Below are 40,616 nucleotides of genomic sequence, written 5' to 3' on the forward strand. Positions count from 1 at the left end.
AAAGAACTTTCGTTCTCAGTTCAGAGGGGTGAAAGACAAAGCTTTCTTTCTCTTTAGACTTTGCAATATTTATGCTTAAATTTCTAATCCCTCATATTTTTACGTTGATCCATTCAAGCCCATGATACTGTTTTATTTGGACTTAATACATATATAAAAAATAAGCTCTTTAATCCGAATGGATTAAAGAGCTTATTTTGGTGATCCGCCTGGGGCTCGAACCCAGGACCCCAACATTAAAAGTGTTGTGCTCTACCTGCTGAGCTAGCGAATCAAACCTCTAATGCATCGTTTCCCGATTGCGAGTGCAAAGGTAGTGATAATTTTTGACCCTGCAAGTTTTTAGAGAAGTTTTTTCTTCTTCTCTCCTATTTTTCTTCTATTTCTTTCGTCTGAACAGGTTTTTCGGCCTTATTTTCGGGATCAGTAACCTCATTTTGTGGAGATATATCTAAACTTTCCATCAAAACAAACCGCTTATAATACGACAGGCAAAGTGTTGTCAGTGGTAAGGCAATAATCAGTCCGATGAATCCGAGCAATGTTCCCCAAATAGATAAGGAAAGTAAAATAATGGCAGGATTCAGCCCCATGGCTTTTCCCATGATACGAGGCGTCAGATACAAATCCTGTATAGCCTGCACAATACCCAATACCAATAATGATAAGCCAAATAAAATCCAGAAATTCTCTCCTGTCTCAGCCGAACGGAGCAGACTGAGCAACGCCATTGGAATCAATCCAATAGTCTGTAAATAAGGGATCAAGTTCAAACAGCCGATAAACAATCCCAAAGTAACTGCCAAAGGGAAATTGATGATCTTAAATCCGATCGCCAGTAAAACACCTACACATAAGGCAATCAACGACTGTCCGCGGAAATACCGATTCATACTAAGTTCTACATCATCTGCCAACTGACTGATAAACGGACGATAGCGTTCCGGTATCAGTCGCAGCCAACCACTGGCTATCTTCTCATAATCCAACAAGATAAAAATAAAGTACAAGAAGATGACAAAGACAATCGTTACACTGACCAAAACAGAGAAGGTACTTGTCAGTAAATGCCAGGCTTTCGGAGCGATCTGTTTGATTGCCTGCAAAATATTTTCCTTGTTGACGAAATCACGCAAAGCTTCCGGATCAATACTGTTTTCCAAATACTCCACCCAACTGTTCGGTATCAACGGGATATAACCTGGAGTAGCCTGCCGGTTACTTAAAAGTTGTAACAGACGTTCACTCTCTTCCGAAATAGAAGGTACAACCATCACCGTAACCAAGGCGATAATCAAACAAATAGATATGAGAACAGCCAGAATAGACAAGATTCGGCTTTTCAGTTTCAATTTATATTGGAAAAACTTCACAAAGGGCTGACACATATAAGCCATCAGCCAGGCTATCAAGAATGGTAAAAGTGCATTTCTCAAGACAACGATCAAATAAAGTAATGCACTGATCAGTAAAACACCTATTCCGATGCGGACAACGCGATCGAAAGTAAACGGTTTATCAAACATGGAATCCATAATTATTTCTATCTTTGTTTTTCGCAAAGGTAACATAAAGGTTAAAACTTCATAATGAGACATTCCAAAATATTTTTATTGACAGCATTTATTTTATGCTTTCAACTTGGATTCGGACAAAAAACAAGTCCCATTAACCGATTCCTGGATCAGCCGGGTATAGAACACGCTTCGTTTGCTTGTCTGGTAACCGAAACATCCACAGGAAAAACCATCGGGAAATACCAGCCGGATGTACAACTCACACCTGCTTCCGTATTAAAATTACTGACTACCGCTACCGCATTGGAATTATTAGGCGAAACCTATCGTTTCCCAACGACAATCAGTTATGATGGAACAATAGCCAATGGTGTACTGAATGGGAATATCTATATTCAAGGACATGGAGATCCGACCTTAGGTTCGTCTCATTTCACCCCCGAATCAGAGACATTCCTCAAAGAATGGAAAGACGCCATTCGTCAGCAAGGTATTCGGGAAATCAAGGGAGCCATTATTGCTGATGAGAGTATTTTCGACAACGAAGGCATATCCATGAAATGGCTTCGCGAAGATTTAGGCAGTTATTACGGAGCCGGAAGTTACGGACTTTCTTTCCATGATAATCTGTATTCGCTGTATTTGAATAGTAGCGCCATAGGAACACGCCCTACCTTGGTTCGGACAGAACCAGAAATGGATCTGGATTTCCATAATTATCTGAAAGCAGCCGCTACCAAAAGCGACAGTAGCTTTATCGTTGGTATGCCTTTCTCCAACGAACGATATTTATATGGAATCGTTCCGGCAAACCGGCAATCCTACCGATTGAAAGGCGACATACCTGATCCGGCTCTCTTTTTAGCCCAATATATACAGAAAGAATTGGAAAAAGATGGCATCTCTGTGCAGAAAGAAGCAACCTGTTATCGACTTCTGTACGAAAAGAATGCCTGGAAACCGGGGAAACGGACGGAAATTATCACGACTTATTCACCGACTCTACAACAAATCGTGGAAAAGACCAATCATGTAAGTCTTAATCTCTTTGCCGACGCCTTGCTGAAAACCATCGGTTTGCGCTATAAGAATCCGCAGAAACATGTCATTTCTTCTTTCGGGAAAGGAATAGAAGTCATGAAAAGTTATTGGAAAGGCAAAGGACTGGATATTTCATCTCTTCGTATTAGCGACGGAAGCGGTCTGGCTCCTACGAATAAGGTGACAGCCCGTTTCCTCAACGACTTACTAACCTATATGGTAAAATCCAAACATGCCGAAGCATTTATGTCCTCATTACCTCAAGCCGGAGTAGAAGGATCTGTACGCAATTTCCTGAAAGAATCATCCCTTTCAGGAAAAGCATTCCTCAAAAGCGGCAGTATGAGCGGCGTGAGATGTTATGCCGGATACGTAAAAAATCAGGGAAAGACGTATAGCGTCGTCTTTCTCACCAACAATTATTCCATGAGCAGCTGGACTATCAACCGCAGACTTGAGCAAGTCCTGATCGGACTATTTGGCCAATAAGATACTATGTTGCGCCAGGAAATCGAAGAATTTCTGTTTATAATTATCAGAAATCGGAATATATTCCTTTCCAAACACAATGCGATTGCGCTCGATAACTTTAATCTTCTCCGGCTGGACAATAAATGAACGGTGTACACGGATGAAACGGTTCGACGGAAGCATATCTTCTACCATCTTCATACTGATCAGGGAAAGAATTGGACGAGCTTCGCCTTCGAGATAAATCTTGACATAATCTTTCAAACCTTCAATATACAAGATCTGGTTCAATTCAATTTGTACTAACTTGTATTCGGTCTTGACAAAGATCCGTTCCACTTCATTCTCGTTAGCTGTTCCTGTAATAGGCTCTTCCGTTTTCCGCTGATGTGATTCAAACCAGTCGCAGGCTTTCTGTGCAGCCTTCAGGAAATCGGAATAACTGATGGGTTTCAACAGATAATCCAAGGCATTGACCCGATAACTGTCGACAGCATATTGTTCGAAGGCTGTCGTAAAGATAACTTTTGTTTCCGGAGGAAGCATCTTCGAGAATTCCATACCACTCAACTCGGGCATCTGGATATCCAGGAACAAGACTTGCACCGGTTCGTTATGCAAAGCATCCATGGCATTCAGAGCACTGTTATACTTCCCTTTCAATTCCAGAAAAGGAGTTTTCAAAGCGTAACTCTCCAGCAGACTTGCTGCCAAAGGTTCATCATCAATAATAGCACAGGTTAATTTCATTTCACTCCAGTTTGTATTTGTAAATCGGCAATATAGGTATCACCATCCTGTTCATGTCGGAAAGAATAAGATTCCGGATAAATCAATTCCAGACGTTTCTCCAAATTGACTAATCCAATGCCCGAACCACTCTTGTCTTGTCCGTTCTTAGGAAAGTAACTATTCTCAATCCGGCAATGTACTTCCGTTTTATCATACGTGATACAGATACGGATAAATGATGGCAGGTTATTGCTAACTCCATGCTTGAACGCGTTTTCAATCAACGAGATGAAAAGTAAAGGAGCAATCATTCCCCCTTCGTTTTCCTGTCCGCTTATTTGTAAGTCGAGTGATACATGCTCAGGAAGACGGATACGCATCAGCTCAACATAATTGCGAATAAAGTCCAGTTCTTTCCCCAACGGAACGAACTTCTGGTTACTGTCATACAAGACATAACGAAGCAACCGGCTCAAATCATGTACGACACCTTGTGCACGATCGGGACTGAAGGCAATCAAACAATAGATATTATTTAATGTATTAAACAGAAAATGCGGATTCAACTGGCTCTTCAGATTCTGCAATTCGGCTTCCACACGGCTTTGTTCCAAATCACGTCGCATCGTTTCGATCCGATACCAGTTTCTCGTTACCCGGATAGCCACACTTAAACCTGACACCAACATATATAGTACGGCATTACCTAAAAAGAATCCGACAATATTCCGAAGTGGAGGTTCTCCTCGCATAGGAGGTTTCCGATGTGGATGTTCATGGGGCGAATCAGGCAATAAATCCATCAAGAGATGAACAGCCACCATCGTAAAGACAATCAACAATACATTGGCCACAAAGAATTCAGGCAAACGACGGGTAAAAAGATATTTCGGAACCAGGAAAAAATAATTGACATAGAATACGAACATAAATGAAATAGGTACGATAACAAAACGCATATAACTTTCGATCGTAACTGTTTCTGTCTCGTCACCGGTAAAAAAGAATGGGATACCAAACAAGATTCCCCACGCTGCCATGTGGATAATCTTGCCCAATCCTTTCGGAGTTCGATACACCGGCAATTCTTCTTTTTTCGTTTCTTCTGTCATGATTCTTATTCTTTCACTGTCTTAAATTCCGTTTGTTATCAATTTGTCAAAAATACCGATAAAAAAGCTCTTTGACAAAACAAATCCGCAAAGATTTTCATTAGAAAAGACTTTTCTAGTATCATTCTTCCAAGATTTTGACTATCCAAGCACTTTTTCAAGGCAAATCCGCGCGGATTTTGACCGTCCAAGTAGTTTTTCAACGAAAATCCGCCAAGAATGGAACCGTCCAAGAACTTTGACAATACAAATCCTTCAGGAGAAGTATCAGCCAAGATCTTGGACGGTTTCCAACTTCCATTCCATCATTCATAGCGGATGGATTCGATCGGGTCTAGCTGTGCCGCCTTCTTGGCCGGATACCATCCGAAGAAAATACCCGTCGCCGTACAGACGATAAACGATAGAAGCACGCTCCACGGCTGGATGAAAATCGGGAAATGCGCTACTTGATTTACAATGATAGCCGAACCCACACCGAAAATCACACCAATCAATCCTCCCGTCACGCTTATCAGGATGGATTCGATCAGGAACTGCGAAAGGATATCAATCCCTTTTGCCCCGATACTCATGCGTAAACCAATCTCGCGTGTACGTTCCGTTACCGAAACATACATGATATTCATAATACCGATACCACCCACCAAAAGGGAAATACCCGCCACCGCCGCAAGCAAAACGGTCATCATGTCCGTAGTACTTGTCAACATCGAACTCAACTCCTGCTGACTACGGATTGTAAAATCATCCTCTTCATCCGCTTTAAGCTTATGGTTGCGACGTAGTATTTCCGAAATCTCATCAATAGCCTGTTCGGTATATTCTTCCTTTAAAGCTGAACAAGTAATACCCTGCAAATGAGTAATAGCCAGAACCTTTTTCTGAATGGTTGTATAAGGCGCCAAGATCAGGTCGTCCTGGTCCATTCCCATACTGTTATACCCTTTGCTCTCCAATACACCCACAATCTTGAAGGGTAATTTCTGGAAGCGAATCACTTTCCCTACCGGATTTTCTCCACCGGGGAACAAATTATCCACCACTGTCTTACCTACAACGCATACTTTGGCTGCAACAGCGATGTCTTGATCAGAGAACATCTCTCCGTCTTCTACTTTATAACGACGGATTTCCATATAATCCGGACTGATACCATAAATCGTAGTCGGCGCGTTGTTAGCTCCGTAAATAACCTGTCCACTACTATTGACCGACGGAGAAACAGCCGCCACATAACGTGTCTCATCTACGATGTTCTGATAATCTTCAAGCTTCAGTGTTTCCATACTCGAAGCTTCCTGACGTACACCGCCCCGGATATCACCACCCGGTTGGATCATAATCATATTTGATCCCATCTCGCTGATCTCCGCCTGAATACTTCTCTTGGAACCTTGCCCGATAGCCAACATCGTAATCACCGAAGCCACACCGATAATAATACCCAACATCGTGAGGAATCCACGCATCTTGTTGTTAGCCAAAGCCCGAAGTGCTATTTTGAATAAATTCGTAAGATTCATATCTGTATAAGCTATCTGTTATCAGTCGTCTGTCTTTGGCAATTTGGCCAAAGCTTCGGCTGCATCCAATATATTCTCATTCTTCACATCCGATGTAATATGTCCGTCACGCAACATGATATTCCGGCTACTGTATTGGGCAATCTCCGGATTATGAGTTACGAAGATAATCGTACGTCCTTGGGCATGAAGCTGCTGAAACAATACCAATATCTCAAAGCTGGTACGTGTATCCAGGTTTCCGGTAGCCTCGTCCGCCAGAATCACAGCCGGATCATTCACCAAAGCCCGGGCAATTGCCACACGTTGCATCTGTCCACCCGACATCTGATTACTCTTATGATTCAAACGTTCTCCCAAACCTACAGCAATCAAAGCTTTAATGGCTTTCTCTCTCCGTTGTGCCGCATTATAGGCCGGATTATACATGAGCGGAAGTTCCACATTCTCGATAGCCGTTGTTTTAGGTAGCAGATTATAATTCTGGAAAACAAACCCAATTTTCCGGTTACGAAGTGTGGCTCTCGCACTTTTCCCCATCGTACGAACAGATACACCATCCAAATAATATTCTCCGCTAGTCGGCGTATCCAGACAACCTAATGTATTTAACAATGTACTTTTGCCTGATCCGGAAGTTCCCATAATGGTAACAAATTCACCTTCATAAATCGTAAAACTAACGCCTCGTAACGCGTGAACCACTTCATCACCTACGATAAAATTGCGTTTTATGTTTTCCAGTCTTATAATCTCTTTCATGACGTACGTACTTATATTTTATACTCCACAGAGGAATCATTTTTTACCTTTCTTACTATCTGGCGGTCCCGGCATAAACGGGCTACGTTCTTGTCCGGCAGCCGGCGATACTACGACAGGAGTCGAAACCGATAAGTCAACCGCTACAATCTCACCTTCCTGTAAGCCATCCACTACTTCTGTAACATTATTATTGCTCGAACCTACAGTAATGGCTTTCGGCTTCAACTGAGTTCCTTCTTCAACCCATACCAACCGTTTTCCTTCGGGAGCCTGCATCGTCGGGTTCTCAACCGTCAGTCCTAACGGCTCCAGCATGCTGGCATCAGCAATAAAACGTAAAGCTTTATTCGGTATCGACAATACATCATTCCGTTCCATTGTATAAATCGTGATGTTTGCCGTCAGACGCGGTTTCAATTTCAAGTCCGGATTATCGGCTGAGATCACAACTTCGTACGTAACAACCGTTGAAGAAGATGATGAACTTGAGGACGATGTGCTGCTGTCACTACTTTCACCCAGACGGATCTGTTCCACTTTTCCTTCGAAAACATCATTCGGATATGCATCTACTGTAAATGAAACCCGTTGTCCATCCTGTACACTACCTATATCAGCCTCATCCACATCAGCTATGATCTGCATCTTTGTTAAATCAGCGGCAATTGTAAACAAGGTCGGAGTTTCGAAACCGGCTGCTACGGTCTGCCCTTCTTCAACCGCCTTATTAATCACCACACCATTAATAGGGCTTGTGATCGTAGCATATTCCAGGTTTCGACGAACCTTAACCATTGAGGCCTGGCTCTCTTCATAATTAGCTTTCGCCTGCTCGTAATTGTAGGTTGCCGTTTCATACTCCGTGTCACTGATCAACTTCTTCTCGAACAATACCTTACTACGTGCATAATTCTTCTGCTGATATTCGTACTCCGACTTGCTTTTATCCAACTGCGCGGTAGCTGATTGCAACTCAGCCTCCAATGTCACCTTATCCATTTCTGCAATCAACTGCCCGGCAGTCACCACATCATTATAATCTACATACAGCTTGTCAATAATACCTGAGACCTGCGTACCGACATCTACTTCCGTTACCGGCTCGACAGTTCCCGTGGCGGTCACAACATTCGTAATGGAAGTGCGGCCAACCTTTTCCGTCTCTAAAACCATTCTTCCTCCAGCCTTTTTTCCGGAAAAGAGGAAAAATCCTCCTGCAATGATTACAATTCCGGCCAGGCCGATCATAACTTTTTTCTTATTCATATTATTTGATTACTTTTTTATCCGAAATTCAGGCTTATTTCTAAGTCCGACAATTCGTTTGTCAACTCAAAAATCTACACCTAACATCAACTTATAAACTTATTTTGGTAAAAAGGTTCCCGCGACTCACGTCGCAGGAAACCCCATAAAAGAGAGTGGAGTGAATATCCCGTCTAAATATTGATATCGACGGGCTTCTTCTGATAAATGTTTAAAAGTTGTATACTCATGATTGCCATGTATTTCGACTGAAGTACCTCCTGCTGTGCATTCAGCAGATTGTTCTTTTCTGTCAACATCTCTAACGTATTCTTCATCCCCAAGAAAAACTGTTCTTCAGTTAACTCGAAGCTTTGTTGTATATACGATAATCTTTCAACTGCCGACATATATTGGCTCTGTGCAGACGTGGCGTCCAAATAAATCCCTTCAACAGTCTGCAACAGATCTTTCTGAGCGTTCAACAAGTCTAGCTGACTGGTAGTAATCGCTAGTTTTGCTTTATTATATGCTGTCTTTTTTTCTCGGTTCGCAAATATAGGAATATTAATCGTTAATCCAACACTTTCATTGAATTTATTCCAAATTTGACTACCGAAAGTGTAGTTTGTACCCGAAAGATGCCCTGTTCCAATACCTGCATTCATAGACAACGTAGGCCAATAGGCTGCTTTTGCCTTTTCTTTTTCCAATTCTGCCACTTCGATAGAAAGTTCACTGCTTCGTATTTGTGGCATGACGGCCAACGAAGTCTGATAAATCGTCTGTTTATCCGGTAATGGAGTTATCACTTCCGATTCATCTACATCCGGCATATTCAATGCTATATCCTGTGTTATATCCAGTTCAAGCAACTGTTTCAATTGTAGTTTATAATTATCCAAATTCGTTTGGGCAACCACCAATTGATATTTGTCTGTGCTGTACTGACTTTCCAACTGAGCCAGATCAACTGCGGAAATTGAGCCAGCTTTATACAGTTCTTCAGCCCGATCCCGTTCGGCCTTCGACGTTTCAACAGTATTTTCGTTAATTTCCACGGCTTCCATAGCATACATTACCTGAAGGTATGTCTGCACAATGGCTATTTGGATATCATCTTCGCTTTGTTCTGTCGAAAGCTTATCCACTTCATTCTGTAACTTCTGTTGTTTAATGGTTTTATTACGCTGACCTCCATCGAAGAGAGTCCAGTTGGCATTCACCGCATAATTACCACTATAACTATTATTACTCTCAGCATCCGAAGAAGGATAGTTTACGAATCCTTGCGTCACTGAAGCTGATAAGGAAGGGAACAACTGAGCCTTTGCCAACTCTGTATCTTCCAATCCTGACAATTCATTCACCCGACTCTTTTTAATTTGGATATTATTTGCTAACGCATAATCCAAACATGAACGGAGCGTCCATTCTGCCGGTTGTTCCTGAGCTTGTACACTCGTTGTCAACAACCCGATTGATAATCCTATAACTAATGTCCGCATCATATCTGTTTCCTTTTTACGAAAGCAAAAGTACAAGCCTCTCATTTCCTAGACAATTAATATAGAAAGACCCGTTTTTTCTATCGACAAATCCCCTATTTCTATCGATAAAACAAAAAAGTAGCGCTTCGCCGACTTAAATCAATTAATAATCGTATCTTTGCCCACACTAAACATATTTATAATGAACTAATACGATGAATTTTGTAGAAGAATTAAGATGGCGTGGAATGGTTCATACCATGATGCCGGGTACTGAAGAATTGTTGGAAAAAGAAATGGTTACCGCTTATGTCGGTATTGATCCGACTGCCGATTCTTTGCATATCGGCCATTTGGTGAGCGTGATGATCTTAAAACATTTCCAACGTTGCGGTCACAAACCGTTGGCTTTGGTAGGTGGTGCAACAGGTATGATTGGAGACCCGTCTGGTAAATCAGCAGAACGAAATCTGTTAGACGAGGAAACATTACGTCATAATCAGGAATGTATCAAAAAGCAGTTGAGCAAATTTCTGGACTTTGAATCAGATGCTCCCAACAAAGCAGAATTGGTAAACAACTACGACTGGATGAAAGACTTTACTTTCCTGGATTTTGCCCGGACAGTAGGAAAGCACATTACCGTCAACTACATGATGGCAAAAGATTCTGTTCAGAAACGTCTGAACGGTGAAGCCCGCGACGGTCTTTCTTTCACCGAATTTACTTACCAGTTATTACAAGGATACGACTTCCTGTATCTTTACGAACATAAGAACTGCAAACTTCAGATGGGTGGTTCAGACCAATGGGGAAACATTACTACAGGTGCTGAACTGATCCGCCGTACAAACGGAGGTGAAGTATTTGCATTAACCTGCCCGCTTATCACGAAAGCCGACGGCGGTAAGTTCGGTAAGACAGAATCAGGTAATATCTGGTTGGATCGTCGTTATACTTCTCCTTATAAATTCTATCAGTTCTGGCTGAATGTAAGTGATGCCGATGCAGCTAAATACATTAAGATCTTTACGGCTCTTCCCAAAGAAGAAATCGAGGCTCTGATTGCAGAACAAGAAGCAGCGCCTCACTTACGTCCGTTACAAAAACGATTGGCTAAAGAAGTTACCATTATGGTACATTCGCAAGAAGATTACGATGCTGCTGTTGAAGCTTCTAATATCTTGTTCGGTAATGCAACATCTGAGGCATTAAAGAAACTGGACGAAGAGACCTTGCTTGATGTATTTAACGGTGTTCCTCAGTTTGAAGTATCACGTGATGACGTTGCAGCCGGAATCAAGCTGATCGATCTGTGTACAGAAAAAGCAAACGTATTCCCGTCAAAAGGTGAAATGCGTAAACTGATCCAAAGCGGAGGTGTAAGCATCAATAAAGAAAAGGTATCTGATACTGATATGGTAGTTAATACCAGTCATTTATTAGACGAAAAATACCTTCTTGTACAACGTGGCAAGAAAAATTATTACTTGATTATTGTAAAATAATGAGAAAATACTTGCAAAGGTAAAAAATAGTATTTACCTTTGCAGTGCTTTTGAGAAAGCATCGGATTGTCTCATGGTGTAATGGTAGCACTACAGTTTTTGGTTCTGTCTGTCGAGGTTCGAATCCTCGTGAGACAACTCACAATTCGAAAGGCGCTTGTTATCAACAGATAACAGGCGTTTTTTCTTTTATACAGAAAAGCCCGGACAAAACAAACGAGAATCATTTTCAATTCCCATTAGTTTCATTTTCAATCCTCGTCAGTTTTAATTTCAAAGGATATTTTCACTACTTCAAAAGCCGGCGTATTTTAGTGAAAAGCCGGCGTAAATTGACAAAAATACGCCGGCTTTTGATGAAAATACAAGGTATAATAAAAAGGAAACTATCTACACTTTTTCAGGCTGATAGATTCTGTCTATCCAACCATAAAAATTACCACTTAAATAAATTCTTCCAAACCAAAACTAAACCCTACCTTTGTCTGTTGTAAAGATAAAGCGAACAAATAAATTAATAACCAATAAAAAAGTAAATAGTATGGGAAAGAGTATTAAAGGAACACGTACAGAACAGAATTTGTTGAAATCATTCGCAGGTGAATCACAGGCAAGAAGTCGCTATACTTATTTTGCCAGCGTAGCCAAGAAAGAAGGTTTTGAACAAATAGCAGCAGTCTTCATGGAAACAGCTGAACAGGAAAAAGAACACGCAAAACGATTCTTCAAATTCCTGGAAGGCGGCATGGTTGAAATCACCGCTTCATATCCGGCTGGCATCATCAGTACTACCAAAGAAAACTTGGCAGCAGCAGCAGCCGGCGAAAACGAAGAATGGGCTGATTTATACCCAGAATTTGCTAAAGTAGCCGACGAAGAAGGTTTCCCGGAAGTAGCCGTTGCTTTCCGTATGATTGCCAAAGTAGAAGCAGAACACGAAAAACGCTATCGTACACTGTTAGCTCGTGTAGAAGCTGAAAAAGTGTTTGAAAGAGACGAAGAAATTTTGTGGCAATGCCGTAACTGTGGTTTCGTATTGAGCGCCAAGAAAGCTCCGCTGAAATGTCCGGCATGTTTGCATCCGCAGGCTTACTTCGAACCGATGAAACAAAACTATTAATCAAAATAAAAGATATAATAGTCTGATAAATTTAACAAAAAAGCTGTTGTACAATATGTGCAACAGCTTTTTTACTTTATAAATAAATCTATAGAAGAAAAGGAGTTTTTTCCCTCAAAAGCTAGAACAATACTTAAATAAAAACCTATACCTTATATTATATATACATACCGAAAGAGCTAACATTAAAATAAATTCAGAAAAAAACAGTGTTAAACATACCGTTTAATTACTTTTTTTATTATTTTTACGGCGTCGTAATGAAAAGAGTACAATCTTAGTTAATGTTAGCCTGTTTGTATTCGATTTATTATAACGATTATGTGCTAATCGTGGAAAACAAAATTTTTAGTTAACCTGAAAAAAGGATGTCTATGCTTAGAAAGAAAATGTTCTCTTCTTTCAAACATTCGAGGACTGCAGCAGTCTCGATGTTGATGTCTTTCTGTATGACAGGAGCTGTCTTTGCACAGAAAGGTATGATTAAAGGTACTGTAGTGGACGAAAATGGCGAACCGGTTATCGGTGCTAATGTCCTAGTAAAAGGAACTACTAACGGAACAATTACCGACATGGACGGTAATTATGTTATTAACGTGGAAAACATGAAAAATGTAGTCCTGCAAGTTTCGTATGTGGGATACAATTCCATTGAAGAAGCTGTAAAAGGACGCGAAACAGTTCCTATTAAACTAGAATCTTCCGTAGTAAATTTGGGAGAAGTCGTAGCAATCGGTTACGGTACACAGACACGTAAGGAAATTACAGGTTCTGTAGCCAATGTCTCTGAAGAAAACTTCAACAAAGGTGTTACACGTGATGCCTCTGATTTGTTACAAGGTAAAGTCGCTGGTTTAACAATTACTTCCGGTTCAGGCGATGTAACCCGTGGTTCACAAATCCAGTTGCGTGGTACTTCTACTTTGCAGAATGACCAAGGTCCGATGATCGTTATTGATGGGGTTCCTGGCGGTGATATGTCAACGGTTTCTCCAACAGATATCGAATCAATTTCTGTATTGAAAGACGCCTCTTCAGCTGCTATTTATGGATCTCGTGCTGCTGGTGGTGTTATCTTGATCACAACCAAACGCGGTTCAGGATCTAAGACGCAAATTAATTATGACGGTTATGTAACCGCTTCAACTGTTGCCAACAAGCCCGACATGCTGAATGCAGCCGAATGGAGAGCTGCCAATGAAGCGTTAGGGAAAGATATTTCTATCTATGATAAATATAACAATGACACTGATTGGTTCGATGAAATGACTCGTACAGGTATTTCTCAGCAACACTCTTTGTCTTTGTCGGGTGGTTCATCAAAGAGCAACTACCGTGCATCCTATACCTATATGGACCGTAACGGTGTTGCCCGTGATAACTGGATGAAGCGCCATAGCTTCCGTTTCCAGTTCCAGCAGCGTGCCATCAACGATCGCTTGCGTATCGGATTAACCGGTTCTGCAACATTAACTGATATGCAGATGCCGTTTGCAGATGACTTCATCTTGGCCTACAACATGTTGCCTGTATATCCGGTTTATAATGCAGATGGTTCTTATTTCACCGATGCGAACCACAATTACGACCAAGGTAACCCGGTACAGAACCAGGATCAGAACTATAAGAAAAGAACAAACAACTATTTCTATGGAGCTGGTGATGTACAATTCACTATCATAGATGGATTGACAACCAAAGTTCAATTGTATAAGAGTCGTTTTAATTCTGATTATAGTGAATGGCAAGATCCTCGTAACTCCAGAGGGCAAGGTTCCACAGGTCTAGGTGTCCGCCAAGCAAGAACTTGGGATCGTGATTTGTTGGAATGGACAGGTAATTATAACAAAGCTTTCGGAAGTGACGAACAGCATAAATTAGATGCTATCATCGGTTACTCTTGGGAAAGTAATAAATATGCCGATCAAAGATCACAAGTTTCAAACTTCGCTGTGGTAGGAATGGGAGCAGATAATCTGCAAAGTGGTAACTTATTACAAATTGGTAACATCACTTCCAGCCGAAATGAATATAAATTGATCTCTTTGTTTGCCCGTGCCCACTATAGCTATTTGGAAAGATATATGATCACCGCTACAGTACGTCGAGATGGTTCCTCTAAGTTCGGTGCCAATCATAAGTGGGGTACTTTCCCATCCGTATCAGCAGCTTGGGGTATCAGTCAGGAATCTTTCATGGAAGATGTTAAATGGGTAAACGACTTGAAACTGCGCGCCGGTTATGGTGTAACAGGTAACCAGGACGGTTTACAGCCTTATAAATCATTGGATCTGTATTCAGCAGCCGGAACTTATTATAACAATGGAGCATGGCCTATTGCTTATCGAATGTCACAGAATGCCAATGCAGATTTGAAATGGGAACAAACAGCCATGTTGAATATCGGTTTGGACTTTACATTATTCAACAGCCGTTTGAACGGTACTATCGAATGGTATGATAAACGGACTTCTGATATGCTGTATAATTATGAAGTTTCTACTCCTACCTATGTGTATAATACCATTGCCGCTAACGTAGGTGATATGAAGAATACCGGTGTTGAAATTTTATTGAACTTAGACGTTATCCGTAACAAGAACTTCACATGGAATACTTCTATCAACTTAGCACACAATAAAAATGAAATCACAAAGTTGTCTAACGAATTATATTCTACAGGCAAAGTATATGTAGGTGACCCATGGATCCGTGGTGGTTCAGGTGTAACATCACATGTATTGGAAGTTGGTCATCCAGTTGGCCAATTCTACATGTTGAAATGTAATGGACTAGACGAAAATGGTAAATATATCATCGAAGATATCAACGGAGATGGTCAGATTACAGACGATGACCGTACATACTGTGGTGATGCCCAGCCGGATTTGACTTACGGATGGAATAACACCTTCACTTGGAAGAACTGGGATGCCAGCATCTTCTTCCGTGGAACTATCGGCAACAAAGTCTTGAATAACCCGCTGGCTGCCTATGGTAACAACACGTATATTGATGGTAACAATGCGATGGACAATGATGATTTGTTAGTATTACGTGAGAACTCTCGTATATGCTCATACTACATCGAAAATGCTTCATACCTTCGTTTAGACAATATGTCAATAGGTTACACATTCAATACAAAGAAAATTGACTGGTTGGAAAAAGCCCGCATTTATGTAGCAGGACAAAACTTGTTCGTAATTACAGGCTATAAAGGTCTTGACCCTGAAGTAGAAAACTTCCGTGGTGAAGCCAGTGATAATAATGCCGGTTTGGATCCAGGTATTGAACCACGTAACTATATGCCAAAAGCAAGATCATTTACATTTGGTGTTAACTTAACATTCTAATAAGGAGATTTACTTATGAAACGAAAAACTATATTATCTTTTTTAACAGGAATATGTATGTTAGGAGGTTTAACATCATGTTTTAATTTGGATGAAACGGTGTATGACAAACTTCCTGCAGAAACATTCGGCCAAACAGAAGTTGAAATTAATGCGTTGGTAGGCAACGCTCATAATACAATGAAACGTTTTGCTACAACTTTCATGCATACCTCTGAATGTGCCGGCTCTATGGCTGTTGTCCCGACTCGTTTAGGCGGTGACTGGTACGATGGTGGTCAGTATGCAGAAATGTACATGCATTCATGGACAGGTATGACTCTTCGTATCCGTGACTCATGGGATGCTGCTACTGAATCGATTGCTACTTGTAACGCAGCAATCGACCTACTCCAAAACACTACTATCCTAAGTGACATTGATAAAGAAAAGAAAATAGCAGATGTACGTGGTGTACGTGCTTTTTGGATTTATGTTATGATGGATTATTGGGGAAATATACCTTTACTAGTTGAATACAGTGCAACAGACAAAGTATATCCTAACAATTCTTCTCGTCAGACTGTATTTGATTGGTTAACAACAGAGCTAAACGAGATTAAAGATATTTGTCCAACAGTATCTACTGCTAATTATGGTTCTTTTACACAAGGTGCTGCTTATACTTTATTAGCTAAACTGTATTTGAATGCAGAAGCTTGGGGTGTAACTACATCTGAAAACAATTATCAAAAGGTAGTTGAGTACTGCGACAAAGTTATGTCGTTGGGATATACCTTGGAACCTAATTGGAAAGATAATTTTAGTGTCAACAACCAGAACTCAAAAGAAGCTATCTTAGCAGCAACTTTCAGCAGTGCCGATACAGGTAGCGATGGTAATATCAAATGGGAACTACACAACAATACCTTGCACTATAAAGATTATTTAGCGTTAGGAATTGATGCAGCAAATACATGGAATGGTATTTGTGCCCAGCCGGATTATGTAAAATTATTCCCGGAAGATGATCCTCGTCGTGAAGGTAGTTTCTTGATTGGAATGATGATTGATCAAACAACAGGAGAACCTGTTATAACAGACCATGGATATGAATTAAATCATACAGTTGATGTTACCATTATTCCTGGCACAGAATATGCCGGTTCTAACTGGGGTGCAGTTAATCAGCATGATGGTGCCCGCTGCTTCAAATGGGAATTCGCTACGGACTTAACAACGTCAATGGAAAATGACTTCCATATTTTCCGCTTGGCCGATGTATATTTAATGAAAGCTGAAGCTTTATTACGGGGAGGAGGTAATGCCGGTGAAGCTACAACCTTAGTTAATGCGATCCGTGAACGCGCATACGGCAATTCTGATCATGATTATTCAAGTGTGTCACTTGCCGATGTTCAACTTGAACGTCGCTTAGAACTAGCATGGGAATGCCATTCACGACAGGATGATATCCGTTTCGGTTGTTACGACCAAGGTATGTGGCCAGAATCAAATTGTGCTCGTCTTACAGGTGAACATCTGAAATTAATGCCTATTTCTCAGGATGCATGGCAGTTAAATCCGAATTTAACTCAGAATCCGGGTTATGCAGCTTTCAGTAATTAATTTATAAAAAACTTATTTATCATGAAAAAGTTGTTCTTTATCTTATCATTCTGTTTTATTGCATTACTATCAAGTTATGCAAGTATATTATTCGATTCGAATTTAACAGAATCTAACTCAACAAATAATTATCCTATTGTATCTGGTTGGTGCGAAACAAATATTAGTAGTTATAATTTCAGTGGCACACTAATTAATATTAGTCCTGAAGCTACTACAGCTAATATTTTATTAGATTCTCCTAAGTTTTCATCATGGGAAGTTAGCACTATTCCAGAAAGAAATCTTATTTCTGCGGTTAATAATTACATTCAAGTTTCAGCATTAGAGAGATCCCTTATAGGAACATCTATATGTATTACAGGAGTTTTAGAAGATACTGGTGAAACTATTTCTATAACTTTAATTTTCCGTAGTAACTAAGAAAAAAAATGAGATTGAGCCCAAATTCAGTTTTTGAAAATTGAATTTTCAATTTGAAATTTGAGCATCTTAAAAGATTAAATAATGGTCGTATCGATCTCCTTGCTGAGTAATGATACGACCATTTTTTTAATATCACAATTACAATCTATAACTTTTCGGTGTGGTCATTACTGTTTTGCCATTTACTCATTTTTATTATATAAATAATCTCTACTCCCCCATTTTTTCTTTTTCTGAAATTCATTAGTTTTGCTTTATAAAACAAGTTGCTAATCAATAAACCAAGGATCATGAAAATCAATCAGCTATCTACATTTATTTGCATGAGTATATGTATGACAGAATTTGCGTATGCTCTTCCACCCGCCGAAGGAATGCAAATTGTAGCAGAACCAGATTATATCATTCCGAATCAACCTATCTGTGAAATGAGCTATTCGCCGGCAGCGACTCAATTCTCTTTATGGGCTCCTTCTGCCATCGAGGCAGAAATCCGGATTTATACTTCATACGACAGTCCGGAACCAGAACAAATTGTTCCTCTCGATCCTGATCTACAGGGAAGTTGGAATCAAACTATACAAGGAGATCTGAAAGGGAAATTCTATACATTCCGAGTAAACATCGATGACGTGTGGCAAAAAGAAACTCCTGGAATCTTTGCTCGTGCCGTAGGCGTAAACGGAGATAGGGCAGCCATTATTGATTTCCAGGAAACTAATCCTGAAGGTTGGAACGATGACATCCGACCGGCAATGAAAAATCCGGCAGATATTGTCTTATACGAAATGCATCATCGTGATTTTTCTATCCATGCTTCATCCGGTATCCAACATAAAGGAAAGTTTATCGCCTTGACAGAAGTTGGAACCACAACTTCCGATGGACAAAAGACAGGTATTGATCACTTAAAGGAATTAGGTATTACCCACATACACATTTTGCCTTCATTTGATTTTGCCTCTGTCGATGAAACAAAATTAGACCAAAATGCTTATAACTGGGGATATGATCCGAAGAACTACAATGTGCCCGATGGTTCGTACGCTACGGATCCTTACAATCCGGTTACCCGTATCAAGGAATTTAAGGAAATGGTACAAGCCTTACATAAAGCCGGTATTCGAGTTGTACTGGATGTCGTTTACAATCATACCTTCTCAGCAGCCGATAGTCCGTTTGAACGGACAGTCCCCGGTTATTTCTTCCGTATGTACGAGAATGGGGAGTTCTGTAACGGATCGGCTTGTGGAAATGAAACAGCCAGTAACCACCGGATGATGCACAAATACATGGTTGAATCAGTTTGTTACTGGGCTAAAGAATATCATATTGACGGATTCCGCTTCGATTTGATGGCAATCCACGATATAGAAACCATGAATGCTATTCGGGAAGCCCTTAATGCCATTGATCCAACCATCCTGACATACGGTGAAGGTTGGGCTGTCGGTAAATTGGGATATGATGACAATAAACTGGCCTACAAGAAATATACCTTCCGAATGCCGGGAATTGCGGCCTTCAGCGACAACTTGCGCGATGGTTTACGTGGTCCGTTCTCTGATCACCATAAAGGAGCCTTTTTAGTAGGTTTACCAGGACATGAAGAAGAAGTAAAATTCGGTATTGCCGGAGGTGTCTTACATAAGCAAGTGAAGGCAAACGACTTCTGGGCAGCCGAACCTACCCAGCATATCAGTTATGTAAGTTGTCACGACGATCATTGCCTGCGTGACCGATTGGTAAATACATTAGGAAATGATACTTCGGAAGAGACAGTACTTAAATTGGATAAACTGGCTCAAACAGCTGTTTTGACCTCACAAGGCGTTCCTTTTATCTTCTGTGGAGAAGAATTGTTCCGTACCAAGCAAGGAGTAGGCAACAGTTACAAAAGTCCGGATGCCATCAATGCAATTCCTTGGACGAATAAAACAAAATACCACGATCTGTTTCAATACTACAAGGAACTGATTGCTATCCGTAGGGCACATCCCGCTTTCTATTTAGGCACAGCCGAGAAAGTACGTGAACATTTGGAATTTCTGCCAACAGAAGGAGATAATCTGGTTGCCTTTCAATTAAAGGATATACAAGGAATCGATCCTGCACAACGGATCATCGTTGTATTGAACAGTAATAAGACAAACCGGAAAATACAAATCCCGGACGATACCTATCAGATAGTCGTAAAGGATGGTAAAGCTGATCGAAACGGATTAGGTACTCATGCTGGTCCGAATCTGGAAGTCGAAGCGCAATCGGCTGTTATCTTAATCAAGAATCAATAATCATCTAAAACACAAAATACATACATGAAAACAATACCCGACCATAGTTTTGGAAAATTATGGAACATCAGTTTCGGATTCTTTGGCGTACAAATTGCGTATGCCTTGCAAAGCGCCAATATCAGTCGGATTTTTTCCACTTTAGGAGCCGATCCACATGAGTTAAGTTATTTCTGGTTGTTACCGCCTCTGGCCGGTATGATTGTACAACCGATCATCGGTGCTGCCAGCGACAAGACATGGACACGCTGGGGACGCCGTATTCCTTATCTATTTCTTGGAGCAACACTGGCCTTGATCGTCATGTGCCTCTTGCCTAATGCCGGAAGCTTCGGATTTACCGTAGCCCAGGCCATGATCTTCGGTTTGTTTGCCCTGATGCTGCTCGATACCTCTATCAATATCGCCATGCAACCGTTCAAGATGATGGTAGGCGATATGGTGAATGAGAAACAGAAAAGCCTCGCCTACTCCATTCAAAGCTTTCTCTGTAATGCAGGTAGCCTGGTAGGTTATCTCTTTCCGTTTATTTTCACATGGATTGGTATAAACAATATTGCACCGAAAGGTGTCATACCCGATTCTGTGATTTATTCTTTCTATATCGGAGCCTTTATTTTGGTCTTATGTGTCTTTTATACTGCTTTTACGGTAAAAGAATATCCACCCAAAGAATACGCCGAATATCACCAGATCGCTCCGGAAAACCCGCAGGAGAAAAGTAATGTCTTCACATTATTAAAGCATGCACCTTCGGTATTCTGGACAGTCGGACTCGTTCAGTTCTTTTGTTGGGCTGCATTTATGTTTATGTGGACCTATACCAGTGGAGCCGTAGCTACCCAGGCCTTTGATACCCCTGTAATCGAGAAAGTTGTCGGTGGAATCACCTCCGTAGTATTGAATACACAGTCTGTAGAATATCAGAATGCAGCCGATTGGGTTGGGATTCTGTTTGCCGTACAGGCTATAGGTTCAGTCCTGTGGTCAATAGTCATTCCTAACATCCGAAATGTAAAAGTAGCCTACATGATAAGCCTGTTACTGGGTGGTATCGGATTTATCTCCATCTACTTCATCCATGATCCGTATGGATTGTTCGTTTCCTTCTTATTGGTAGGTTGTGCATGGGCTGCTATGTTGGCTTTGCCTTTTACTCTGCTGACCAACGCTTTGAAAGGAGGACATGTAGGTATTTATCTGGGATTATTCAACTGCACAATATGTGTTCCACAGATTGTAGCCGCAGCTACCGGCGGTTCTTTATTGCGTATGCAAACCGAAGCCGGTTCATTACCACCCGAAACCAACATGCTGGTATTAGCCGGAATCTTTTTACTGATCGGAGCAGCTTGCGTAGTTTTTATCAAACAACATTCAGAAACATCTAAATCCAACTAACATGAAAATATCTTTTCAGATTCCTTATCATACACATTGGGGAGAAGACGTCCGGATTCTGTTTTCCGACGGCATGGTACATCCGCTTCATACTCGCAACGGAGAAATCTGGCGTGGCAGTATCGAACTGGATACGGCTACCAGTCCGGCTGAATTGAGTTATCAGTATGCCATTTTCCAAGACGATGTATGTATCCGCAAAGAATGGAACGGCGTAAAGCGGCGTTTGAATATGAATCCGGCTTATGCCCGACTAATTCTAAACGATGCTTGGCGTGATCGTCCGGAAGATTCTTATTTCTATAGTTCGGCCTTTTCCGGTGAAGAAGCACCTTATTATCCCTCCGGAACAGAAGTCAGTCATGCAAAATCTATCTTGTTGAAAGTACGTTGCCCACGTTTCCGCCATAAGAATTGGAAACTGGCCATTAGTGGCAACCAGCGTATTTTAGGTGAATGGGATGTAAAAACACCCAAGATGATGCAACCCTGCGGACCCAATGAATGGTGTATCTTACTTGATGCTACGGGCATTAGATATCCTTTCGAATATAAATACTTAGCATGGGATACAGAAAATAACTGTGAAGGAGAATGGATCAGCGGTAATAATCGTCAGATTTCTTCCTTACCTCTGCAAGAAGGTGATTTATTAGTAATCTCTGATGATGAAGTACATTTTGATCTGCCAGCCTGGAAAGCAGCCGGTGTAGCAGTACCGGTCTTTTCACTCCGATCAGAACAGAGTTTTGGTGTCGGTGATTTCGGAGATTTGAAGAAGACGATCGACTGGGCAGTCCTGACCGGACAAAAGGTTGTACAGATTCTTCCGATTAACGATACTACTATAACACATACATGGACCGACTCATATCCATATAACAGTATTTCGATCTATGCCTTCCATCCGATGTATATCGATCTGAATCAATTGGAAGCATTAGAAGATGCCGGACAACGGGAAAGTTTTGAACAGCAGCGGTTGAAATTGAATGCTCTGCCACAAGTAGATTATGAAGCTGTAAATCAATACAAACTGAAGTATCTGCATCTCCTATTCCAACAGATGGGAGAAACATTATTGGAATCGACTGGTTTCCGCCAGTTCTTTAAAGAGAACAAACACTGGCTGGTTCCTTACTCTGTTTTCTGTTATTTGAGAGACAAATATGGAACACCTGTATTCCGTAACTGGCCGGAACATCAGGTTTACCACGAAGAAGTCATTACACGAATGGCAGAGGAAGATACAGCATGTCGTCCTGTAGCTCGCTTCAATTACTTCTTACAATACGTATTGCATATCCAACTACGTGCTGCCAGTGAATATGCCCGTAGCAAAGGTGTTCTTTTGAAAGGTGATATCCCTATTGGTATCAGTCCGAACAGCGTAGAAGCATGGACCGAGCCGCATTACTTCAACCTCAATGGACAAGCGGGGGCTCCACCCGATCCTTTCTCGGAGACTGGTCAAAACTGGGGTTTCCCAACCTACAATTGGGATACCATGCAACAGGATGGTTATAAATGGTGGAAAAAACGTTTCCATAAGATGGCAGAATACTTCGATGCCTATCGTATTGATCACATCTTAGGCTTCTTCCGTATTTGGGAAATACCTTCACATTCCGTACAAGGTTTATTGGGCCAGTTTGTCCCTGCCTTACCTATGTCGGCCGAAGAAATCAACCGTTTTGGTCTGTTCTTCCGCAAAGAAGCATTTACCAAACCTTATATAACCGAAAACATCCTGGAAGCGAAGTTCGGCGAACTGAAAGAACAGGTTAAACAGGAATATTTGTTCCAAATCACCCCACATGAGTATGCTTTGCGACCGGAATACAATACACAACGTCAGGTGGAACAACATTTCCTGGGGAAGAACGACCCACAGAACAATTTGTTGCGTAATGGCCTGTTCGAATTGATCAATAACGTGTTGTTCGTAGTTGATCGAAAAGATCCGAACCTCTATCATCCGCGTATTGCCGTTCAGAATGAACCGGTATATGAAAGCCTGACTCCTTCAGAAAAAGCAGCCTTCGACCAGCTTTACACGCATTATTTCTACCATCGCCACAACGACTTCTGGTATCACGAAGCCATGAAGAAGCTGCCGGAACTGACCGATTCGACCCGGATGCTTGTATGTGGTGAAGATTTGGGTATGATCCCGGATTGTGTGAAAGGTGTGATGGACGAACTTCGTATTCTCAGTCTTGAAATCCAGCGGATGCCGAAGAATCCAGCCGAAACATTTGGCGATCCGGCACATTATTCGTACCGTTCGGTATGTACCATCTCGACTCACGATATGTCAACCCTCCGAGGATGGTGGCATGAAGATGCGAACCTGACACGCCGTTATTTCTATGACGTACTAGGTGGTTGGGGTGATTATCCGACCGAAGCACCGGGTTGGTTATGCGATACCATTGTCTTGAAACATCTACTGGGCAACTCTATGCTCTGTATCCTCTCTCTACAAGATTGGCTTTCAATCAACGAAGAAGTACGTTATCCCGACGCAGATACCGAACGGATCAACGTTCCCGCCAATCCACGTCACTATTGGCGATACCGGATGCACATCACGCTCGAAGATCTGATGCAACGTACCGCCTTCAACGATCGTATCCGCGATATGATCGGGAAATCGGGGAGAATAAATAATTGAAAATAAATCAGGCACGGATGACTGGAATCTACATATAAAGTCCATATCATCCGTGCCTACATTATATTAATAATAGATATTTATTACTCAGCAACTTCCGAGCCCTATTCTTTCTTGTTCGCTTTTGCTTGGGCAATACGTTGGTTATAAAGCGCACGGGTTTCATCAATCAACGCATTCAGATCCTTTATGAAGGTATCAATGATTTCGCTCGGATAGCAAATGCTATTGGCAAATGTCACATTCACCATGTAATCATAATATTCCCCCATCCGGTTACGTACCACTTTACTTTCTTCCAACTGCAAAGCAGCCTGGTCATGAGTACGTTGCTGGGTCAGTTCAGCATACATACCGTTTGTCTCTTCCAGTCCAGTTATAACTTCTTCCAAGCCCAACAATTCTACCAACGAAGCGTTTTCTTCCTTCTTCATATCCAGCAACAAACCGTCGATCTGCGCTGTTTCCTGCTGATTCGGCAGTCGGTAGCACTGCGCATAAGGATACAACAATTTATAAAGCGTATTAGCAGCCTGTCGGCGTGTAGCAATAGGAGATCCTTTTTCCGTACGCAATACGGAGAATAAAAATAATACCCAACTATCACGTTCCTTGTCTAAAGAACCCATATCTTCCGTCTGTAAACTGATACGGCTTCTCGAAACAATGTCGGTCAAAGTGGAACGGTCTTCTTCAAATACCAAGAAATCGGCTACCTCGAAGCCCAAGGCCGAAGTTTCCGGTGCCTCTTCCTTCGTTCCAGTCGTATTCACCAAGTCCGAGAACCGCGACATGAAATTGGCGAACTCGGCATTGTTGAGTTTCTCCAAACCCATAGCCTGGATTTTAACAATGGATTTCATACACAATAACTCATTTATTTTATTCTAACTATTTTCTATATCCATATTTTGTTGAAAACAAATAAAACCGAATAATAAACCCAAGGCCTCACCCTTGATAAGATCTGATTCAGGGTCTAAATTAAGGCTTGCATCACTTGCAAAGTCTGATTCAGGGTCTAAATTGGAGTTTGCACCACTTGCAAGGTTCGATTCAGGGTCTAAATTAGGGGTTGCACCATTTGCAAGGTTCGATTCAGGGTCTAAATTGGGGATTGCACCACTTGCAAGGTCCAATTCAGGGTCTAAATTGAGGGTTACACCACTTGCAAGGTCCAATTCAGGGTCTAAATTGGGGGTTGCACCACTTGCAAGGCCTAATTCAGGGTCTAAATTTCATTTTGCAAGTATTTCAAGGGAGTTTTATTCTAGCAGAGATAGTAAAAACGGGTTGTTAAGCCCATAACTTACAACCCGTTTTCTTGCTCTTATTTATAAGCTAGGACCTTCACCATATTGTGGAGCACCCTGATCTTGCCAAACACGTTCACTATTCAAAACTCCATCAGCAGAACCGATACTGAAACCTTGAGTTTCATAAGCATTCATTAAAATATCATACATCAAGTCGGTTGGAGAAGGAGCACTCAATACAGTACGACGTGGAATTTCAGTAACAGGTAAACCATTAGCCGAATAATCTTCGCGATCCCAAATTGTTGAACCAATTTTAGGAATACCTGCACGGCGGCAAGTTACCCAAGCATCTATTGGTGACATCAAGAAATGTAAAGTCTGCTGGATATAGACTTTTTCCAAATCTTCTGTATTATTACCTGTTAGCTGATAAGCTTCGTGAGACATCATGGTTTCAATTTCGCCTGCCTGCAAATCGATAACTTTTTCATTCGGATCATAGTTATATGTCGTACCGTAATAAGGAATACGATTCAAACTAGCCAAACGATCATATTCTTCAACAGAAGCACGCAACGCTGTATTAAAATATTCAGATGCTGTTTGTGGCAGATTAGCTCCTAACAACTTAAATTCAGCCAAATATAAATTAACTTCGGCAGTCGTCAGATACATACCAAACCAAGGCATATCATCTACATCTTGAATAACTGCATCTCCAGAAGCAACAGGCAAAGTAAAATCAATACGTCCATAAACTTGCTCTGTTTGGAACATACTAAACGGCTTGTAGGTATAATTATCATCGTACTTACAATTGATATCATAATTGAACCAATCACCATAAGTACCAGCCTGTTGACCTGCATTAAATGCTAGAGGCAAACCATGATAACGTACCCAAGGTTCTCCCGGAGCTTTCCAAGATTCAAATTTATATGTACCATCAGAACCCACTGTATAGTTAATCTTATCCATAATGTAGGAAGGTACATCACCTTGACGTTTAGCATCAAAGAATAACTGTACAACTTTTGAATTCCAATCGTTCTTTTGGAATATGAAACGAACACGTGGATCCAGATTGTTCACCATCAAATCAATGATGGACTGAGAACCGGCAGAACTTTGCAAAATACCATTACTCCAATGGTATACATAATCATTATTTGATGTATTATTAGTAGCTTTATTGAACAAGAAGTCATCAGCTTCACTATTAATATAACCACAAGAAGCATTTGCTACTTCTTCAGCAATTTGTAAAGCACGAGCTCTATCTTGTGAAATTAAACGAGCTGCAATCTTCAATTTCAATGAATTTGCCAGTTTGGCCCATTTTGCAGCTTGTCCTCCAAAGACAGGATCCTGTACCGGATCAAACTCTTGTTTTTCTGCCGTCATGAAAGTATTGATATTTTCATCCAACTGCGTCAGCCATAGATCATACAAATCAGCAATTCTATCATATTTAGGAGTTAATGTACCTCCATGTAATACCTGAGCTGCTTCCGTATAAGGTATATCTCCAATAAAATCAGAATCGAAAATACCCATATAAACACAGAGTACATTCATAGCAGCTTCATACTGAGCATAAGCAGCACTCTCTTCTGGAGTCATTTCAGAACGAACATATTTGATTTCATTCAAATACTTCAATACACGGATAGAACTACTTGTACTTGTTCCTCCTTCAAATATAGTGGAAGTAACACTTTCTATAGGAACCATGATTTGCATCCAATTATAAATCTGATTGGCATTATAAAACCAATAGGTATAATCAGAAGGTTCGAATTCCAATACTCCTTGCGAAAATAAATAGCCTACGTTACCTTTTGTCACGGAACTTGGATCTACATTTACTTCTGCGAAATCGTCTTGACAACCAGTCATTAGCAAAGAAGAACCTGCTAACAAAAGAGAAGCCATTATTGATATATTTTTCATCTTATATTCTTTATTAATGTGTTATACAATTAGAATCCAACGTTTACTGTAAATGTAAAACTAGAAGTTACACCTGTCAGAGAACGAATACGGAACTCAGCGGCTGCTGTACCAGATACAGACTCTGGGTTAATGTTGTTAGGCAATGAATTCAATAAATAACCTAAATTATGTGCATTGAATGTCAGAACACAATGTTTTGCCTTGATCTTTTCATAAGCACTGCTTGGTAAACGATAACTCAAAGAGATATCACGTAAAGCAATATAATTCAACTTATGAACCCAAGAATCATTTACAACACCGTAATTACGACCTGCCATCGTCCATGCATTGTTACGGTACGTCCATGCAGAAGCATGAGTTGGTTCTATCTTACCTGCATCAAACAATTCCTGATAAGACTGACCAGCATCTGATACACCACCAGAAGTTACAGTATAAATAGATCCATCCGGCTGAGTAATCTGTGTTCCGGCAGGGATAATACCGTTAGGAATCACACCATCATTATAGGTTTTTCCGTCGAACGCTGAAGTCCAAGTAATACCTCCGTGACCAGGCATTCCTTTCAAAGATTCTTCCATGAATCCGTAAGCTGTACCATAACGAGAGTTATAAGAAGCTACATAACCACCGAAACGCATATCCAAAGCTACACTCAAACTCCAATTTTTATAACGTAAAGACGTATTTACCGAACCTAAGAAATCAGGAACCATAGAACCTATTTCTACAATTTCAGCTTCATTACGTAATAAATGAGAGCGACGTTGTGAATCTGTCCAAACTAACATAGGCATACCTGATGATTCATCAATTTTCAAATAACTATCTGTCATCAATGTACCATAAGCAGAACCAACTTTCGCCACAGAACCTATACGATAGTTTCCATACGTAACATCACCTTGTAAAGAAATATAGTCTGCTACATTTTCGTGTAATTCAATAACCTTATTTATATTCTTTGTCCAAGTAAAGTTCAAATCCCAAGTCCAATCGTTATTTTCAAAAGGAGTTGTATTCAATGCTAATTCCACACCTTGGTTCTGAATATTACCAGCATTAATCAATTGCTTACTAATACCAGAAATAGACGGTACAGCAATTTCCATAATCTGATCTTTTGTATTTTCCTTATAGTAAGTCGCATCTAACCCAATCCGATTATTTAAGAAACGCCAATCCAAACCTATTTCCCATGCATTTTTTCGTTCTGGTTTCAAATTTTGATCATACATGGTTGATGGGACAGACAAACCATAATAGTTAGTTCCATTAAGTGTAGATGTATTAATAGAATAAGCAGAGTTAATGATATATGGACTTGTATCATTACCTACCTGCGCCCAAGATCCACGAATCTTAGCGAAAGAAATCCATTCTGGCAATTGATCACGGAAAGTAGAAGTCAATAACCAAGAACCATTTACAGATGGATAGAAATAAGAGTAAGTACCATGTCCATCTGCATAAACCAATGCAGAAGACCAGTCATTACGCCCTGTCACATCCAAGAAAATTTGATCTTTCCAGCTTCCACCCACCTGAAATGCTACAGACATCATTTTCTTACGTCCTTCTATCTTAGCAGAATAAGTAGGAGTTTGCTTAGAGTTATTGATAAAATATTGTCCTGGAACAATCAAACCTCCGTTGGTATTCATAGCTTGTGCCTGCTGGAAATTCTCGTAATATTCACCACGTAAGAATCCATTTAATGTCCAATCACCCCATGTCTTATTGAACATAAAATTGGCATTCAAGTTAGTCTGTTCTTTTGTAGTTTGACTAATACCATAATATCCACCTTCATTGGCATATCCTGAACCTAATTGTTTATTTTCGAAGCGAGTATAATAATAATTATAATTACCCTCGACATTGAATTTCAACCAGTCAGTTAAATCTGCATTAATTTTTATAGTTGGACGTACAGAAGTTTCTTTCTGGCGATAGTCATTTTCATAAATGCTCCACCAAGTACTCAAACCAGGCATATTACCCCATTGATCACCATAGCTTGTACTAGCTTGACCTCCGTGCGTACCTTTGTATTTATCACGAGCTGTAGATGGATCATAAGAACGGCTCCATACACCACTTGCAAAATTTTCACCCATGTTAATAGGAGAATTTCTAGGAGTAGAATTTGCAAATGACATGCTTGCCTCAAGTCTTACTTTTGAAGTTAATTGATGAGTAGCTTTAGCTAAAAGAGATAAACGATCAAATGTATTATTAGGTGTAGTACCACTTGCATGTTTGTAGGATAATGATGTATAGAATGTTGTTTTTTCGTTACCTCCACTCACAGCTATATTTGTGTTTGAATTGAATCCTTTATTGAATGCCTTTCTAAAGTTATTTTCTACAGCTTGATATGGAACTATACTACCATCATAATATTCCACATCACGACCGTCAAAGGCAGGTCCCCATGATAGACCCTGATCATTCAATAAAGAGAACTGACCTGCTGCATTGGTTGGATACTGGTTTAAATTGTCATAAACATAATAATTACCATTGGCATCTTTATCTCCATAACCTACAGAACCAGCAATTGTACCATTACCAAATTCATTCTGAAAAGCAGGGGTTTGTGTAATGGCATCAATACCCAATGTCTGTGAAAAATTAATTCCTAATCCTTGACCAGACTTACCACTTTTCGTTGTAATAACGACTGCACCATTTAAACCACGTGAACCATACAAAGCTGTGGCTGCAGCACCTTTCAATACAGATACAGATTCAAAATCATCAGGGTTCAAGTTCTTTAATTCGTTACCGTAGTCATTTGGATTTGAATCCCAGTCCGGGTTACCTTCTTTAATACCATTATCTAAAATCACTCCATCCACTACATAAATAGGTTGATTGTTTTTACCTAAAGTAGAAGCACCACGAATTTGAATTTTAGTAGAACCGAACATACCACCATCTGAACCGGAAATTTCAACACCGGCAACCTTTCCTTGCAATGCGGAAACAGGATTAATCAAGTTAGTGTTCAATTCATCACCTTTTAATTCAGTCATAGCATAACCCAGTGATTTTTCTGAACGCTTCATACCCAAAGCTGTTACAACGACTTCTTCTAATTGCTCTGAGTCTTCAGCCAATGTAACACTGATACTTGGTTGTCCTGTGTAAGGGATTTCTTGTGTGGCATAACCAATGTAAGAGATTTGAATGACATCGCCATTCTTCAAGCCTTCCAATGTGAATTTACCGTCTAAGTCGGTAATGTTTCCATTGGTTGTTCCTTTTACGATTACAGATGCTCCGGTAACCGGACCAAATGAATCAACAACTGTACCTGTGACTTTTCCATCCTGTTGTGAAAAATCAATGCCAGGTTTAACCGGAGCTATTTCTGCATAGATGTTTCCTGTCAAACTCAATGCAGTAGCCACTAGCAGTAAGCTAATCGATTTAGTTCTTCTAGGCATAATAGATAAATATTACGTTTGTTTATAAAATAGATTGCTTGATTATCTCGCTCAAATCTAGTTCTAACCAGACTACGTTTAAAACTGCATAAAAGTACAAACTATTTTTATGTTATACGTATGTAATAATGGTTAATTTTTTGTAATGCCTCCATATTTAACATATAGGTATCTCCATATCTAGTAGTATTATTAATTTTATTAGTTAGTAATAAGCTTTATTTTTTAGAAATATGAAAGTTTATATGTATTAATAGTGATTATTTATATATAAAATAAACCAAGCAAAATCTTTTTGTATATATAAGAGAAAAATATATACATTTTTGCCACATAGTTTTAATATACTTTTTATATACAGAAAATATCTACCAATCTTATAATCGCTCACAGAATTCAACCTTTTCTGCATTAGGCCCTAAAATGGTAAAGAATTTGACACCTTTTTCCCAAAATGGAAGATACTGAACTGAATCATCTAATATATGAAAACCAGCTGTCTTAATTTCTTTATATAATTGATCTATTTCTTTGACATCAATAGCCAAATGGTCAATAGCGCCAGAACGTAAAGTTGCTATATGATTCTCGTAAGTTTCGATAATTAAATTTCCAAATTGTAGAAAAGCTACTCTTTCATTTGCTTTTTCATTGATTGTCTGATGAGCAATTATAAATCCTAAACGTTGATAAAACGCTATTGTTTTTTCCAAATCGTTTGTTGGAATTCCTATATGTTGAATTCCTTTCATATACTTTGTTGCATCCATAATGTTATTGTATTTTAATAATGCCTCCAAATTACATATTATTATCCAAAATAGAATACTTTTCCTTGCAAATTAACCCAGATTCCTAGCATTTGAATATGATTGTCTTTTCCATGAATGTTGTATATTTGCCACACAAATTTCCAAAAAGATTATCATGCGTTTATCGAAACTTATTTGTTTTCTACTACTCATCCTTTGTTTATGCCCAGAAATACTTCATGCCCGAAAGAAAGTAGGTCTGGTATTAGGTGGTGGCGGTGCAAAAGGTGTTTCGCATATTGGTGTACTGAAAGTATTGGAAGAAGCAGGAATTCCGATCGATTATATTGCTGGTACAAGCATGGGTGCCATTGTAGGAGGATTATATGCTATCGGTTATTCGGCTACGGAAATAGACAGTATGGTAGCTTCCCAGGACTGGCAATTGTTATTGAGTGACCGTGTCAAACGGGATAATCTGACATTTCCGGAAAAAGAAAACTCTGAACGGTATGTCATATCTCTTCCTTTTGGTATTGAAAAGAAAGATCGCCTGGTCGGAGGTATGATCAAAGGCCAAAACCTGCAAAACTTGTTTTCCAATCTGACAATCGGTTATCATGACTCTGTTGATTTTAATTCCTTTCCCATTCCATTTGCTTGTGTAGCTGTTAATTTGGTAGATGGAAAAGATTTTGTATTCCGAAAAGGCAGCTTACCTATTGCCATGCGGGCAAGTATGGCTATACCGGCTGCTTTTACTCCTGTTAAATTGGATAGTATGGTATTGGTTGACGGTGGTTTAAATAATAATTATCCTGCAGATGTGGTTAAAATGATGGGAGCTGATATCATTATCGGTGTTGATTTAGGAACCAGCGACTTGAAAAACCTTCAGCATTTAAACTCTACAATTGGTGTAGTCGGACAAATTGTTGCCCTACATGGTTATGAAAAGTATGTTCACAATACAGAAATAACAGACTTATTGATTCGCCCTAACACTTCTCCATACAACTCTGCCAGTTTTACTACGGCAGCATTAGATACATTAATTATGCGTGGAGAGGAAGCAGCTCGTAAACAATGGAATGAATTGCTTACTCTTAAAGAGAAGATCGGTAGCGACAGTATTTCTACCAATACGCACTCAAAGGCAATTGTTCTGAAACCTCACGATTCATTCCTCATCCGGAAAATATATTTTGAGGGAGCGGATCCAAGGAATGAGAAATGGTTGTTACAGATTAGTCAGCTAAAAGAAAACAGCTGGATTTCTCTTCAGAAATTACATCATGCCATGTCTATCCTGATAGGAACGAATGCTTATTCCAATGTCAGTTATAAACTAACAGGCGAAGATGCCCGCGACTTGCATTTAATTGTAGAACCCAAATCAGCCAGTGCCGTCAACGTCGGACTTCGATTTGATTCAGAAGAAATCATTGCTGTTTTACTGAATGGAACATTTGATTACCATACGAAATTCCATTCCAGGTTTTCTGTTACCGGCCGTGTAGGAAAAAAGACGTACGGCCGTGTGGATTATTCCATCGAACGAAACCCACTGCGGAATCTGAATTTATCGTATAAGTTCACTTACCAGGATTTAGATATTTATCACAAGGGAGAAAAATCTCTCAATACAACATTCCGCAACCATTTTGCAGAGTTTTCCTATTCTGATATGAACTGGTTAAGCTTTAAAGTACAGACAGGTATCCGATATGAACATTATAACTATAAATCTGTATTAAATAATGGAGATTTACTGGTTGATTTCAAGCCTCAGAATTTCATCAACTATTTTGTTTCAACCCATTTCGAGACACTCGATCGTAGTTATTATCCCAACCGTGGTGTTTCTCTGAAAGCTAATTATACGGTCTATACCGACAATTTTGTCGGATATCAAGGTCATACGCCTTTTTCGGCCTTGAGTGCTCATTTCTTATCGGTTATTCCGGTTACCAGCCATTTTAGTTTTCTACCGGCTTTATACGGACGTGTACTGATTGGACGAGATGCAGCTTTTCCTTACTTGAATGCCATCGGCGGAGAAACGGAAGGTCATTATTTGGACCATCAATTACCCTTTGCCGGAATCAATCATGTAGAGTTTCTTGATCATGCCTTTCTTTCTCTTCGACTTCAATTACGGCAACGCATCAGCAACCGACATTATATCTCGCTGATAGGAAACTATGGTATTCACGATGACAACTTCTTCAATCTCTTAAAAGGGAACCATCTTTGGGGAGGCAGTTTAGGTTATGCCTACAATAGTATCTTTGGACCTATGAATGCATCTTTCGGTCTATCCAACAGAGCACAGAAACTCCAGTTTTTCCTGAATCTGGGTTATTATTTCTAAGCATGCTTTACCAATATAGTATGATCCCGGCTACTCCGGCCAATAAAATCATCAGAATCGGATGTACTTTAAATTTCCAGGTAAGAATAAAAGCAGCTCCAAAGATCAGGAAGCTTTTATAGTCAATGAAATTCTCATGATTCATCAGCAATAGAGCAGCTGCGGCAATCAAGCCGACAGTAACCGGACGTAATCCCAAGAAGGCTGCTTCTACGTATTTGTTGTTCTTGAACTTGGCAAAGAAATAAGAAATAAACAAGACTAACAGGAATGAAGGCAAACATACGGCGAATGTAGTCAGACATGATCCTAAAACACTCACAGCTGGAGAATAACCTGCATTATGAATGGCCGTATAACCGATATAGGTAGCACTGTTGATTCCAATCGGTCCGGGTGTCATCTGCGAAATAGCCACAATATCTGTAAATTCCTGCAAGGAAATCCATTGGTAACGATCTACCACATCTGCCTGGATCAACGACAACATGGCGTATCCACCACCAAAGCCCAGGATTCCAATCTTCAAATAAACGTATAATAATTGTAACCAGATCATAAGTTTTCAGTTTGTAAGTTTATCGGTTTACAAGTTTTTGAGTTTCTCACTTGCTTAACTTTTTAATCTTTAATCCATAATATAAACCACCGGCTATAGCTGCCAGTATTACCCAAGCCGGAGAAATACCTCCCAGCCAAATCAGCAAGGCAACAACTATAGGGATAACTAATTGCTTATATGAAAGCTTGATAGAACGGGCAGTTGTCAAACAAGGTACAGCAATCAAGGCGACTACCGCCGGACGTAATCCTTTAAAGGCTTTTTCTATCCATTCGTTGTCCCGTACATGTGTAAAGAACAAAGCAATAGCCAAGATGATCAGAAAAGAAGGAAGTACAGTACCTAAGGCACAACAAATAGCTCCTAAGGTTTTACGCAATTTATATCCTACAAAGATGGATATATTCACGGCAAAAATACCGGGTAAAGACTGCGTAACAGCAAAGACGTCGATGAAGTCTTCCTTTGTCATCCATCCACGATCCACTACTTCCCGCTGAATCAGCGGCAGCATGGCATAACCACCTCCGATGGTAAATGTTCCAATCTTGACAAACGTCAGAAATAATGTCCAGTACATTATTATTTAACTCCTACTATTTTATGATACCTTTCTTCATCATTCAAGATACGCAATGCTTCCTGATAACTGTCATTGACGTCATTAATGATATAGAAATATTCTGTCATATCATACAGATCCCGGGCTATCAAAGCCTTTATCTGCAACTGAATCAACGGCAAAGAACGGTTGTATTCTTCTTCTTTAAAGGTAATCTTCGCTTCTTCAGCCATCTTCTTCAGTTCGTTCATGATTTCATCAGTTACCACGAATTTCTCTTTATAGACCTGCGGCTTCTTGTATGTCTTTCCTAATTCGTCCCGATGCCGGTCCAGATAATTCATGGCTACCCGATTTACCAATCCTTTTGCTACAATATCCCGATGATAATCTGAATAGCGCGTCGTATCCATCGGAATAAAAACGTCAGGCATGATACCGCCGCCGCCATAAACCGTACGTCCATTTGCCAACGTACTGTATTTCATTGAATCCGGGAAGTGAATACTATCTGCACTCATCAGTTCTCCCCGATTATAACGATCAATCAAGTCGTGTGCATAGTCTTCTCCCTTTCCTTTCTCATACGGCTTCTGGATGCAACGTCCGGTCGGTGTATAGTAACGGGCTACTGTCAGACGGATCATCGAACCATCCGGAAGCGGAAGCGGACGTTGTACCAATCCTTTTCCGAAGGTACGGCGACCCACGATCACACCACGATCCCAATCTTGTACAGCTCCTGAAAGGATTTCACTGGCACTGGCAGAAGATTCATCTACCAGAATAACCAATTCACCGTCTTCAAATGAGCCTTGTGCTGTCGAAATGGCATCTTGTCTTTTCTGTTTCGAACCTTGTGTATAAACAATCTGTTTGCCTCGTGCCAGAAATTCGTCAGCCAGTTCAATAGCTACATTCAGATAACCGCCACCATTACCCTGTAAGTCAAGAATCAATTTCTTCATTCCTTTCTTATCCAAGGTTTTCAAGGCTTCTTTAAATTCGTCGGTAGAAGAAGCAGCAAAACGGTTCAACTTGATATAACCGATTGACTTATCTGCCATATAAACGGCATCAATACTGTGTACCGGTATTTTTCCCCGAACAATGGTAAAGTCCAGCAGTTCAGATTCACCGTTTCGTTTTACCTTTACCCGAACTTCCGATCCTTTGGGTCCGCGCAGACGTTTCATAATATCGGTTGTCTTCATCTTGACTCCGGCTATCACCGTATCATTTACCTGTATAATACGATCACCTGCTACCAAGCCTACTTTTTCAGACGGACCACCGGGTATCACTTGAATTACATAGACTGTATCGGTCAAAACATTAAACTGAATACCGATTCCGTCGAAGTTGCCTTCCAACGGTTCAGTCATCTCTTTCGTTTCTTCCGGATCTGTATAGGTAGAATGAGGATCCAGTTTTTCCAACATACCTACAATGGCATCTTCTACCAGTTTACCTTCATCGGTTGGATCCACATACAAGTTGGTTACTGCATACAAAGCCATCTGTAACTTCCGGGCATCCATATCCGGCTTCTGGGCAACAACCGAAAAACAGGTTGCTGCAATCCAAAGGGACAATAATGCTATTCGCTTCATCTACTCAAAAACTTATAAACTTACACACTCAATATTCTAGGGAAGGAATGCCGAAACATCTTTCCCGAAATGCAACAATTCACGTACCGCACTCGAACTGATATGCGCATACTGCGGCTCGGCCAGCAAGAAAACCGTTTCAATGCCGGTCAACGTCCGATTAATGTCGGCAATTGTCTTTTCATATTCAAAGTCAATGACAGAACGAATGCCCCGCAAGATAAACTGGGCTCCTGTCTTTTCTGCCAGGTCGGTAGTTAGTGTATGATAGGTTGTCACTTCAATTCGCGGATCATCCTGAAAAAGGGAACGGATAGCTTCCAGTCTTTCTTCCAGCGGAAAGCAGGATTGTTTGTTTTCGTTGATTCCGATAGCAATGATAATCCGGTCGGCCAATGCCAGTCCTCGTTTTACCAACGATTGGTGTCCTATCGTAAACGGATCAAACGATCCGGGAAAAAGAGCAATCCTTTCTTGCTTCTGTTCGCTTCTTTCCATATGCTAGTTTATCAAATCCTCTTCTATTACCAAATTGTCAATGATGAAATTCTGGCGTTCCATGGTATTCTTTCCCATGTAGAATTCCAACATTTCCTTGACTAAGTCTTCCTTTTTCATTGATACCTGATCCAAACGGATGTCTTTTCCGATAAAATGACGAAACTCGTCCGGTGAGATTTCTCCCAATCCTTTGAATCGGGTAATTTCCGGATTCCTTCCTAATGCCAGGATGGCCTGTTGCTTCTCTTCTTCGCTGTAACAATAGATGGTCTTCTGTTTGTTACGAACTCGGAAAAGGGGCGTTTGAAGGATATAGACATGCTTCTGTTTGATCAGATCCGGGAAAAACTGAAGAAAGAAAGTAATCAACAGCAAACGGATATGCATACCGTCCACATCCGCATCGGTTGCGATGATTACCTTGTTATAACGCAGACCGTCCAAACCGTCTTCTATATTCAATGCGGCCTGAAGCAAATTGAACTCTTCGTTTTCATAAACGATCTTCTTCGTCAGTCCGTAACTGTTCAACGGTTTTCCACGCAGACTGAATACAGCCTGGAAATTTGGATCCCGGCTTTTGGTGATGGACCCGCTGGCCGAATCACCCTCGGTAATAAAGATACACGTATCTTCCTTCTGATCTCCTTTCGCATCGTTCAGGTGAATCCGACAATCACGGAGTTTCTTGTTATGCAGATTAGCCTTTTTGGCACGCTCACGCGCCAGTTTGGTTACTCCGGCTATGGCCTTGCGTTCTTTCTCCGATTCTTGGATCTTGCGAAGCAGAATATCGGATGTTTCCGGATCTTTATGCAGGTAATTATCCAGTTCCTTCTTGATAAAATCGTTGATAAACTTGGATACTGTAGGTCCTTCCGGTCCCATATCTTTCGAACCCAGCTTCGTCTTGGTCTGACTTTCAAAGACCGGTTCTTCTACTTTTACACTGATGGCGGCAACAATACCGGCACGAATATCCGTATAATCGAAGTTCTTGTTGTAATATTCCTTGATAACACGTCCGACTGCTTCCTTAAAAGCCGACAGATGTGTACCACCTTGTGTTGTATGCTGACCGTTTACGAACGAATAATATTCTTCTCCGTACTGGTTACTGTGTGTAATCACTACTTCAATATCCTCGCCTTTCAGATGGATGATGGGATAAAGTGGTTCGGTTGTCATATTTTCATTCAGCAAATCAACCAGACCATTCCGCGAATGATAACGTTTCCCGTTATAAAGAATCGTCAGTCCGCTGTTCAAAAAGACATAATTCTTCAACAACGTTTCAACAAACTCATCTTTATACTGATAATCCTTGAATATTGTATTATCGGGTACGAATACTACTTTCGTTCCATTGGCTTCCTGAGTAGGTTGTATATCCGATTCATCAATAATGACAGCCTTGTTATATTCTACCCGTTTGCATTCTCCGTCACGACAACTGGTTATCAGGAAATAACTGCTCAGGGCATTGACAGCTTTGATACCGACACCATTCAAACCGACCGATTTCTTGAAAGCTTTACTATCGTATTTGGCACCGGTGTTCATTTTACTGGAGACATCAACGACCTTGCCCAGCGGCACACCACGGCCGTAATCGCGAACCGTTACGGTACCGTCGGAGATGGTTACTTCGATTGTCTTGCCGAATCCCATCATGTATTCGTCAATTGAATTGTCGAGTACCTCCTTCAGTAACACATAAATTCCGTCGTCAGCATAACTTCCATCGCCTAATTTACCGATATACATTCCCGGTCGGCGGCGGATATGTTCCATCCAGTCGAGGGTTTTAATATCGTCATCATTATACGATACAGCATCTGGTTGCGACGTCATGTTCAGTTCTTCCATATTGTCTCCTGTTCTTTATCCTATTTTCTTGATAAAAGCACGGCGAGTCTTGTGATGTTCCCGCTTGAAATAGTCCCACTGAGCCTGAACAGCGTTATTGCTTTCCAGTTCCGGATTGCTTTCAGCATATTCAACACCCAATTTATTATAGATCGGAATCAAATCATTAAACAGCAAAGCGTTTACACCTTTACTCTGATATTCCGGCAAAACACCCATCAGATACAAATCGACTACCTTCGGTTTCGTCTTCAAAGCCTTCAACAAATGAATCCAACCGAACGGGAAAAGATGTCCGTTTGCCTTCTTCATTGCATGGGAAAGGTTTGGCAAAGAAATACCAAAGCCTACTACTTCGTCATCTTCTTCCCGGACAATTACCGTCACCAGGTCATAACGAAGCATCGGAATATACATATTGATATAATAGTCAATTTGCTTTTGTGTCAGTTTGGAGAAACCATACAACGGAGCATACGCTTCATTCAGCGTATTGAACACCTTATGTGCATATGGCATGATTTCCTTGGCATTTTTGAATTTCATGATCTTCAAGCCATACTTCTTCTTGACGATCTCGCCAATCCGCTGGTGTTTCTCGGGAATACCTTCACGCGGAACGAAGATCTTGAACTCATGCCAGTCCTGATCCTTCACATATCCCATACGTTCCATGTGTTGCGGATAATAAGGGAAATTATAAATGGTCGCTATGGTTCCAACCTGATCAAACCCATCTATCAGCATACCTTCGTGATCCATATCCGTAAACCCCATCGGACCTTGCAATTCTTCCATACCTTTCTGTTTGGCCCAGTCTTCAACCGCTTTGAATAAGGCGTCAACTACTTCCTGGTCGTCGATAAAGTCAACGAAACCAAAGCGAGCCCGCTTCTGTCCCCAAGTTTCATTACTACCCCGGTTGATAATTCCGGTAATACGTCCTACCACCTGATCATTCCGATAAGCCAGAAAACTGATGGAATCGCAAACCTCGAAAGCAGGATTTCTTTTCGGATCCAATGTCATCATTTCTTCCTCAATCAAACCGGGTACATGATAAGGGTTTCCTTTATATAAATCGATATTGAACTTAACAAACTTCTTAAGTTCTTTCTTTGTCGTTACTTCTCTTATTATTACACTCATGGATACTTCTGCTTTGACTGGCAAAGTTACACAAAAAAATTCAGAAGTATAGCATGCTGATTTCGCAGGTTTCGCATCCGACCAACAGAAAAACAAGGTTTTTACCTAGTTTAACGGAGGGTTGATCGACCACTCAGACTTTCATCTGAAAAGGTTTTCGGTAAATGTCTTTTTGTAAATAAGGTTGACTCCTAAAAAGCAAGAAGATGAAAGAAAGCAATTATGAACAAGAGAAGTTTCGGAAGAATTTGGAAAGAGAGATTTTCCGTTTG

Annotated in this window: 28 protein-coding genes and 1 tRNA gene; 10 read left to right on the forward strand and 19 right to left on the reverse strand. The window is 40.5% G+C overall.

Features of this window, described 5'->3' with window-relative positions:
* Positions 1-198 precede the first annotated feature (198 nt).
* Positions 199-274, reverse strand: a tRNA-Lys gene (locus MUN53_RS13240).
* 94 nt (positions 275-368) lie between these two features.
* Positions 369-1,535: an AI-2E family transporter gene (locus MUN53_RS13245; RefSeq protein ID WP_243325954.1), complete on the reverse strand. Its 1,167-nt coding sequence runs from the start codon at positions 1,533-1,535 to the stop codon at positions 369-371.
* Positions 1,536-1,613: 78 nt separating this feature from the next.
* Between MUN53_RS13245 and dacB the strand changes: the two genes are divergently transcribed.
* On the forward strand, positions 1,614-3,047 hold the full coding sequence (gene dacB / locus MUN53_RS13250; RefSeq protein WP_243325955.1) for a D-alanyl-D-alanine carboxypeptidase/D-alanyl-D-alanine endopeptidase: 1,434 nt from the start codon (positions 1,614-1,616) through the stop codon (positions 3,045-3,047).
* Here dacB and MUN53_RS13255 read toward each other — a convergent pair.
* From MUN53_RS13255 to MUN53_RS13280, 6 genes are all read right to left on the reverse strand, one after another.
* The gene (locus tag MUN53_RS13255; protein ID WP_243325956.1) at positions 3,033-3,779 is read right to left on the reverse strand and encodes a LytR/AlgR family response regulator transcription factor; all 747 of its coding nucleotides are present in this window, start codon (positions 3,777-3,779) and stop codon (positions 3,033-3,035) included. The genes dacB and MUN53_RS13255 overlap by 15 nt on opposite strands.
* Positions 3,776-4,873, reverse strand: coding sequence for a sensor histidine kinase (locus tag MUN53_RS13260; RefSeq protein WP_243325957.1), 1,098 nt, complete (start codon positions 4,871-4,873; stop codon positions 3,776-3,778). Before MUN53_RS13260 ends, MUN53_RS13255 begins: the two co-directional genes overlap by 4 nt.
* Positions 4,874-5,178: 305 nt before the next feature.
* Positions 5,179-6,399 (reverse strand): ABC transporter permease, encoded by a 1,221-nt coding sequence (locus MUN53_RS13265; RefSeq protein WP_243325959.1) that lies wholly within the window; start codon positions 6,397-6,399, stop codon positions 5,179-5,181.
* 21 nt (positions 6,400-6,420) lie between these two features.
* Entirely contained in the window at positions 6,421-7,161 is a 741-nt protein-coding gene (locus tag MUN53_RS13270; RefSeq protein ID WP_022454617.1) for an ABC transporter ATP-binding protein, read from the reverse strand.
* Between the two features lie 36 nt (positions 7,162-7,197).
* Positions 7,198-8,430 (reverse strand): efflux RND transporter periplasmic adaptor subunit, encoded by a 1,233-nt coding sequence (locus tag MUN53_RS13275; protein WP_243325961.1) that lies wholly within the window; start codon positions 8,428-8,430, stop codon positions 7,198-7,200.
* A gap of 173 nt (positions 8,431-8,603) precedes the next feature.
* On the reverse strand, positions 8,604-9,920 hold the full coding sequence (locus MUN53_RS13280) for a TolC family protein (RefSeq protein WP_243325962.1): 1,317 nt from the start codon (positions 9,918-9,920) through the stop codon (positions 8,604-8,606).
* A 194-nt stretch (positions 9,921-10,114) separates the two neighbouring features.
* Here MUN53_RS13280 and tyrS point away from each other — a divergent pair, with 194 nt between their 5' ends.
* The 8 genes from tyrS to MUN53_RS13320 all read left to right on the forward strand — a co-directional run bounded on the left by tyrS (position 10,115) and on the right by MUN53_RS13320 (position 24,289).
* Positions 10,115-11,407 (forward strand): tyrosine--tRNA ligase, encoded by a 1,293-nt coding sequence (gene tyrS, locus MUN53_RS13285; protein WP_022454621.1) that lies wholly within the window; start codon positions 10,115-10,117, stop codon positions 11,405-11,407.
* Positions 11,408-11,948: 541 nt separating this feature from the next.
* Positions 11,949-12,527, forward strand: a complete 579-nt coding sequence (gene rbr / locus MUN53_RS13290) for a rubrerythrin (protein WP_243325964.1) — start codon at positions 11,949-11,951, stop codon at positions 12,525-12,527.
* A 374-nt stretch (positions 12,528-12,901) separates the two neighbouring features.
* Complete coding sequence (locus MUN53_RS13295) at positions 12,902-15,883, forward strand: SusC/RagA family TonB-linked outer membrane protein (RefSeq protein WP_243325966.1); 2,982 nt, start codon at positions 12,902-12,904, stop codon at positions 15,881-15,883.
* 15 nt (positions 15,884-15,898) lie between these two features.
* Positions 15,899-17,491, forward strand: a complete 1,593-nt coding sequence (locus MUN53_RS13300; protein ID WP_243325967.1) for a RagB/SusD family nutrient uptake outer membrane protein — start codon at positions 15,899-15,901, stop codon at positions 17,489-17,491.
* A gap of 21 nt (positions 17,492-17,512) precedes the next feature.
* Complete coding sequence (locus MUN53_RS13305; protein ID WP_243325969.1) at positions 17,513-17,914, forward strand: hypothetical protein; 402 nt, start codon at positions 17,513-17,515, stop codon at positions 17,912-17,914.
* Positions 17,915-18,207: 293 nt separating this feature from the next.
* On the forward strand, positions 18,208-20,211 hold the full coding sequence (pulA, locus tag MUN53_RS13310; RefSeq protein WP_243325972.1) for a type I pullulanase: 2,004 nt from the start codon (positions 18,208-18,210) through the stop codon (positions 20,209-20,211).
* A gap of 24 nt (positions 20,212-20,235) precedes the next feature.
* Positions 20,236-21,612 (forward strand): MFS transporter, encoded by a 1,377-nt coding sequence (locus MUN53_RS13315; protein WP_022454939.1) that lies wholly within the window; start codon positions 20,236-20,238, stop codon positions 21,610-21,612.
* Position 21,613: 1 nt separating this feature from the next.
* Positions 21,614-24,289, forward strand: coding sequence for a 4-alpha-glucanotransferase (locus MUN53_RS13320; protein WP_243325973.1), 2,676 nt, complete (start codon positions 21,614-21,616; stop codon positions 24,287-24,289).
* Positions 24,290-24,393: 104 nt separating this feature from the next.
* On the opposite strand, the gene MUN53_RS13325 is transcribed toward MUN53_RS13320, so the two are convergent.
* The 5 genes from MUN53_RS13325 to MUN53_RS13345 all read right to left on the reverse strand — a co-directional run bounded on the left by MUN53_RS13325 (position 24,394) and on the right by MUN53_RS13345 (position 31,732).
* The gene (locus MUN53_RS13325; RefSeq protein WP_243325975.1) at positions 24,394-25,152 is read right to left on the reverse strand and encodes a DUF6261 family protein; all 759 of its coding nucleotides are present in this window, start codon (positions 25,150-25,152) and stop codon (positions 24,394-24,396) included.
* Between the two features lie 24 nt (positions 25,153-25,176).
* Positions 25,177-25,470 (reverse strand): hypothetical protein, encoded by a 294-nt coding sequence (locus tag MUN53_RS13330; RefSeq protein ID WP_243325977.1) that lies wholly within the window; start codon positions 25,468-25,470, stop codon positions 25,177-25,179.
* A 153-nt stretch (positions 25,471-25,623) separates the two neighbouring features.
* Positions 25,624-27,501, reverse strand: coding sequence for a SusD/RagB family nutrient-binding outer membrane lipoprotein (locus MUN53_RS13335; RefSeq protein ID WP_243325979.1), 1,878 nt, complete (start codon positions 27,499-27,501; stop codon positions 25,624-25,626).
* 29 nt (positions 27,502-27,530) lie between these two features.
* Positions 27,531-30,962 (reverse strand): SusC/RagA family TonB-linked outer membrane protein, encoded by a 3,432-nt coding sequence (locus tag MUN53_RS13340; RefSeq protein ID WP_243325981.1) that lies wholly within the window; start codon positions 30,960-30,962, stop codon positions 27,531-27,533.
* 377 nt (positions 30,963-31,339) lie between these two features.
* A complete protein-coding gene (locus tag MUN53_RS13345; protein ID WP_022454996.1) occupies positions 31,340-31,732 on the reverse strand; it encodes a VOC family protein in 393 nt (130 codons plus the stop codon).
* A gap of 157 nt (positions 31,733-31,889) precedes the next feature.
* On the opposite strand from MUN53_RS13345, the gene MUN53_RS13350 reads away from it, so the two are divergent.
* Positions 31,890-34,088 (forward strand): patatin-like phospholipase family protein, encoded by a 2,199-nt coding sequence (locus MUN53_RS13350; RefSeq protein WP_243325983.1) that lies wholly within the window; start codon positions 31,890-31,892, stop codon positions 34,086-34,088.
* Positions 34,089-34,095: 7 nt separating this feature from the next.
* On the opposite strand, the gene MUN53_RS13355 is transcribed toward MUN53_RS13350, so the two are convergent.
* Genes MUN53_RS13355 through MUN53_RS13380 form a run of 6 tightly spaced genes read right to left on the reverse strand, consistent with a single transcriptional unit; the run spans position 34,096 to position 40,344 of the window.
* A complete protein-coding gene (locus MUN53_RS13355; RefSeq protein ID WP_243325984.1) occupies positions 34,096-34,647 on the reverse strand; it encodes a chromate transporter in 552 nt (183 codons plus the stop codon).
* A gap of 46 nt (positions 34,648-34,693) precedes the next feature.
* Complete coding sequence (locus tag MUN53_RS13360) at positions 34,694-35,230, reverse strand: chromate transporter (protein ID WP_243325986.1); 537 nt, start codon at positions 35,228-35,230, stop codon at positions 34,694-34,696.
* A gap of 2 nt (positions 35,231-35,232) precedes the next feature.
* Entirely contained in the window at positions 35,233-36,825 is a 1,593-nt protein-coding gene (locus tag MUN53_RS13365) for a S41 family peptidase (protein ID WP_243325988.1), read from the reverse strand.
* Between the two features lie 36 nt (positions 36,826-36,861).
* Positions 36,862-37,323 carry a pantetheine-phosphate adenylyltransferase gene (gene coaD / locus MUN53_RS13370; protein WP_243325991.1) on the reverse strand — a complete coding sequence of 154 codons (462 nt, stop codon included), beginning with the start codon at positions 37,321-37,323 and terminating at the stop codon, positions 36,862-36,864.
* Between the two features lie 3 nt (positions 37,324-37,326).
* Positions 37,327-39,195 carry a DNA topoisomerase IV subunit B gene (locus MUN53_RS13375; protein WP_317236350.1) on the reverse strand — a complete coding sequence of 623 codons (1,869 nt, stop codon included), beginning with the start codon at positions 39,193-39,195 and terminating at the stop codon, positions 37,327-37,329.
* 15 nt (positions 39,196-39,210) lie between these two features.
* Complete coding sequence (locus MUN53_RS13380) at positions 39,211-40,344, reverse strand: GNAT family N-acetyltransferase (RefSeq protein ID WP_022454989.1); 1,134 nt, start codon at positions 40,342-40,344, stop codon at positions 39,211-39,213.
* Positions 40,345-40,616 lie beyond the last annotated feature (272 nt).

Origin of the sequence: Parabacteroides faecalis (assembly GCF_022809355.1) — a bacterium.
GTDB lineage: Bacteria > Bacteroidota > Bacteroidia > Bacteroidales > Tannerellaceae > Parabacteroides > Parabacteroides faecalis.

Coding starts and splice junctions, on each gene's coding strand:
- MUN53_RS13295 (WP_243325966.1), top strand. CDS start 12,902: ATGCTTAGAAAGAAAATGTTCTCTTCTTTCAAACATTCGAGGACTGCA.
- MUN53_RS13355 (WP_243325984.1), bottom strand. CDS start 34,647: ATGATCTGGTTACAATTATTATACGTTTATTTGAAGATTGGAATCCTG.
- MUN53_RS13325 (WP_243325975.1), bottom strand. CDS start 25,152: ATGAAATCCATTGTTAAAATCCAGGCTATGGGTTTGGAGAAACTCAAC.
- MUN53_RS13360 (WP_243325986.1), bottom strand. CDS start 35,230: ATGTACTGGACATTATTTCTGACGTTTGTCAAGATTGGAACATTTACC.
- MUN53_RS13345 (WP_022454996.1), bottom strand. CDS start 31,732: ATGGATGCAACAAAGTATATGAAAGGAATTCAACATATAGGAATTCCA.
- MUN53_RS13380 (WP_022454989.1), bottom strand. CDS start 40,344: ATGAGTGTAATAATAAGAGAAGTAACGACAAAGAAAGAACTTAAGAAG.
- MUN53_RS13270 (WP_022454617.1), bottom strand. CDS start 7,161: ATGAAAGAGATTATAAGACTGGAAAACATAAAACGCAATTTTATCGTA.
- MUN53_RS13300 (WP_243325967.1), top strand. CDS start 15,899: ATGAAACGAAAAACTATATTATCTTTTTTAACAGGAATATGTATGTTA.
- MUN53_RS13260 (WP_243325957.1), bottom strand. CDS start 4,873: ATGACAGAAGAAACGAAAAAAGAAGAATTGCCGGTGTATCGAACTCCG.
- rbr (WP_243325964.1), top strand. CDS start 11,949: ATGGGAAAGAGTATTAAAGGAACACGTACAGAACAGAATTTGTTGAAA.
- MUN53_RS13255 (WP_243325956.1), bottom strand. CDS start 3,779: ATGAAATTAACCTGTGCTATTATTGATGATGAACCTTTGGCAGCAAGT.
- MUN53_RS13365 (WP_243325988.1), bottom strand. CDS start 36,825: ATGAAGCGAATAGCATTATTGTCCCTTTGGATTGCAGCAACCTGTTTT.
- MUN53_RS13305 (WP_243325969.1), top strand. CDS start 17,513: ATGAAAAAGTTGTTCTTTATCTTATCATTCTGTTTTATTGCATTACTA.
- tyrS (WP_022454621.1), top strand. CDS start 10,115: ATGAATTTTGTAGAAGAATTAAGATGGCGTGGAATGGTTCATACCATG.
- MUN53_RS13320 (WP_243325973.1), top strand. CDS start 21,614: ATGAAAATATCTTTTCAGATTCCTTATCATACACATTGGGGAGAAGAC.
- MUN53_RS13280 (WP_243325962.1), bottom strand. CDS start 9,920: ATGATGCGGACATTAGTTATAGGATTATCAATCGGGTTGTTGACAACG.
- MUN53_RS13335 (WP_243325979.1), bottom strand. CDS start 27,501: ATGAAAAATATATCAATAATGGCTTCTCTTTTGTTAGCAGGTTCTTCT.
- MUN53_RS13315 (WP_022454939.1), top strand. CDS start 20,236: ATGAAAACAATACCCGACCATAGTTTTGGAAAATTATGGAACATCAGT.
- pulA (WP_243325972.1), top strand. CDS start 18,208: ATGAAAATCAATCAGCTATCTACATTTATTTGCATGAGTATATGTATG.
- MUN53_RS13375 (WP_317236350.1), bottom strand. CDS start 39,195: ATGGAAGAACTGAACATGACGTCGCAACCAGATGCTGTATCGTATAAT.
- coaD (WP_243325991.1), bottom strand. CDS start 37,323: ATGGAAAGAAGCGAACAGAAGCAAGAAAGGATTGCTCTTTTTCCCGGA.
- MUN53_RS13265 (WP_243325959.1), bottom strand. CDS start 6,399: ATGAATCTTACGAATTTATTCAAAATAGCACTTCGGGCTTTGGCTAAC.
- MUN53_RS13275 (WP_243325961.1), bottom strand. CDS start 8,430: ATGAATAAGAAAAAAGTTATGATCGGCCTGGCCGGAATTGTAATCATT.
- MUN53_RS13350 (WP_243325983.1), top strand. CDS start 31,890: ATGCGTTTATCGAAACTTATTTGTTTTCTACTACTCATCCTTTGTTTA.
- MUN53_RS13245 (WP_243325954.1), bottom strand. CDS start 1,535: ATGGATTCCATGTTTGATAAACCGTTTACTTTCGATCGCGTTGTCCGC.
- MUN53_RS13340 (WP_243325981.1), bottom strand. CDS start 30,962: ATGCCTAGAAGAACTAAATCGATTAGCTTACTGCTAGTGGCTACTGCA.